This is a genomic window from Rothia sp. HMSC069C04, from assembly GCF_001812895.1.
Taxonomy (GTDB): Bacteria; Actinomycetota; Actinomycetes; order Actinomycetales; family Micrococcaceae; genus Rothia.
This window is the reverse complement of record NZ_KV810755.1, coordinates 24,236-81,906: the sequence shown is the minus strand read 5'-3', so window position 1 is coordinate 81,906 and position 57,671 is coordinate 24,236. Positions and strand designations below refer to the sequence as shown.

General features: G+C 59.6%; 43 protein-coding genes (1 of these 43 cut by a window edge). 11 read left to right on the top strand and 32 right to left on the bottom strand.

The window, feature by feature from the left end:
- The 10 genes from murD to dinB all read right to left on the bottom strand — a co-directional run.
- On the bottom strand, nt 1-390 hold the 5' portion of the coding sequence (murD, locus tag HMPREF2879_RS07225) for a UDP-N-acetylmuramoyl-L-alanine--D-glutamate ligase (RefSeq protein WP_070635143.1). It extends 1,197 nt beyond the left edge of the window; the window shows 390 of its 1,587 coding nt (coding positions 1-390); the start codon lies at nt 388-390; its stop codon lies beyond the left edge, outside the window.
- Nucleotides 390-1,595: a phospho-N-acetylmuramoyl-pentapeptide-transferase gene (gene mraY, locus HMPREF2879_RS07220; protein WP_049353001.1), complete on the bottom strand. Its 1,206-nt coding sequence runs from the start codon at nt 1,593-1,595 to the stop codon at nt 390-392. The genes murD and mraY overlap by 1 nt, the downstream gene beginning before the upstream one ends.
- Before the next feature lie 6 nt (nt 1,596-1,601).
- Complete coding sequence (murF, locus tag HMPREF2879_RS07215) at nt 1,602-3,221, bottom strand: UDP-N-acetylmuramoyl-tripeptide--D-alanyl-D-alanine ligase (RefSeq protein WP_070635142.1); 1,620 nt, start codon at nt 3,219-3,221, stop codon at nt 1,602-1,604.
- Complete coding sequence (locus HMPREF2879_RS07210; RefSeq protein ID WP_070635141.1) at nt 3,214-4,959, bottom strand: Mur ligase family protein; 1,746 nt, start codon at nt 4,957-4,959, stop codon at nt 3,214-3,216. Before HMPREF2879_RS07210 ends, murF begins: the two co-directional genes overlap by 8 nt.
- Nucleotides 4,960-5,127: 168 nt before the next feature.
- Complete coding sequence (locus HMPREF2879_RS07205) at nt 5,128-6,993, bottom strand: peptidoglycan D,D-transpeptidase FtsI family protein (RefSeq protein WP_049345236.1); 1,866 nt, start codon at nt 6,991-6,993, stop codon at nt 5,128-5,130.
- Nucleotides 6,994-7,055: 62 nt separating this feature from the next.
- The gene (locus tag HMPREF2879_RS07200) at nt 7,056-8,045 is read right to left on the bottom strand and encodes a cell division protein FtsL (protein WP_070635140.1); all 990 of its coding nucleotides are present in this window, start codon (nt 8,043-8,045) and stop codon (nt 7,056-7,058) included.
- 20 nt (nt 8,046-8,065) lie between these two features.
- On the bottom strand, nt 8,066-9,130 hold the full coding sequence (rsmH, locus tag HMPREF2879_RS07195; RefSeq protein ID WP_070635139.1) for a 16S rRNA (cytosine(1402)-N(4))-methyltransferase RsmH: 1,065 nt from the start codon (nt 9,128-9,130) through the stop codon (nt 8,066-8,068).
- Nucleotides 9,131-9,231: 101 nt separating this feature from the next.
- Nucleotides 9,232-9,663, bottom strand: a complete 432-nt coding sequence (mraZ, locus tag HMPREF2879_RS07190) for a division/cell wall cluster transcriptional repressor MraZ (protein ID WP_005507741.1) — start codon at nt 9,661-9,663, stop codon at nt 9,232-9,234.
- Between the two features lie 529 nt (nt 9,664-10,192).
- Nucleotides 10,193-10,594 (bottom strand): DUF3040 domain-containing protein, encoded by a 402-nt coding sequence (locus tag HMPREF2879_RS07185; RefSeq protein WP_049350360.1) that lies wholly within the window; start codon nt 10,592-10,594, stop codon nt 10,193-10,195.
- Between the two features lie 158 nt (nt 10,595-10,752).
- Nucleotides 10,753-12,180, bottom strand: a complete 1,428-nt coding sequence (dinB, locus tag HMPREF2879_RS07180; protein WP_070635138.1) for a DNA polymerase IV — start codon at nt 12,178-12,180, stop codon at nt 10,753-10,755.
- Between the two features lie 185 nt (nt 12,181-12,365).
- Here dinB and HMPREF2879_RS07175 point away from each other — a divergent pair, with 185 nt between their 5' ends.
- The gene (locus tag HMPREF2879_RS07175; RefSeq protein ID WP_049359876.1) at nt 12,366-13,598 is read left to right on the top strand and encodes a polyprenyl synthetase family protein; all 1,233 of its coding nucleotides are present in this window, start codon (nt 12,366-12,368) and stop codon (nt 13,596-13,598) included.
- A gap of 102 nt (nt 13,599-13,700) precedes the next feature.
- Here HMPREF2879_RS07175 and HMPREF2879_RS07170 read toward each other — a convergent pair whose 3' ends face one another.
- Nucleotides 13,701-14,069 carry an Rv2175c family DNA-binding protein gene (locus tag HMPREF2879_RS07170; protein WP_005506572.1) on the bottom strand — a complete coding sequence of 123 codons (369 nt, stop codon included), beginning with the start codon at nt 14,067-14,069 and terminating at the stop codon, nt 13,701-13,703.
- Between the two features lie 248 nt (nt 14,070-14,317).
- On the opposite strand from HMPREF2879_RS07170, the gene HMPREF2879_RS07165 reads away from it, so the two are divergent.
- A complete protein-coding gene (locus HMPREF2879_RS07165) occupies nt 14,318-16,006 on the top strand; it encodes a serine/threonine protein kinase (RefSeq protein WP_246822931.1) in 1,689 nt (562 codons plus the stop codon).
- A 149-nt stretch (nt 16,007-16,155) separates the two neighbouring features.
- On the opposite strand, the gene HMPREF2879_RS07160 is transcribed toward HMPREF2879_RS07165, so the two are convergent.
- Both HMPREF2879_RS07160 and HMPREF2879_RS07155 read right to left on the bottom strand, forming a co-directional pair.
- Entirely contained in the window at nt 16,156-17,520 is a 1,365-nt protein-coding gene (locus HMPREF2879_RS07160) for a class II 3-deoxy-7-phosphoheptulonate synthase (RefSeq protein ID WP_049356190.1), read from the bottom strand.
- Nucleotides 17,521-17,856: 336 nt separating this feature from the next.
- Nucleotides 17,857-18,606 carry a lysophospholipid acyltransferase family protein gene (locus tag HMPREF2879_RS07155; RefSeq protein WP_070506767.1) on the bottom strand — a complete coding sequence of 250 codons (750 nt, stop codon included), beginning with the start codon at nt 18,604-18,606 and terminating at the stop codon, nt 17,857-17,859.
- Between the two features lie 225 nt (nt 18,607-18,831).
- Between HMPREF2879_RS07155 and HMPREF2879_RS07150 the strand changes: the two genes are divergently transcribed.
- On the top strand, nt 18,832-19,698 hold the full coding sequence (locus tag HMPREF2879_RS07150; RefSeq protein WP_070592918.1) for an alpha/beta hydrolase: 867 nt from the start codon (nt 18,832-18,834) through the stop codon (nt 19,696-19,698).
- Nucleotides 19,699-19,849: 151 nt separating this feature from the next.
- Nucleotides 19,850-22,018 (top strand): AMP-dependent synthetase/ligase, encoded by a 2,169-nt coding sequence (locus HMPREF2879_RS07145; protein ID WP_049353012.1) that lies wholly within the window; start codon nt 19,850-19,852, stop codon nt 22,016-22,018.
- A gap of 127 nt (nt 22,019-22,145) precedes the next feature.
- On the opposite strand, the gene HMPREF2879_RS07140 is transcribed toward HMPREF2879_RS07145, so the two are convergent.
- From HMPREF2879_RS07140 to HMPREF2879_RS07115, 6 genes are all read right to left on the bottom strand, one after another.
- Complete coding sequence (locus HMPREF2879_RS07140) at nt 22,146-23,603, bottom strand: mycothione reductase (protein ID WP_070635136.1); 1,458 nt, start codon at nt 23,601-23,603, stop codon at nt 22,146-22,148.
- 275 nt (nt 23,604-23,878) lie between these two features.
- A complete protein-coding gene (locus HMPREF2879_RS07135) occupies nt 23,879-24,691 on the bottom strand; it encodes a ParA family protein (protein WP_049345252.1) in 813 nt (270 codons plus the stop codon).
- Between the two features lie 191 nt (nt 24,692-24,882).
- Nucleotides 24,883-25,527, bottom strand: a complete 645-nt coding sequence (locus HMPREF2879_RS07130) for a MerR family transcriptional regulator (RefSeq protein ID WP_049340762.1) — start codon at nt 25,525-25,527, stop codon at nt 24,883-24,885.
- Between the two features lie 712 nt (nt 25,528-26,239).
- Nucleotides 26,240-27,013 carry a transcriptional regulator FtsR gene (locus HMPREF2879_RS07125; protein WP_070635135.1) on the bottom strand — a complete coding sequence of 258 codons (774 nt, stop codon included), beginning with the start codon at nt 27,011-27,013 and terminating at the stop codon, nt 26,240-26,242.
- Between the two features lie 597 nt (nt 27,014-27,610).
- Entirely contained in the window at nt 27,611-28,003 is a 393-nt protein-coding gene (gcvH, locus tag HMPREF2879_RS07120; protein WP_070543359.1) for a glycine cleavage system protein GcvH, read from the bottom strand.
- 333 nt (nt 28,004-28,336) lie between these two features.
- On the bottom strand, nt 28,337-31,828 hold the full coding sequence (locus HMPREF2879_RS07115) for a bifunctional proline dehydrogenase/L-glutamate gamma-semialdehyde dehydrogenase (RefSeq protein ID WP_070635134.1): 3,492 nt from the start codon (nt 31,826-31,828) through the stop codon (nt 28,337-28,339).
- A 514-nt stretch (nt 31,829-32,342) separates the two neighbouring features.
- Here HMPREF2879_RS07115 and HMPREF2879_RS07110 point away from each other — a divergent pair.
- Nucleotides 32,343-33,269 carry a LysR family transcriptional regulator gene (locus HMPREF2879_RS07110; RefSeq protein ID WP_070543365.1) on the top strand — a complete coding sequence of 309 codons (927 nt, stop codon included), beginning with the start codon at nt 32,343-32,345 and terminating at the stop codon, nt 33,267-33,269.
- Between the two features lie 193 nt (nt 33,270-33,462).
- On the opposite strand, the gene HMPREF2879_RS07105 is transcribed toward HMPREF2879_RS07110, so the two are convergent.
- The 3 genes from HMPREF2879_RS07105 to HMPREF2879_RS07095 form a co-directional block, all read right to left on the bottom strand.
- Entirely contained in the window at nt 33,463-34,260 is a 798-nt protein-coding gene (locus HMPREF2879_RS07105; RefSeq protein WP_070543367.1) for a transcriptional initiation protein Tat, read from the bottom strand.
- Nucleotides 34,261-34,271: 11 nt separating this feature from the next.
- A complete protein-coding gene (locus HMPREF2879_RS07100) occupies nt 34,272-35,648 on the bottom strand; it encodes a 6-pyruvoyl tetrahydrobiopterin synthase (protein WP_070635133.1) in 1,377 nt (458 codons plus the stop codon).
- A 252-nt stretch (nt 35,649-35,900) separates the two neighbouring features.
- The gene (locus tag HMPREF2879_RS07095; RefSeq protein WP_070635132.1) at nt 35,901-36,848 is read right to left on the bottom strand and encodes a sugar-binding transcriptional regulator; all 948 of its coding nucleotides are present in this window, start codon (nt 36,846-36,848) and stop codon (nt 35,901-35,903) included.
- Nucleotides 36,849-36,971: 123 nt separating this feature from the next.
- Here HMPREF2879_RS07095 and HMPREF2879_RS07090 point away from each other — a divergent pair, with 123 nt between their 5' ends.
- The 3 genes from HMPREF2879_RS07090 to glpK all read left to right on the top strand — a co-directional run bounded on the left by HMPREF2879_RS07090 (nt 36,972) and on the right by glpK (nt 41,459).
- A complete protein-coding gene (locus HMPREF2879_RS07090; protein ID WP_049356207.1) occupies nt 36,972-38,717 on the top strand; it encodes a glycerol-3-phosphate dehydrogenase/oxidase in 1,746 nt (581 codons plus the stop codon).
- A 345-nt stretch (nt 38,718-39,062) separates the two neighbouring features.
- The gene (locus HMPREF2879_RS07085; RefSeq protein WP_049332597.1) at nt 39,063-39,860 is read left to right on the top strand and encodes an MIP/aquaporin family protein; all 798 of its coding nucleotides are present in this window, start codon (nt 39,063-39,065) and stop codon (nt 39,858-39,860) included.
- Nucleotides 39,861-39,902: 42 nt separating this feature from the next.
- Nucleotides 39,903-41,459 (top strand): glycerol kinase GlpK, encoded by a 1,557-nt coding sequence (gene glpK, locus HMPREF2879_RS07080; RefSeq protein WP_049350376.1) that lies wholly within the window; start codon nt 39,903-39,905, stop codon nt 41,457-41,459.
- A gap of 427 nt (nt 41,460-41,886) precedes the next feature.
- Here glpK and grpE read toward each other — a convergent pair whose 3' ends face one another.
- The 7 genes from grpE to HMPREF2879_RS07045 all read right to left on the bottom strand — a co-directional run bounded on the left by grpE (nt 41,887) and on the right by HMPREF2879_RS07045 (nt 51,754).
- Nucleotides 41,887-42,636, bottom strand: a complete 750-nt coding sequence (gene grpE / locus HMPREF2879_RS07075) for a nucleotide exchange factor GrpE (protein ID WP_161800496.1) — start codon at nt 42,634-42,636, stop codon at nt 41,887-41,889.
- A gap of 118 nt (nt 42,637-42,754) precedes the next feature.
- The gene (locus HMPREF2879_RS07070; RefSeq protein WP_070635131.1) at nt 42,755-44,005 is read right to left on the bottom strand and encodes a DnaJ domain-containing protein; all 1,251 of its coding nucleotides are present in this window, start codon (nt 44,003-44,005) and stop codon (nt 42,755-42,757) included.
- Between the two features lie 54 nt (nt 44,006-44,059).
- Nucleotides 44,060-45,610, bottom strand: coding sequence for an Hsp70 family protein (locus tag HMPREF2879_RS07065; protein WP_049362819.1), 1,551 nt, complete (start codon nt 45,608-45,610; stop codon nt 44,060-44,062).
- A 128-nt stretch (nt 45,611-45,738) separates the two neighbouring features.
- Nucleotides 45,739-47,073, bottom strand: coding sequence for a J domain-containing protein (locus HMPREF2879_RS07060; RefSeq protein WP_070635130.1), 1,335 nt, complete (start codon nt 47,071-47,073; stop codon nt 45,739-45,741).
- A 144-nt stretch (nt 47,074-47,217) separates the two neighbouring features.
- Nucleotides 47,218-48,780, bottom strand: coding sequence for an Hsp70 family protein (locus HMPREF2879_RS07055; RefSeq protein ID WP_070635129.1), 1,563 nt, complete (start codon nt 48,778-48,780; stop codon nt 47,218-47,220).
- A gap of 84 nt (nt 48,781-48,864) precedes the next feature.
- Nucleotides 48,865-49,488 (bottom strand): hypothetical protein, encoded by a 624-nt coding sequence (locus HMPREF2879_RS07050; RefSeq protein WP_049362811.1) that lies wholly within the window; start codon nt 49,486-49,488, stop codon nt 48,865-48,867.
- A gap of 85 nt (nt 49,489-49,573) precedes the next feature.
- Nucleotides 49,574-51,754: a hypothetical protein gene (locus tag HMPREF2879_RS07045; RefSeq protein WP_070635128.1), complete on the bottom strand. Its 2,181-nt coding sequence runs from the start codon at nt 51,752-51,754 to the stop codon at nt 49,574-49,576.
- 350 nt (nt 51,755-52,104) lie between these two features.
- On the opposite strand from HMPREF2879_RS07045, the gene HMPREF2879_RS07040 reads away from it, so the two are divergent.
- Nucleotides 52,105-52,419: an N-acyl-D-glutamate deacylase gene (locus HMPREF2879_RS07040; RefSeq protein ID WP_141744446.1), complete on the top strand. Its 315-nt coding sequence runs from the start codon at nt 52,105-52,107 to the stop codon at nt 52,417-52,419.
- Nucleotides 52,420-52,526: 107 nt separating this feature from the next.
- Here HMPREF2879_RS07040 and HMPREF2879_RS07035 read toward each other — a convergent pair whose 3' ends face one another.
- Nucleotides 52,527-53,105: a hypothetical protein gene (locus HMPREF2879_RS07035; RefSeq protein ID WP_044150609.1), complete on the bottom strand. Its 579-nt coding sequence runs from the start codon at nt 53,103-53,105 to the stop codon at nt 52,527-52,529.
- Between the two features lie 334 nt (nt 53,106-53,439).
- Here HMPREF2879_RS07035 and HMPREF2879_RS07030 point away from each other — a divergent pair, with 334 nt between their 5' ends.
- Together HMPREF2879_RS07030 and HMPREF2879_RS07025 are read left to right on the top strand one after the other, a co-directional pair.
- Nucleotides 53,440-54,051, top strand: a complete 612-nt coding sequence (locus HMPREF2879_RS07030) for a methylated-DNA--[protein]-cysteine S-methyltransferase (RefSeq protein ID WP_049345282.1) — start codon at nt 53,440-53,442, stop codon at nt 54,049-54,051.
- 213 nt (nt 54,052-54,264) lie between these two features.
- Nucleotides 54,265-55,053: a DNA-3-methyladenine glycosylase I gene (locus HMPREF2879_RS07025; RefSeq protein ID WP_070506790.1), complete on the top strand. Its 789-nt coding sequence runs from the start codon at nt 54,265-54,267 to the stop codon at nt 55,051-55,053.
- A 136-nt stretch (nt 55,054-55,189) separates the two neighbouring features.
- Here the strand turns inward: HMPREF2879_RS07025 and HMPREF2879_RS07020 are convergent, their stop codons facing one another.
- Both HMPREF2879_RS07020 and HMPREF2879_RS07015 read right to left on the bottom strand, forming a co-directional pair.
- On the bottom strand, nt 55,190-55,579 hold the full coding sequence (locus HMPREF2879_RS07020; protein WP_070635127.1) for a DUF1304 domain-containing protein: 390 nt from the start codon (nt 55,577-55,579) through the stop codon (nt 55,190-55,192).
- 244 nt (nt 55,580-55,823) lie between these two features.
- Nucleotides 55,824-57,446 (bottom strand): L-lactate permease, encoded by a 1,623-nt coding sequence (locus HMPREF2879_RS07015; RefSeq protein ID WP_070635126.1) that lies wholly within the window; start codon nt 57,444-57,446, stop codon nt 55,824-55,826.
- Nucleotides 57,447-57,671: the final 225 nt, after the last annotated feature.

Here is a 57,671-nt window from a genome sequence, read left to right as displayed (position 1 = left end):
CAGCATGACCGGGTGGTCGGGACGCACACCCGGGGAGGTCACCACAAGCTCGGGTTCCTGACCGTCCACCGGGGGCAGTGCACGCATGTGCTCGGGACCGAACAGGCCCTCAACATTGCCGTAGGCGTTAGCGTACAGGTCAATGCGTTCACGCTTCTCCGGGGTATCAGCCCCGTCGATGACAACAATATGTGCACCCAGCTGGGCGAGCACATCGGTCACGGCGTCGCCGCTGGTACCCATGCCCACCACGACCACGCGCAGGTTACCCCAGGGGGCACCCCAGTGAGTCAGCTCCGCGAGGCGCTCATTCTCATACACCGGGTTCACCGCAATAGCGGCGGCGTTCGCTTCAATGCGAGCGGCATCCGGCTGTTCAATAGTTGACATTAGTGAATCACTCCAGAAGTCTGCGAGAACCAGTCACCGAAGAACAGCGCCAGGGCAACGAGCACGCAGAGGGCGTTAACAACCCAGAGGCGGAACACGGAGTTCACTTCGCCGCTGCTGACGGTACCGGGGGCAATGCCTCGCTTATCAATTGAGTATTTGCCGTTGACGCCGACCTTCTCCATGTGGTGGTGGAAGGGGGTCATACGGAAGTAACGGTGCGCGTGCAGGGGCTTCTCCCCCGCTGCGACCGAACGCTTACGGCTGGTCTTGAACACGAACTTCTGCACAATCACAGAGAACACTTCCAGCACGGGAATCAGAGCGATGACCAGCAGAAGCAGCTCGGTGCGGGTGAACAGCGCGAAAGCAACCATTGCGCCACCGAGCGCCAGGGAACCGGAGTCGCCCATGAAGATCTGTGCCTTCGACACGTTCCACCAGAGGAAGCCAGCCAGCGAACCCACCAGGGATGCGGCAATCAGCGCCAGTGAACCGGGGTCGCGCACATCGTAGCAGGCGGTGCCAGCGCCAGCGGAGCAGGCGTGTACGTACTGCCAGATGCTGATGGTCAGGTAGCCGGAGAAGATGGTCATCATGATGCCGCCAGCCAGGCCGTCCAGACCATCGGTGAAGTTCACCGCGTTCGTACCGGACAGGGAGATGAGGGTAATCCAACCAACCAGCAGGATGGAACCGAAGACCGCGCCCGCCGCGAACAGGTCAATGGGCAGGTCACGTACGAAAGAGATGGCGGTCGACGCCGGACGAGCACCCGACTCATTCGGGAACTGGAACGCCAGGTACGCAAAGGGCAGGGTCACGCCCAGAAGACCAATGGTCTTCTGCTTCTCGGTCAGGCCCTCGTTGCCCTTATTGCGGAACTTCATGATGTCGTCCGCCGCGCCCACACCGAGCATGCCCAGGGTGAAGGCGATGGTCAGCCACGCGGTAGCGGTCGGTACCGGCGCGGTTCCGAAGAGCAGTGCGCTCACCGCCAGGGTCAAGAAGTAGGCGAGAATCGCCGCGGGGATGAAGATCAGACCCGCCATGGTGGGGGTGCCCGCCTTGTGCTGGTGGGCTGCCGGGCCTTCCTCACGGATGAGCTGGCCAAGGTTGAGGGCCGACATCTTCTTGATGAACACCGGCAGCGCGGTGAGGGAGATGAGGAATCCGAAGATTCCAGCAATCAGCACGGTAATCATAAAGCGCTACCCTTCGTTCGTGGTCTGTTCGGTCGAAGTACGGTCGCCGTTAGCGGCGCCGTCCAGGTGAGCGGCAAGGTGGTCGCTCAAATCGGTGGTTTCAACAAAGTCACCGGCAGAAAGCCAGGTCGGTGCCTGCTCTTCCTCAGCGCCGAAAGTGTACTCGGCGAAAGCAACCTGGTCACCCAGAATGCCCAGCTTCGCGCCGTTCGAGGACTTGAAGAGCACAATGTCGCCGGGGCGAACCTCAGCGCGCAGAATCTGCTCTGCCTCCTCCGGGGTCTTCACCCAGGTCGCCTCGTTACCCCAGGAGCCTTCCAGGTGAGCCGCATTGTAGATGGGCTTCGTCTCGTCGCCCACAGCAATCAGCTTGGAAATGTTCATGCGCACCACGAGGCGTCCGATGCGGTCGTGCTCCTCCACGGAGGCGTCACCGAGCTCCAGCATGGCGCCCAGAACAGCCCAGGTGCGGTGCGGCTGACCAGTCGCAGGGTCAACGGTGCGGCCCAGCTGCGCCAGGGTGCGCAGTGCCGCCGCCATCGACTCAGGGTTCGCGTTGTACGCGTCGTTAATGACGGTCACGCCGTCGGCACGGTCGGTGCGCGCCATACGCCACTTCGAAGCCGCCGCTGCCTTATTGAGCGCGCGAGCAATCTTCTCACCGGAAATACCGCTGTTGTAGGCGACAGTCGCCGCAGCCAGCAGGTTGTGCACGTGGTGCTCACCAATCAGCTGCGAGGAAATCTCGTACTCGCTACCGTCAGGCAGGCGCAGAGTGAACTCGGGGCAACCGGCGTCGGTGGTGCGCAGATTCAGCGCCGCCACGTAACGCTCGTAGGGCTGACCGTTCGCGCCGGTCTTCTCACCCACGCCGAAGTAAGTAATGGGGGCAACCGAACGCGACGCCATGCGTAGCACGCGCTCATCGTCAGCGTTCAGCGCCAGGGAACCGGTCGGCTGAACACCCTCAGCCAGCTCGCCCTTAGTGCGCTCAATATTGTCCACGCCGCCGAACTCGCCAGCGTGCGCGGTACCGACCTTCAGGATTGCACCGTGATCGGGGTGCGCAATATTCGCCAGGTACTCGATGTTGCCCACGTGGTCGGCCCCCATCTCAATGACCAGGTAGCGGGTAGACTCATCCGCACGGAAAACGGTCAGGGGCACGCCCACCTCACTGTTGTAGGAGCCGACCGGTGCAACGGTCGGGCCCTCCGGGGTGAAAATGGCGGCAAGAAGGTCCTTGGTGGTGGTCTTACCGGCAGAACCGGTAATACCGATAACGGTCAGCTCACCCTGAGCACGCATCTGTTCAATGGAGTAGCGCGCCAAATCACCCATCGCCAGCACCACATCGGGCACCTGGATGCTCGGGTAGGGCACGCCCTGCTCGTCGAGTACTTCGCGCTCGACCAGCGCCAGGGTCGCGCCCCGCTCAAACGCCATGGGGATGAACCTGTGACCGTCAGTGACCGCACCGGGCTTCGCCACGAACAGGGTACCGGTCTGCACCTCGCGGGAGTCGGTGGTGGCGAAGTCTGCGTACACCTGCTCCTCACGGCCCTCCAGGCCGATAGCGGTGCCGCCGGTTGCCTCAATAATCTGGGCGGCGCTGAGCTTAATCATTCTTCACCATACCTTCAGCGGTCTTAGAGTCACTTTCATCGAGCATGCGCTGGTAGTCAGGCAGGATCTCGAAACCGTGCGCACGCAGGGCACGGGCGGTTTCAACGCGGTCGTCCAGGGCGATATCCACGCCGTCAACATCCTGTTCGGTTTCGTGGCCGCGGCCAGCAATCAGGATGGCGTCATGCTCGCCCGCCAGGGCAATTGCCGCATCAATAGCGGCGGCACGCGGAGAAATATTCAGGATCTGGGTGGCTCGGCGGTTCTCAGCCTTCTGCGCGCCCTCCTCAACGGCGGCACGAATCGGCTCGGGCGCCTCACCGTGCGGATCGTCATCAGTCACAACCACAATATCTGCGTACTGTGCCGCAATCGCACCCATAATCGGGCGCTTGAGCTGGTCACGCTCACCGGTCGCACCGAAAACAATCATGACCTTGCCGTCGCCGGGGCGATCCATCGCCTCCAGGGCACGGGTCAGGCCGTCAGGGTTGTGGGCAAAGTCCACAATCGCGTGCGGAGCCAAAGAAATTAGCTGCATACGACCCGGCACCACCGGAGTCAGAGCCGAACCGGACGCCAGCTCGGGCAACAGACGCTCACGCTCAGCGGAGTCAGTGTCCAGGTACGCCATGAGCGCCGCCAGCGCAGCATTCGAAACGTTAAAATCAGCGGGCAGACCGGTGTAGCATTCAACGCTCTCACCGGCACCGTTAGCCACGTGGAAGCGGTGGCCCAGGCCCTCACGCTGAACCTTCACCACAGCCCAGTCGCGGGCACCAAACTCTGCGGGTACCTCAGCCAGACCGGCACCGCGCGCAGTCACCAGGCGGTGCACCTGCTGCGCACCCATCTGCTCGCAAGCGGCGGAGAACATGTTCTCGCCCCACTCGTCATCAGCAGTAATCACAGCCAGCTCGGCACGTTCGGGGGTGAACAGCTGAGCCTTCGAGTCGAAATAGTGCTCCATGGTGCCGTGCAGATCCAGGTGATCCTGAGTCAGGTTCGTGAAGCCAGCAACCGCGTACTTCACGCCGTCCACACGGTGGTAATCAATCGCGTGTGAGGAAACCTCCATTGCGGCGCAACGCACCTGATGCTGACCCATAATCGTCAGCAGAGAATGCACGTGAGGAGACTCCGGGGTGGTCATCTTCGAAGGAACCGACACACCATCAATCAGAATCTGAATCGTGCCAATCAGACCGGTCTTCACACCCAGGCCGGTGCGGAACACCGACTCCAGCATATAGGTGGAGGTGGTCTTACCGTTCGTGCCGGTCACCGCGTAACGGTGGGTAGCGGGGAACGACGCCGAACCATAAATCAGCGCAGCCAACGGACCGACATACTCGCGCAGGTTCTCAGTCACCAGGACAGACACCGGCGCCTCACCCAGCAGCTGCGCACCGGCAGCATCCGTCAAAATAGCGGAAGCACCCAGATTCAACGCGGCCTCAGCAAACTGCGCACCGTGCACCTTCGCACCGGGCAGAGCCACGTACAGGTCCTGCGGGCGAACACCTCGGGAGTCCATGCTAATACCGGTAACCTCAACAGAATCACCGGATTCAGAACCCTGAACGCCACTAGCCAGCTGGGAACTCACCTGAGCACCCAATCCCTGCAGATGTTCGCGAAGGTGCGCCAAACTCACCGGGCGCACAGAATTCGGGCGCAGAGTCTGAGCGTCGCCGCCCAGCAGGTTCTGGCCGGGTGCGTGAGATGCGGTATCCATCGTCCTTCTTTCCTCTCCGCTGTCCGAAGCGGTGAGCTCTGTATGGTCAATGCGCTCAAGGCACACAGGGTCATTCAATATTCTACGGGCTTTAGGCTTCGACAGGTGTTCAGTCCCGGGGCTTCTTCATCACGAATCAGCTACCGGGAACCTCTCCCCCGCTCGCCTTTAGCTCGTCTTATTGGGGCTATCCTCAGCAAAAAGCGGAATCAACTCCGGTTCACCGGTAGAACGCGGCACATTATAGGTGTGCAGGGTCTTCTCCATAATCTTGGAGAACTCAGCCGTCGTACCGTTCGCACCCACGCTACCCTCAGGACGCTGCATGGTCACCGCCACCAAGAACTGCGGGTTCTCAATCGGCGCCACACCAATAAAGGACGTCGTGTTGCCGTCGTAGCCGCCCTTCTCACTCGGAGTTTCCGCAGTACCGGTCTTACCGCCCACGCGGTAGCCGGTCACCTTCGCCGGACGGGCGTGGCCTTGCTCCACCACATTCTCCATGAGAGTCAGGCAGGAAGCGGCAGTCTCCTCGCTGACCATGCGTTCGCCAGGCTCTACGGCACGCTTATGTTCGGTACCGTCGGCGTCAATGATCGCGTCCACAATGCGCGGCTTCAGACGAACGCCCTTATTGCCCAGCGCCTGGAAAATCATGGCGGTCTGCAGCGGAGTCTGCGCAACACCCTGACCGAACAGCACAGTGTACTGCTGACGGCCATCCCAATCACGCCAATCAGCGATTATACCCTGCTCCTCACCGGTCAGCTCAATGCCGGTAAACTCGCCGACGCCGTACTTCTTCAACCAGTTGTAGCGCTCTTCCTTGCTGAGCTTCTGACCGACCAGCACCGTACCGGTGTTCATCGAGTCATGAATAATGCCCGAGAAAGTACGCCGCTGCGCCCCGTGCTCAAACGCATCCTTGAAAGTCTGGCCGTCAATCGTGAGGGTCGCGGGCACATCATACACACTAGTCGGAGTCGTCAGGCCCTGCTCAATCAGCGCCGAAGCAGTTAGCATCTTCTCGGTCGAACCGGGCTCCACGCTCTGCGAAATAGCGCGCGGGGTCATGTCCGCCGCGTCCTCAATGGTTGCCGCGCCCGGGTCCATCGTGGAGGAATCAGCAAGAGCCAAAATGGAGCCGTCACGCACATCCATAACAATGGCGGTACACCATTCAGCTTTCAGCTCCTCGGCGCGGGCACGCACCACCTGCTGCGCAAAATACTGCACATCACGGTTAATGGTTAGGCGAATATTCTTACCGTCCACCGCCAGGCGCTGCTCTTCCTTCGCTACGGGGATACGCACGCCATCAGCGCTAATCTCGTAGGTGCGCTCACCGGGGGTACCGGCAAGCTCCTTCTCAAAGACACGCTCAATGCCCACGGAGTAGTTACGGGACACCGTACCGCCCGTACCGTTGCCGTCTGCCTCTTCAACAATGTTGTACTTACCGACCACGGAACCGCCCACACTACCGTTGGGGTACAGGCGCTGAGAGAACGCCTCACCGTAGATGAAGGGCGCACCCAGGGCATCAATCTTATTGAAAATTTCCGGGGTGATATTTGCTTTGATCACCGAGTACTTTGAGGTGCCGTCCAGCTTGGACTTGATGAACTCGTCGGTAATGCCCGGGTCAACGGTCTTGAGAATATCGACCATCTCGTACACCAGCTGGTTGGGGGTGACCTCAACCTTCTGGGTGCGATCCTCGTTGTAGCGTTTGAAGGTCGCCACGGCGCTCTGGTCAGCAGTCAGGTTATAACGCTGCACAGTACGCGCCATGACGTTGCCGTTGATATCGAGAATCTGACCGCGCACAGCAGGCAGCACCTGGGAGCGCAAACGCTTCTGACGGGACGCATTCGCCACTGCACCGGGGTCAAAGCCCTGGCGGATAAACAGGTTCGCACCGATAACGCCCAGAGCGCAGGTGGCTGCGGCGCCTGCGACGAAGCCACGGCGGGTCAGATCCGGCTGACCGGATGCCGATTCGTTCGCGTTCTTACGCGCGTCGGAGCTCATGCGGTGGTCCTTTCGCTGGTCTAGTCTATCGGTGATGCTACGCATCCTGTGGTCAATATTGTTTATCGTGCAACCTGGCTTGCCGCGGGGCTAGCTGCGGGCTGCTGAGCGGCGCTCGGTGCGGCGGAAGCAGCCGGGCTAGCAGGGGCGCTATTCGCCGGTGCGGGGTTGGCCTGCTGAGCGGGGTTAGCCTGCTGCGCGGGGCTTGCCGAGGCGCTTGCAGATGCCTTTGCCGTAGCGCTCGCCTGGCTGTGTCGCTGCTGAACAGACTTGTCAGCATCCACAATGCCCTTGGCGTAGCTTTCTTCCGAACCCGCTGCCGGCGGCGAAATCAGGTTCTCCTGCTTGGATCCTTCAATACCGGTGGGGCTTGCAGCCGGGGCGGGGGTGCCCTCAATCGTGGAAGTCTGCAGGTTCAGGGTCGCCTGCGAAGAGCTCACAAACATGCCCAGGGTACTGGCGCGTATCGCCAAATCCTGCGGGGCTTCCTTGAAACCAATCTCCTGCTGCAGCGCCTGGTTCTCCTGCACGAGGCGCTGTTCCTGCGCGCGCAAATCCACCATGTCGTACTGTCGGGTCACAATCAGCACGTTAAGCAGCAGAATAAAAATCAGGGTCAGCGGAATTGCCGCAAAAACAGCGAGCATGGTGGGCGGGCTGAGCTTACGGGCTCGGCGGCGCACAGTGGACAGCGGGTTACGCTGCTTGGGCTTCGTTTCGCGTGCTTCTTCGGTGCGTGCTGCCGCACGGACGCTCGAGGGAACACGGCTCGCGTTCGTTGAGGTGCGCTTACCACCGTGAGATGCGGCGGTGCTGACGGGGCGGACCACCGGCTGGGAGGCGGTGACCGGCTCCAGACGTGCGGTGCGGGTGCGGCCGGAGTGTGCTCGGGTGGAGGCGCGGCTCGCCCCGGTGGAGCCACCTGTAGAGGATGCGCGGGTAGAGCCAACGGCGCTGGGGGTGCCGGCGGCAGGGCGCGAGGAACCGGCGCGTCGACTCCGCGGGGCGCCCTGGGTGCGGGTGGGGCGCTGGGATGCGTGCTGGGTGCTCACTCTTCTTCGCTTTCTGTCTTCTACTTGGCGGGGATGCGGATCTTCTCGGCGGCGCGCAGCTTGGCGCTGGCGGCGCGAGAGTTCTGTTCAATTTCCTCGTCGGTAGGCGGTTCGGCGCCGCGGGTAATGATTTTGATGGTGGGCTTGTGCTCTTCAAGCTCTACCGGGAAGCCCTTGGGTGCCTTGGAGGTTGCCTCCGCGGTCAGTGCCCTCTTGACGATTTTGTCTTCGAGGCTGTGGTAGCTCATGGCGACAAATCGGCCGCCGAGGTTGAGCGCCTCCAGGGCTGCCGGTACGGCGCGTTCGAGGGCTTCCAGTTCGTGGTTCACTTCGATACGCAACGCCTGGAAGGTGCGCTTGGCGGGGTGTCCACCGGTGCGCTGCGCGGCGACGGGCACAGCCTTCTGGATAATGCGTACGAGCTCACCGGTGGTTTCCAGGGGCGCGTTGGCGCGGGCGGTGCAGATGGCGCGGGCGATACGCGATGCGAACTTCTCTTCGCCCCAGTTGCGGATAATGCGGCGCAGCTGGTCTTCGCTGTATTCGTTGACGACGATGCGGGCGGTGAGCTCGTCTTCGGAGTTCATGCGCATGTCCAGGGGAGCGTCGTAGGAGTAGGCGAAGCCGCGGGTGCGTTCGTCCAGCTGCATGGAGGAGACACCCAGGTCCATCAGGATGCCGTCGATGCCCTGCACACCGGCGGTTTCCATGGCGCGGTCAATTTCGTCGTAGACGGCATGGACGGGTACGAAGCGGTCACCGAAGCGCGCCAGGCGTTCACCGGCGATGGCATGCGCCTGCAGGTCGCGGTCAATGCCAATCAGCACAAGGTTTTCGAAGCGTTCAAGTAGCGCCTCGGAGTGACCTCCCATACCGAGGGTGCCGTCAATAACGTAGGCGGTGCCGCGCTCCTCAACGGCGCGTTCGATGCCGGGCGCCAGCAGGTTAATGCAGCGGTCCAGCATCACGGGCACGTGACGTTCGCTGGCTTCACGCTGGGAGAGGTTCTCAATGGATGCGCCGGTCACCTTGGCGGCAGAGCCGGATGCGGTCGTACCGGTTTCGGGGGCGTGTTCTACGCTCATGGGTGCTCCTGTGAGAGTTTGTCCTGCGGGAAGGCTTACGGAAGAGTGGTGCGGGTGCTAGAGATGCCGGGGCGGTAGCCGTCGCGTCGGCGGGATGCCGGTTAGAGCAGCGGGCTGAACGGGTCCTCGTCGAGGGAGGCGAATTCAGCTTCGGTGCGGGCGAGGTATTCCTCCCAGGCGGCGGCATCCCAGATTTCTGCGCGGGTACCGGATCCGATGACGACGAGGTTGTCGGTCAGTCCTGCGTATTGGCGCAGTATCGGCGGGATGGTGATGCGTCCCTGCTTGTCGGGCAGTTCGTCTGAGGCCCCTGAGAGGAAGACTCGCAGGAAGTCTCGGGCGGCTCGTCCGGGTAGGGGCGCGGTGCGCATCCGTTCGTGGATGCGTTCAAATTCTGCGGCGGGGAAAACGTACAGGCATCGTTCTTGACCGCGGGTCAGAACGAGGCCTGCTGAGAGTTCCTCACGGAATTTGGCGGGAAGGATGATGCGTCCTTTGGCGTCCATTCGTGGTGAGTAGGTACCTAAGAACATTCACTTCACCTCCCCGATGTGTGCCCCTGATGTGTGCCGTTGTGCTGAAGCCTGCGGGAGCGTGGTTGCTCCACACATCCTGTAGGTGCCGGTGGCGGGGTGTGCCGGGCCGACGCCTCCGCCGTCTGTTTGAGGGCACGGCGATAGGACTGACTTTCAGCTTTCCCCTCCACTTTACCCCACTTTCCACCACCTACCCCACCCGGCAGAGTATCTTTTAGTGTTTTTATGCTCTCTTCTGCATTTTTAACGCTGCCGCACAGCTTCTACACAGCTTCGGGCGTATTCCCGCTCAGTGTGCAACCCTCAGATTGCCTGCTTCGAGGGGGCTCAGGTCTGTTCACCGTTCGGGTCTGTTCACGGTTCGGGGCACAACACCCGGCACCGGGAACTGAGTGCAGAAAATGGGCACAAGAAAGCGGAGGTAAGAGAATTCTTACCTCCGCTTAATCAGTCTTGAGTTTTGAGATGTTCGCATCGGGGGTCAGCTCTATGAGCTAAGCCGCGAAGCTTCTGCACCCTAAATGCTTTAGAGCTGGCCGTTATTACGCTCGTCCCAGCGGTTCTCCAGGCGGTTCATGAAGGAAGACTGATCCTTCTGCTCGCGCTGACGCACACGGGCTGCGCCTTCTGCCTTACCGCCGAGGAAGGAATCCACCGGGGTCTTCTTGCTGGTGGTTGCGAAGTACACGCCACCGGCCGCGAAGAGGAAGCCGAATACGCCCAGCCAAATCATGTTAGATGCGACCGCGCCAATAATGATGCCCAGGCCGATGAGAACGAAGAGAATACCGAGAGCCAAATGGCGAGCACTAAAAACCGGCGCAGTATTGCCGGTTGAAGACATGGAGGAGGCAAAGTGCGGATCCTCATTGCTCATGAGTTCTTCAAGCTGGTCCAGAACCTTCTGTTCGCGCTCGGACAGTGCCATCGTTTTCTCCTTTGAGGTGTCTCTGCTCAAGATGACGTCGGTATCAGCCGGGTTAGCTAGTGCATCAGCTGGCGCGGTGAGCGCTTCTTCCCGTCGTATGCTTCCCATGGTACCGCGCCGGGTGGGGTTGGCGCATTCTTTTTTCGGACAGAAGCTCTTTATGACCTCTTTTCGTCAATGCTCTTCTCGGGCGCGGTAACTCCGGAGGCTGGCTTGAGGCTTTCCTGTGAGTACTTACGGTGAATCGCGTCCATGACGTGCTCAACCTCGGACCATCTGCCGCTTTTCACGAGGCGCGCGCCAGATCCCAAGTGAATACCAGACCCCGAGTAAATACCAGCCCCTGTGCGAGTACCGTTCTGCGGACTATTACCAGCTCCCCCGCCGCCCCATTGTACGGAGACGGTTTGTGCGGAGGCAGTTTTTGCAGAGCCAGTTTGTGCGGAGCGTGAGTTTGCCCCGCTCTCGATGGAGTCGAAGAGGGTTTGTTGCACTCCGTCTTCTGCGCGGGCGAGCTTTTCGGCGCGCACTCCGATGAGTCGCAGGGCGCGGGGCGCCGCCTGCCCCACCAAGATTTCATCTGCGCGCAGGGCTTCCAATGCCAGGGAGGCAATCTGCATGCCGGAGTCTACGGGCACGTTCAGGGCAATAGCGCGGGTGTGCGTTTCGAAGGTGCTGTAGCGGATTTTGAGGCTGAGCCCTCCGGCAAGTTTCCCGGCGGCGCGCAGGCGCTTTCCCAATTTGAGGCTCAGCTCCCGAATAGCGGCGCTCACCTCCTGGGCATCGGTCGTATCCGTCTCGAAGGTGTGCTCGCCACCCATGCTTTTCTCTTCGCGTTCGGTCACCACGGGGCGTTCGTCAATGCCGCGCGCCATGGCCCAGAGATGCTCACCCTGGGCAGTGCCGAAGCGTTCTTTGAGCCAGTCCAGGCTCATGGACCTCATCTGGGCAATGGTGTGAATACCGTATCGGGAGAGCTGCTCGGTGCTTTTCGCACCCACTCCCCACAGGTCGGAGACTTTTCTCGGGTCAAGAAATTCTTGAACGCGCTCGGGCGGAATAACCCACAGCCCGTTCGGCTTGCTACCGGTGGACGCCATTTTGGCGAGTAGTTTATTGGGCGCAACCCCCGCGGAAGAGGGCAGGGAGAGTTCCTGCGCGATGCGGTCGCGAGCGCTCTGCGCCAGGGCGACGGGGTCTTGGCCGTGCAGATAAGCGCCGGTTAGGTCCACGAAGGCTTCATCCACGCTGACCTGTTCAACGTAAGGGCTCAGGTCGTTCAGGATCGCCATGACGGCGCGGGAGTAGTGCCGGTAGTCGCCGCGCAGCGGCAGGACAGTCGCGTTGGGGCTGAGGTTTCGGGCGCGACTGAGCGGCATGCCGGAGTGCACTCCGTGGGCGCGCGCCTCGTAGGAGGCGGAGCAGACGACCGAGCGGGGGCCCAGGGGCGCCACGATAATGGGTTCGCCGCGCAGAGCGGGGTTTTCGAGGAGTTCGACGTTGACGAAGAAGGCGTCCATGTCCAGGTGCATAATGACGCGGCCGTTCCTTGAGCCGCTGTTCTTGCTGGTTCGCGCCTGCCCCATGTCGCCTCCTCTCATAGCTTCTACGCCTACCTACCGAAAATATAGCACATTTCTACGAAAAATAGAGGCAACTTACCGTAAACATGTTCGCAAATGCGTTCTCTTGGACTTTTCTCCACTAAGCTAGAAGAAGTGCACACCGCACCGCATCAGGACCGTACACAGCGACCATCAGCGAGGATAGTATGACTCCCCCTTCTCCTTCCGGAGCACACACTCCCCAGGCGACCGAGAGCCTCACCGTAGCGGCGCCGAATATCCCGGCGGATTCTGCGCACCTCGCTGAGCGTATTGCTGAAGAGCAGCGAGCCTACCTGCACGCTTTTGACACTCTCATGGCTGAGTTTTTTGCCCGCCAGCGCGAGCTACTCGAGGGTATTTCTGCCGAAACTCTACCCCTACTTGAGGCTATTGAGTCCCTCTCCACCGGCGGCAAGCGCCTGCGTGCCCTGCTGAGCTACTGGGGCTGGCGCGGTGCGGGCGGCGCTCCCGTAACCGAGAACCGCGCATCCTGGTCCATTGTGAAGGCCGGCATGGCGGTAGAGCTGTTCCAGACCTCCGCACTGATTCACGACGATATTATCGACCGCTCCGATACCCGCCGCGGCGCTCCCTCCGTGCACAAGCGTTTCGAGGCGGCGCACGAGCAGAATAGTTGGCGCGGTGATGCTTTCAACTACGGTCTGACCGGCGGCATTCTTGCTGGCGATCTGACCCTGGCGTGGTCTGCCGAGGTTTTTGCGTCCCTGGGTGAGGGAGCAATCTATGGCGCCCCTGCGCGCACTATTTTTGACCGGATGCGCACCGAGGTTCTGGCGGGTCAGTACCTGGACGTCTACTCCGAGGTTCTCGAAACCGAGGACGCTCAGGCGGCTCTGCAGCGTGCCCTGAACGTGATTCGTTTCAAGTCCGCCAAGTACTCGTGCGAGCACCCCTTCACGATTGGTGGCGCTCTGGCTCTGCAGGCTGCCGCGCTGGAGAGCGGTGCATGTGCCGTGAGCGAGCAGCACCCGGTACTTGCCGGTTACCGTGCGTTCGGCCTGCCGCTGGGTGAGGGCTTCCAGCTGCGTGATGACGAGCTGGGCGTCTTCGGCCAGCCCGAGGTGACCGGTAAGCCCGCTGGCGATGACCTGCGTGAGGGTAAGCGTACCGTGCTGGTGGCGCTCACCTCCGCAGCCCTCGACGAGCAGGACGCAGCGCTTCTGCACAATAGCTTGGGCGATCCCGAGCTGAGCGATGAGCAGGTGGAGCGCATCCGCGAGCTGATGGTTTCTTCGGGCGCTTTCGCCAAGCATGAGCAGCTGATTGAACAGAAGTCTCAGGCTGTGTTTGAGGCGCTGGAGGCGATGAACCTGGACGAGCTGGCGCATGCGGCGCTGACCGATATCGTGGGCCGTGCACTGCGTCGCAAGGCGTAGAGGTCCAGCACATATAAACGTTAAACAAGTTGAGGCGGCATACCGAAGTATGCCGCCTCAACGTATTTAGCTATAGTTCTGAGCCGCTATTACCGAGCCAGATTACCAAGCCAGTGCCTGCGCACGGCGACGGATCTCAGTCTTACGACCGTCAATCAGCGCGTCAATGGGACGGCCGGGCAGGGACTCGTCGCTGGTGTACAGCCACACGATAGCTTCTTCATCGCTAAAGCCGGAATCCTTCAGGACAGCGAGGGTGCCCTTGAGGGATTCGAGTACTCGCGAACCGTTCATGAACAGTGCGGGTACCTTGCGCACGTTGGTTTCCGGGTCGCGCAGAGCGATGAGCGTACCGTCAGAAATCAGGTTGTGAACGCGGGTCACCTTCAGGTCGAGTGCCTGCGCAATTTCGGGGATGGTTACCCAATCGCCAACGAGGGCGAAGGTCTGAGCAATATTTTCGTTAGTCACCTTTTAAGAGTGCCAGAGCTGGCACGTATTTACCACTTTTGACCCGCCGCAGGTTCGCTGCCCCTCCCGGGTTCTTTCGTTCTTGTACTTTGCCCGTTGTTCTTGCGTTGGAGTCGGGTCCACCGGCACTTTGTAAGAATTCGCTGAGTGTTCACCTGCCCGGCGCCCTCTAGTATCGCTTCTGCCCAGGTGGGCGGGCTAAAATGTTGAGACGTATGAATACTCCCAGCCCACGCCGGATTTCTCCTGTGACCCCTCGTTCTTCTGCAAATACTTCTGTTCCTCCCGCCACTCGCCCCGCTGCCCCGGATACCGCTATCGGTTCTTCGCAGTGGCTCAGTGGCGCCATTATTGAGGGTCATTACCAGGTGGGTTCGCTCATTGGCCGCGGCGGCATGAGCGAGGTCTATTATGCGCTGGACCTGTGGTCGAATAACCCGGTCGCGCTCAAGGTCCTCTCCCCCACCCTGGCGAAGGATGCGGCGAACCGCCAGAAATTCCACCGTGAAGAGCGTTCGATGCGCCAGGTGGGCGGCGGCGGGCATACGGTGGGTGTGATTTCTTCGGGTACCGAATATTTTTCGGGCGAGATGGTCATGTACATCGTCTTGGAGTATGTGCACGGTTGCACCCTGAGCCAGCTGTTGCGTGTGCGTAATGCCCTGTCCCTGGGTGAGGCTCTGGATATTCTCATTCCGGTGGTGGAGGCGCTCTCGGAGGTGCACGCGAACCGCTACCTGCACGGCGATATTAAGCCGGGCAATATTCTGCTGGACGCTAACGGTCAGGTGAAGCTCACGGACTTCGGCCTTTCCCGCCGTGATGATCAGGTGGATGCGGGCGCCCCCATGGGTACCCCCGCTTACGTTGCGCCGGAGGTCCTGGACCCGAAGGTGAAGGTTGGCGCGCAGGCTGATATTTTTGCGCTCGGCGTGATGATGTACCGCATGCTTTCAGGTCGTCTGCCCTTTGTGGGTCTGGAGAATGACCAGCAGGTGCTCTACCACAACGCCAACATTGAGATGCCCGCGCTGACCGATGTTGCCCCGGGTGCGGACCGCGATATTGCGGGGCTGATTTCGTGGTGTACCCGCAAGCAGCCTCATGCCCGCCCGGAGGATGCGACCGAGCTGTTTACGGCTCTGCTGGAGATTTCTGAGTCGCTGGGTGAGTCCGAGCGCGCTTGGCGTGCCCCCTCGTGCCCGGAGCCGGAGCTTCCCCTCTGGGAGGCTGTTGCCGATATTGCGGAGCGTAGCGGTGCCGCGCAGATGGTGCGTAACACCCCGATTAGTGCGTTTAGCGATGCCCGCGATCTGCTGGCGTACGATGTGTACTCCCCCGACAGCCTCGTGTACGATGCCTCGGCAACCGGTCAGGGCGTGCACCTTGCCGACGTGGACGCTGAGGACTCCGTGCTGAACCGCCAGGGCATTCCGCCGCTGGTGAGTTCTGCCTCCGATGCTGACGACTCTGAGGATGAGCCGGACGGCGCAAAGGGCAAATCCGGCAAGCGCGGCCTGGGCTCGTTCATGGGCCGCCGCGCCGCAGCTGCGAAGGGCCCGCTCACTCAGTCCGTTGGTATTGGCCCGCAGACAGAGCAGGAGTTTATCTCAGCTCACGGCGAGTACGCACCGATTCATGCCGAGCGTTCGTTGAGCTCCTCGGGTTCGCGCCGTTCGAAGGCTAAGAGCTCGGCGAGCGCTTCTGAGGCTGAGGAGTCTGCGGGTATTTCTGATGATTCCGCTCAGTCTTCGAAGAAGGATCCTCGCCTGCCCGCTAAGCAGTTTAGGACTCCGCCCTCCGGTATGGCGGTGGGCGGTTGGGCTCTCGCGCTCATTCTGCTGGGTATGGGTTCGAGCTTTACCGGCTGGTGGCTTGCGACCTCGCTCGTGCAGTCTCAGTGGTGGCGCAATATTGAGGCGTTCCTGACCTTCTAGCAGCGCGCCTTCCTGAGCGTCTTTTCCCCGTTTGTACCGCGCGCTACTTAAACGCACGTGCCCGGGTCTTCACTCAGTGTGAGTGAAGACCCGGGCATTGTCGCGTCTGCTACTCTCCGCCACCTATCGCGGCGAAAAGCGTGAGCGTTTTATGCGCGGTTCTTGAGGTACTCGGAGACCAGGAACGCGATTTCCAGGGACTGCGAGTGGTTCAGACGCGGGTCGCACAGGGACTCGTAGCGGTCAGCCAGTGCTGCCTCGTCGATAGCGTCGGAGCCGCCCAGGCATTCGGTCACGTCGTCGCCGGTCATCTCCACGTGGATACCGCCGGGGAACGAGCCCAGAGCCTCGTGCACCTCGAAGAAGCCGCGAACCTCGTCGAGCACGTCGTCGAAGCGACGGGTCTTGTAGCCGGAGGGCACGGAGATAGTGTTGCCGTGCATCGGGTCGGTAACCCAGACGACCTTCGCGCCTTCAGCCTGCACGCCTTCAACGATTGCGGGCAGCTTCTCGCGGATGTTCTTCGCACCCATGCGGGTGATGAAGGTCAGGCGGCCGGGCTCGCGGTTCGGGTCGAGCTTGTCGATCAGTGCGAGTGCATCCTCAGTAGTGGTGGTCGGGCCCAGCTTCACGCCGATGGGGTTGCGGACCTTGGAGAGGAAGTCTACGTGTGCATCGTCGATGCCGCGGGTGCGCTCGCCAATCCACAGGAAGTGTGCGGAGGTGTCGTAGGGCAGGTGGGTGCGCGAGTCGATGCGGGTCAGGGCACGCTCGTAGTCCAGCACGAGTGCCTCGTGGCCGACGTACATGTCGGTGGTCTTGAGGGCTTCGAAGTTCACGCCGCATGCTTCCATGAACTTGAGGGCGCGGCCGATTTCGTTGGCGGTCTTCTCGTAGCGCTCATGCGCGGGGTTGGAGGTGAAGCCGCGGTTCCACTGGTGCACGGCGCGCAGGTCTGCGAAGCCGCCCTTGGTGAAGGCACGCACCAGGTTCAGGGTGGATGCGCTGGTGTGGTAGCCGCGCAGCATACGCTTGGGGTCGTGTACGCGGGCTTCGGGGGTGAAGTCGAAACCGTTGACGGTCTCGCCGCGGAAGGAGGGCAGGGTGACGTCGCCGCGGGTTTCCATGTCTGCGGAGCGCGGCTTGGAGAACTGACCCGCCATGCGGCCCATCTTCACCACGGGCATGGAGGCACCGTAGGTGAGCACAGCAGACATCTGCAGGATGGTCTTGACGCGGCCGGAAATCTTGTCGGCGGTTGCACCAGCGAAGGTTTCTGCGCAGTCGCCGCCCTGCAACAGGAATGCGCGGCCTTCAGCAACCTCACCGAGTGCCTGGCGCATGGCGTCGACCTCACCGGCGAAAACGAGCGGCGGTACCGAGTTCAGCTCGGCGATGGTGCTCTCAAAATCTTCGTGCTCGCTCCAGGTAGGCTGCTGGTCAATGTGCAGCTGACGCCAGGTGTCCAGGCCGTGGTCGGGGGCCTGCGAGGTGCTGAGGTTTTGATTGCTCATCTTCACTCCATTGGGATGGTCTTGTGCGTTTTCTGATTCAGCCGCCGTTTCGGGTGCTCGGCGCGCCGTGTGCGGCGTGCTGGCTTGCGATTCTTCAGGCTGAATAGACCTAATTGTACTCTTGCTTGCTTCAACACCTAACCCTGCAGTCAGGTACATCTCACATGTTTAGATGGCGCCACCCGGTGTCGGCGATACGAGGGGTGAAAAGCGCCCTGACAGAACGGCATACGAAAGGGCGGGATGCGGCACGTACCGCATCCCGCCCTCTGGCGCATGTGTGTATCTGTCGTATGTGTGCACCCGGGGTGCTGTCTCAGGGTGTTGTCTCAACGTTTAGCGTTGCAGGTGTGCGACCGCCTCATCAGCGCTCATGTTTTTATCAGCCATGAGCTTCTTGACGCGGTCGGCGTACACGTCCACGTATTCCTGGCCGCTGAGGGCACGGATCTCGGAGCCAATACGGTCGGCGATTTCACGCTGAACGCGGTGGCTCAGGTCTGAGCCGTCGGTGTATTCCTCGAAGGTGAGGGGCTTGCCGATAATGGTACGCACCTGGATGGGCTTGCCGTCATGGCGCAGACGGATACGGTTCGAGCCGGAGGGCTGAATCAGGTCGGTACCGATCTGTCCGACGGGCACTACGGGCACGCCTGCTTCAACTGCGAGGCGGGCGACACCGACCTTGGGGCGGTAGCCGCGTCCGTCGGGGCTACGGGTGCCTTCGGGATAGATGCCGATGATGCCGCCGTCCTTGAGGACCTGCGCGCCGGCATTGAGGGATTCCTGGCTCTTCTGGCCGCCGGAGCGGTCCATGGGAAGCTGGCCGACGCCGCGGAAGAACGCCGCCATGGCACGGCCCTTCACGCCGGGGGTGGTGAAGTAGTCGCTCTTGGCGAGGAAGTTCACGGTGCGAGGCATGGCGAGAGGAATGAAAATGGAGTCACAGAACGCCAGGTGGTTGCTTGCGACAATGTAGGGACCCTCGGGCAGATTCTCAAGGCCCACCACGTCATGGTGGTACAGTCCCTGCAGCAGGGGGGAGCCAAGAATCTTGAGCGTTGAATAGAGGGCGGCGTTAGGCATGGGGTCTCCTCTCTGAATGTTCCCGGCTCAATTCTAGCGTGTCTGGAGAGGCGCGAGAGAACGCGCGATAATTAAAGAAAAGAGAACGATTTTTCTGCGCACCGGTGTATTGGGTGCGCTGGAGGCGATATACCAGCATCGGCGCTGTGCCCGCGGTAGCCGGTCGGGGTACGCTATAGAGCCTGCACCTGCGTTCATATTCGCGCAGGTTGGCTAAGGAGGACCATGAGCATTTTTGATAACTCGTTGGAGCCGCTCAAGCGGATGCGCCGCAAGGCTCGCGAGCGCAGGCTTCTAGCGACCCAAAATGTTAAGGACTCCCTGGCGCGTCGCCTCGAGGGCGACCAGGAAGCATTCGATCACTCCCCCGTTTCCTTTAGTCCTAACCCTGCGCAGCATTCTGTGGGTATTTTGCTGGTGCACGGTTTTACGGGTTCGCCGCACAGTATGCGCCCGTTGGCTCAGCGTTTCATGAAGCTTGGTTATGCGGTAGAGATGCCGTTGCTGACCGGTCACGGTACTCATTGGAAAGATTTGCGCGATAGCACCTATGAGCAGTGGCTGGCTTCTGCCGAGCAGGGGTACCGCCGCCTGACCGATCAGGGTCTGCGTGTGGTGGTCATTGGTATGTCGATGGGCGGCACGGTGGCGACCCATCTGTCGGCGCGCCTGCCGGTGGCGGGTACGGTGCTGATTAACCCCTATATGGTGGATGTGAACCCGATGATGCGCCACGCCGGTAAGGTGTCGAAGGTTCTGCCGATGCTCAAGGCGATTGGTTCCGATATTGCGGTTCCTGGCGTGAGCGAGGGCGCGTATTCTATCGTTCCGACGGCGGCGGTGCATCAGTTACATCTTTTGGGTGCTGAGACGCGTGCACTGATTCCGCAGTTGAAGGCGCCGGTTCTGTACGCGCGTTCACTGGGCGATCATACTGTGTCGGATAGCTCCCACAAATATTTTCTCGAACATTGTTCAGTTCCTGTAGAATTTAGGTGGCTGACCCGCAGCTACCATGTGGCAACGCTCGACTACGACGCCGAGTATCTTTTCTCTACTGTTCAAGCTTTTGTCGCATCCCTAAACCACTAAATTCTGACAGTTCCGCCCGCTGCACACCGGCGAATGCATCACCCGCCGCGGCGAGCAGAACAACCAGAAAGCCATCACGGCACCTCGAGCATTCGAGGACAGCCCGCGGCCCGGACCGCCCGAGCTTACGCCCTGATTTGAAAGGCGCATTATGAAAGTCTTCTCCACTCCCGCTGAGGTTCTTGTCGACCCCTCGCTGAACCTGACAAGCATTGTTGAGCGCCACCGAGCCGATAGCTCCAACCCGGTGCTGTACCGCCGTCAGATGTCGCCGGGTAACTGGCAGCCGGTTCGAGCCCAGCAGTTCCACCAGATGGTGACCGACCTGGCTAAGGGCATGATTGCTGCGGGTATCCGCCCGGGTGACCGTGTGGGCATTATGAGCCGCACCCGCTTCGAGTGGACCGTCATTGACTTCGCCATCTGGTATGCCGGTGCTGTCTCCGTGCCGGTATATGAGACGAACGCTGCCGCCCAGGCTGCATGGGCGCTGTCCCATTCTGAGGCTGTCGCCATCTTCGTCGAGGATGAGAAGCTCCTGAATCGTGTGGCTGAGGCTGAAGAATACGCCGCTTCCACTTCTGAACCGTGCCAGCTCAAGCACCGCTGGGTCATTGAGAACGGTGACCTCGATACCCTGAGCACTCGCGCCTCCGAGGTAAGCGATGAGCGGCTGGAGCAGGTACGTTCCGCAGCCGGTTGTGACGACCTCGCGACCATTGTGTACACCTCCGGCACGACCGGCCGCCCCAAGGGTTGCCCGCTCACCCACGGCAATTTCCTGAACCTGAGCGCCAACACGCGCTTCGTGGAAAGCGAAATTGCGAACCCCCGCAACTCGTCGATTCTCTTCCTGCCGCTGGCCCACGTGCTGGCTCGCCTGATTCAGGTGCTGGCCCTGGACGCCGGTGTGGTTATCGGCCACTCCCCGAACATTAAGAACCTCGCGGCCGACCTTGATAGCTTCAAGCCGACCATGCTGCTGGTGGTCCCCCGAGTCTTCGAGAAGGTGTATGAGGGGGCCAAGGCCAAGGCAGAGAAGGGCGGTTCTCTCAACAAAGCTCTTTTCGACCGCTCGGTGGACATCGCGATTGCCTGGTCGAAGGCGAAGGTCACCGGACATGTATCTTTCAAGCTCGCGGCGCAGTACGCCCTGTACGACCGTCTCGTGTACTCCAAGCTGCGTGCGGCTCTGGGCGGGCAGCTACACTACGCGGTCTCCGGAGGCGGCCCGCTGGGCGAGCGCCTCGCGCACTTCTTCCACGCGGTGGGCGTGCAGGTCATCGAGGGCTACGGCCTGACTGAGACCTGCGCTCCCATCGCGGCCGGGCGTATCACCCCGTATCAGATCGGTAGGATTGGCCCGCTTCTTCCAGGTGCCGAGGGCACCATCGCCGAGGACGGCGAGCTACTGGTGCGCGGTGTGGGCGTCATGAAGGGGTACTACAAGAACCCCGAGGAGGACGCCCAGGCGTTCACCGAGGACGGCTGGCTCCGTACCGGCGACCTGGCCGAGTTCGACGAGGCCGGGTTGCTGAAGATTGTGGGACGCAAGAAGGAAATCATCGTCACCGCCGGCGGCAAGAACGTCATTCCGGGCATTGCGGAGAACCATCTGCGTACCTCTCCCCTGGTCTCCCAGGCCATGCTGGTGGGGGATGAGAAGCCCTTCATCGCGGCCCTCGTGACCCTGGATCCGGATACCCTGCCCGAGCAGCTCGAGCACCTGGGGCTGCCGCGCTCACTGTCCATCCCGGAGGCGGCCGTGCATCCGGCGGTACGCGCCGCCGTGCAGCGAATTGTGGACGAGGCGAATCAGCTGGTCTCGCGCGCCGAGGGTATCCGCGAGTTCCGCATCATGAACCGCGATCTGACCGAGGAGGACGGCTATCTGACCCCCTCGCACAAGATTCGCCGCGCGAAGGTGCTGCAGGATTTCTCCTCCTACGTGGACGAAATGTACGGCAAGGTTTCTGATAGCACGTCGGATTCTTTGGCTCGTCTGCAGGAGTACGCGGCGGAGCAGTCTGAGAAGTTCGCTGAACTGCGTGAGCAGGCTGCCGAGCGTCTGCACGAGTATGCGGACCACCAGGCGGAGCGTCTTGCCGAGCTGCGCGAGCAGGCGGCTGAGAAGTTTGAGGAGCTGCGTGAGCAGACCGCCGAAATGATGCAGAAGCCTCAGGAAGAGAAGGTTGAGGCTAAGGACGACGCTAAGAAGTCCGATAAGTCTGAGAAGGCTGAGGATTCTTCCGCTGAAGCTCCGGCTGAAAAGACAGAAGCTAAGAAGGCTGAGAAGAAGTCTGAAAGCGACAACGCCTAACCGGCTCTAGCTACCGAAACGAGAGGAGGGGGTCGTACCGCTGTGGTACGACCCCCTCCTCTCGTATATTGGCTCGTGTATGTTGACCGCCCATAGCATTCGGCTTCCGGGCGTTATCTAGCCGGCGTTAGTTGGCGGGCTCGTTGAATTCCAGACCGAGCAGCGCGTTCTCAACGATTTCGGTCAGTGCCGGGTGAATCCAGTACTGGCCGCGTGCGAGGGTGCGCGCATCCATGCCGAAGCTCATTGCCTGCAGGAGCGGCTGGATGAGCACGGAGGACTCTTCACCGACCAGGTGTGCACCGAGCAGCTCACCGTTGTCCTTACGGGCAATGAGCTTGCACAGGCCAATCTTGTCTTCCATTGCCCAGCCGTAGGCGGTGTCGCCAAAGTTCTGTGCCTTGACGGTAATCTCAAAGCCTTCACGTTCAGCCGCCTGGCGCGCCTGCTCTTCGGTCATGCCGACCACAGCAATCTGCGGGTTGCTGAAGACGGCAGCCGGTACGTAGCGGTGGTCGCTGGCACGCAGGTCCTCGGGGTGGCTGAGGTTGTGCTGCACAACGCGTGCCTCGTGGTTTGCCACGTGCTTGAGCTGGTAGCGGCTGGACACGTCGCCGAGGGCGTAGACGCCGGGTACGGGCGCGCCGTTGTAGAGCACGCGCTGGTACTTATCGACGCTGAGCTGGCCGCCGTCCTGCACGTCGAAGTAGTTCTTCGCGTTGAGGGTGTCGGTGTTGGGGCGACGACCGGTTGCCACGAGCACAGCGTCTGCCGGGATTTCGAGCAGTTCTTCACCGTTCTCGGTAGTGTGCTTAGCTACGACGGTCACACTGCCGTCGGCGTTCTCACGGATTTCGGAGAGGGACGCATCCTTGACGATGTTCCACTGCTTGCTTGCGGCTTCTTCGAAGCGTGCCACGACCTCTTCATCCACGCCGCGCAGCAGGCGGGAGGAACGGTTCAGCTGGGTTACATCGGTGCCGAATGCGGAGAAGACGTGGGAGAACTCTGCCGCAATCACGCCGCCGCCGATGACGACCATACGGGCGGGCAGCTCGTCCATGCGCATGACGTTGTCATTGGTGTAGACCTTGGAGGAGTCGATACCGGGTACGGGAGGCAGCACGGCGCGTGAACCTGCCGCAACAACAATCTGGCGGCCCTGCAGGCGGGTGCCGTCGGTCAGCTCGACGGTGTGGGAGCCGACGAAGCGCGCGTACTGGTCGTAGAAGTCGACGTTGGGCAGACCGGCACGCCAGTTGCGGCCGCCTTCAACAATCTGGTCAATGCGGGAGGCAAAGATACGGTCACGAATCTGCGCCCAGTGCACGGCGTCTACGTGTGCGTCGACGCCCAGGTGCTTGACCTCGCGGGTCTTCTGCGCGATGGTCGCCGGGTAGACGTACATTTTGGTGGGGATGCAGCCAACGTTCAGGCAGGTGCCGCCGAAGATACCGCCGTCGATGAGGGCGACCTTCTTGTCGTCCCATTCGGGGCCGATGAGGGTGTTGCCGGATCCGGAGCCGATGACGATGAGGTCGTACTGTGCTACGCCGTCAATGCGTTCTACGTTCTCGATGCTCATGTGGTCCTCTCGTTGTTGGTGTTGAGGCTGGGCTCGTTCCCAGCGTGCCCCTCGATAGCGGGGTTATTTCTGTTACTGCCACTATAACGCGTGGAGGCTACCGGCTATTCCCACTATCTGGTGTCAATGTTGACGGATATGCGAAAGGTGCGCCGTCCCAAAGAACCACAGCGCTGAGAACACAGCGGTTCTTTGAGAAGACGCACTCAAGCGTTGAGAACTATTCGAGCCCGCGGATTAGTGACGCGTATATGTCTGCGCTAAGAGGTCAGCGATTAGATGTCTGCCATAAGCCCAGCCAGCAGACGGGTGAAGTCAATGGCGGGATCAACCGATTCTTCGTCGGGCCAAAAATGAATCGGGTACGCCGCACCCTGGGCGCGTTGCAGCACGGGGCTTTCAGCGAGCACCGGCTCTGCGACAAGATCGCCGAAAAGGGAGCGCATTTCGTCGCGTCGGTAGCGGTGTTCGCTGTCGTTGGGGCGCATCTTGTTGATAACTACTCCCGCACCGTCAATGCTGATGCCGCTTTCCTGTTGAAAGCGCACGATGGCGCGCAGGGTTCGTTCGGTGCCCGCCACGGAGAAAAGGGAAGGCTCTGCGACCGAAAGGATGCGCTCGCTAACCGCCCAGCCCATCGAAGACAGGGTTCCGAGGAACGGCGGGCAGTCAATCAGGATGACGTCGTAGGCGTCCGCTGCCGCCTCCACCATGCGCTTGAATCGGCGGATGAACGGTGCCGCTTCCTGCCGGTCCACGAGGGTGGAACGAGCCGAACCGCGCGCCACCTTCACGCTACCGGTGGTCACGGGGTTATTGGTCAGCAGGGTGGGTTTGCCGACGAGCGCGTTCCAGGAGGAGCTACCGGCTTCCTCCGCGAAGGCGCGCTCATTGGAGCTGGCGATCAGGGAGGCAACGTCGGGGATGGTTTCATCCACCGCCAGACCGGTGCTGGCGTCGCCGTGGGGGTCGAGGTCAATAACGAGTGTGGAGAGTCCGCTGTGTAAAGCTGCGGACGCGAGCCCCAAAGTGATGGACGTTTTGCCGACGCCACCTTTGAGGCTGCTGATACTGACGATGCGGGGCATGCAGGTCCCTTTTATGAGTGAGGTGTAATGCCCCTTTATTTTAGCGAATCTTCGCTTTTCTTCCGGGTCTGACAGGGGTGTATCTTGAGTTTTTTCTCAAGTGAGCAATGAATATTCTCTCAGGCTTAAAGGTTCTGCCCGCGCTCGCTACCCGATAGGTAGTGAGCGCGGGCTGATTCACGTTTTGTGTTTTATGCCTGTGCGCGGCGGGCACGGCGGGCGGCAAGTTCGTCGCCTTCGAAGTTTTCGTGCATTTCTTCGCCGGGCTGACCGTTGAGGTTCATTTCGATTTCGCGCCAGACGCGGCCAATCGCGATACCGAAGACACCCTGACCTGCCTGAACCAGGTCAATGACCTCGCTCGGGGAGGTGCATTCATAGACGGTGGTGCCGTCACTCATCAGGGTAATGTTCGCGAGGTCGTCAATGCCGCGGGTACGCAGATGCTCGATGGAGGTGCGAATCTGTTGCAGGGACACGCCGGTGTCGAGCAATCGCTTCACAATCTTGAGCACGAGCACGTCGCGGAAGCTGTAGAGGCGCTGGGTGCCGGAGCCGGATGCGCCTCGCACGGTGGGTACGACCAAATCGGTGCGTGCCCAGTAGTCGAGCTGGCGGTAGGTGATGCCGGCTGCCTTGCAGGCGACGGCGCCGCGGTAGCCGAGGTTTTCCTCGACGACAGAGACAGGGTCGGTGAAGAGCACGCCCTGTTCACCGCGCGGAGGCGGCGCTACAGGGAAGAGGGTGTCGAAGCCATCCAGGGGCTGATCAAAGCCCTGGGGTGCGTGCGTGGTTGCGACCTCGCCTGCATTTTCGGCTACCTGCTGCTCTAGCACGGTCCCTCCTTTTCGTTAAACCCTTTTAAGTGCTTCACCGCGCCCCATCAATGCGGTCGATGTCGTTCCGGTGTAGACCCGATTCTCGGGGTGAGATTCTAGGGTTGAGGTCTAGAATCTGCGTCTATGATTCGCGTGGCTCCTCTACTGGGTTCCGGCGCGGTTTTCAATACTACACATTGGCTCGACTATTCGGTTCGTAGAACACGATTCGATAGTGCGACCGATGCGCGATAGGCGCGGTTGTTCAATCTATTTTAACTGATAGAGGGCTCTACTTAAAATTGAACCCACCGAAGCGAATGATCTTTTCAGATTCATTCGTACCTCTTTAACGCCCTGTGGGGGTGCTCCTCCCCCGCTATTCTCCTCGCTTTTTCTGGGTATCCATCCCACAGGGGAGTTTAAAAAGTAAATGCGTACGGAGCAGTCCGTACGCATTTACAGCTGAGTTGAGTGAACAGCCTTGGCAGGCCGGGAGCCCCCTGGTGAGAAAGCTCTTCGTGTTGGACGAAGGGGTAGAAATTCCGAGCGTGCCAGCGTCGGCTTCGTCCAAGTCTAGAGGCCGCTACCCGTTGGTAAGGGGTAGGGACTATAGAGGGAATCACCATGGTCAGTGGTGTTTCCCGAGGGAAATCCCCGTTTGGGGTGTGGTAGAACCGCTGAGGGTTTACGAGCAGCAGACTGTCCGGTAGTCTGCGTCTTCGTGCGCCTACTCGTAGGTAGGCATCGCCGATTCGACCAGAGTTGCGTGCAGCTGCAAGCACAACTTGCGGATCTTGTCGGCTCGTTCCTGCGCCTGAGCCTGAGAGGCTGCGTCGCGGCGTGATGCCAGCGGAGCCACCGCAATTTCCACGAGGGAAATTTCGCGGTCTGCCGCTGACTTGAATGCGCGCAGGTGACGAGGCTGAATGCCGTGCTGGGTCAGTTCTGCACTAACGCGGGCAATCAGCACATCGTAATCGGTGTACTCCACATCCGAACCGTCTTCGAGCAGTCCAAAGTCAATCAGCTCGCGAATCAGTTCGGGAGTGGTGTTAGCGTATTCTGCCAGCTCGCGGAGGCTGTAGGTTCGGCCTTCCTGCTCGTCCGGTCCGAGGACGGTATCCAGGACGTCTTCACTTACGGTGGTGGGCATGGAGTTCAGTACGCGACCGGCTTCCATGTCCTCCAGGTGCTGACGGATTACCTTGAGCGGCATGTAGTGGTCGCGCTGCATGGTGAGGATGTAGCGCAGGCGCTCAATATCCGTCTGGGAGTACTTGCGGTAACCGGTTTCGGTACGGCTGGGGTGCACGAGACCGCGCTCCTCCAGGAAGCGGATCTTGGATGCACTAATTCCGGGGAACTCCAGGTCAAGCTGGCTAAGAACCTGACCAATGGTCCGGCTCTTAACGTCACGCGGGTTACGGTCAGAGCCGCCGTTCTCCACGTCCTCTAGTTGAACCTCAGCGTTAGTGAGGTTCTCATCGATGCGTGAGGTCATCTATGTCTTTCGGGTACTTGTTCAGACGATGTCGATACGAGCCGAAATTTGAGTGAGTGGCTCGTTCCCCTGGCGAGGGGTTATCGCAGCGTACCGAACATCTTTGCTTAGTGTTGAGAGTGTGATAGATAAGTTTAGTTGTTTATCACGAAATGATAAACCGCAAACCTTCCAGACAATCTTATAGCCTCACAAGGCATTTTGCTATTCAGTTCACCCTTTTCAGGGGCGTTTTGAACCCAAAAATAACCACACATTCAGACACTTTCCAGCAGTGGCAGTACCAATTTTAACAAAATTCCACTATTGTGAACATACTTTTCCCACATTGGACTGCTTTACAAGGAAAATTTTATCTTCTCGCGATAGTTGAAGTTTTCATCACATTTAACTTGAAAGAGGCTCCCACTTGGGGTTTAGCCATCTTTCAAGCCTCTTCAACAGGTTTAGACACCCTCAAGAAGAACCTTAAATGCGCCCCACTATTTGCGTTTGTGTGCATTTTAAAAGAAAAACGGCGAGACCAATCGGTCTCGCCGTCTCACCACTACGTACCTCTTATCTGAGGCCTATAGAAGGTCTTAGAAGTCTATCGACTTAGAGCTTGTCCAGCTCGGCCTTGTATGCTTCTGCATCCAGCAGGTTTGCCAGGTCATCAGCGTTCTCGGGGCGAATCTCAACAATCCAGCCCTCGCCGTAGGGGTCAGAGTTAACCAGCGCGGGATCATCTTCCAGACCCTCGTTCACTGCGACAATCTCGCCCGCGATAGGAGCGAAAAGATCAGAGACAGACTTGGTGGACTCAATCTCACCGAAGCTATCCTCAGCAGCTACAGAGTCGCCGACAGAGGGAAGGTCGATGTAGACGACGTCACCCAGTGCATCCTGAGCGTGGTCGGTAATACCAACACGGACGGTGCCCTCAGCGGTGAGAGCGGAAACCCACTCGTGCTCAGAAGTGTACGAGAGTTCTGCGGGAACGTTGCTCATAGCAGCGGTGTCCTTTCAGTGTGTTCTTGCGTAGCGCGGACCGTCCCGCGCACGGTGTCGTTCCGTATGTGGGATGACGGAACGTCCTACACCAATTATCACATAAGAAGTAACGCGGGGCACGTCCAAACACCCCCGTACCACTTCTAAGACACTATATTTTCCTTATCCTATCTAGCCGCTCAACAATCACCCCTTCCCAAGGCCCTAGAAGCACCCCTATTACTCACCTCCAGCAGACAGCCATCAAGACACACCAAAAGGCTCAGGGCCCCACACCATGAAGGTGCAGGGCCCTGAGCCTAGGCTAGAGAGCTAAACTCTCACAGCGCCTTAGCGGGAAGAAATGACGCGCTCGGAGAAGCGGTTCGGGTTACCGAAACGGTGTGCGGTAATCGAAACAGCCTGCTCGCGGAGGAAGGGCAGCATCTCGATACGGCCAGCCTCGGTGACCGGTGCGAAGTACACTGCAACATCCGGGCGACCACCCAGTGCCGAGTAGATGGACTTCACGTCGTTACCGATGTAGCGGATACGGGTGCCTTCCAGCGGAGTACCAGCCAGTGCGCGAACCGGGGTCTTAGCGTTCGAAGCCAGGTACTCGCGGAACTGAGCGTCCGACTTGACTTCGTACTTGATGCCCTTGTTCTCGAGGACGCCACGGACGTCGACCGGCAGGTCCTTACCGATGGACAGAGCGACCGGTGCGTTAGCTGCCAGACCGGCGAGCACAACACGCAGGGTCTCTGCTGCGGATGCGGACTCGTCAGCACGAACCAGAACCTGGGTGGGTACGTAGCGCAGGATGTTGCGCTCCACGCCCAGCTTCGAGGGATCGTGACCGAAGCCGAACTCGGTGTCCCAAGCGTGTGCGTCAGAGGAGACACCGCGCTTGATGAATGCGAAGTCCTCGCGCTTGCCCAGTTCGGAGTTCTCGATGGTAGCCAGGGTCTCGCGGACGGTCACGGACTGGGTGACAGCGGTTGCGGTTGCCTGTGCGGGCTCCCAATCGGACAGAGCGATCAGGTAGCTGGGGCCACCAGCCTTGGTACCGGAACCCACGGTGGACTTCTTCCAACCACCGAAGGGCTGACGCTGAACGATTGCACCGGTAATTGCACGGTTGACGTACAGGTTACCTGCCTGAACCTTGGAGAGCCACAGCTCGAGCTCATCAGCATCCAGCGAGTGCAGACCTGCGGTCAGGCCGTAATCGGGTGCGTTCTGCAGCTCGATTGCTTCTTCCAGGGTGTCAGCGGTCATGATACCCAGGATGGGGCCGAAGTACTCAGTCATGTGGTACTCGGAACCGGGCTTGACGCCTTCACGAACACCGGGGCTCCACAGGCGGCCAGTCTCGTCCAGTTCCTTCGGCTGGATGAGCCAGCGCTCGCCCGGGCCGAGGGTGGTCAGACCGCGCAGCAGCTTCTCTTCCGGCTTCTGAACAACGGGACCCATCTCAGACTCAATGTCCTGCGGGTGTGCCACGTGCAGGGAGCTGACGGAGTCAATCAGCTGGCGGCGGAAACGCTCGGACTGTGCCACGGAGCCAACCAGGATAACGGTCGAACCAGCGGAGCACTTCTGACCTGCGTGGCCGAATGCCGAGTAGACGACGTCCTTGACGGCAAGGTCGATGTCAGCGTTCGGGGTGACGATAATCGAGTTCTTACCCGAGGTCTCACCGAACAGGGGCAAGTCATCACGCCAGGAGCGGAAGAGCTCAGCGGTCTCGTAGCCACCGGTCAGGATCAGGCGGTCAACCTCGGGGTGCGAGATGAGCAGCTTGCCTGCAGCACGGTCAACAACCTTGACGAGCTTCAGAACTTCCTTGGGAACGCCTGCATCCCACATGATCTCTGCAATCAGGGCACCGGTGCGAGCGGTGATGGTTGCGGGCTTGAAGATGACAGCAGAACCTGCAGCCAGACCTGCCAGAACACCACCGGCGGGGATAGCGGTCGGGAAGTTCCACGGGGGAACAACCAGGGTCACATCCACGGACTTGTGCTTTGCGCCGTCAATCTTCTCGAGGTCCTCAGCCAGCATTGCGTAGTAGTATGCGAAGTCGATTGCCTCGGAGACCTCGGTGTCGCCCTGCTCCAGGGTCTTGCCAGCCTCAGCTGCCATAACCTCCAGCAGGTCACCGCGGCGCAGTGCAATAGCCTTACCGACCTTGCGCAGAATCTCTGCACGCTCGTGGCCGGAGAGCTTACCCCATGCCTTGCCAGCTTCTTCGGCTTCCTTGATCAGCTTCTCAGCCTCAGCCTCGCTGGTCAGCTCGTTAGCCTTGAGGGTGTCGATGCCCAGCTTGGTGGTCTTGGAACGCTCGAGGATTGCGCGACCCCACTCGCGGTTACCGGAGAGTGCAGGGTCGGTGTCGGGGGTGTTCTCGAAGCGGCCTGCCGGTACGAAGACGTTGTCCTCGTTCTCGGTCAGACGGTTCTGGGTGCGCTTGGATGCGGGAACCTCGTCGGTGACGGAGTTCAGCGCACGCATGAAGCGGTCCTCTTCGCGCTTGAAGATGGACTCGTCGGTTGCCAGGTCGAAGATACCGGACATGAAGTTCTCGGAGGAAGCGTTCTCCTCGAGACGACGGATCAGGTATGCGATAGCAACGTCGAATTCCTTGGGGTTCACGACGGGCACGTACAGCAGCAGGTGGCCAACGCGACGGCGGATGATCTCTGCCTGCTGCTCAGCCATACCAATCAGCATCTCGAACTCGACGCGGTCCTTCACGCCGCGGTCCTCGGACAGCAGCAGTGCGAAAGCAACGTCGAAGAGGTTGTGACCTGCAATACCGAGGCGAACGTTCTTCACGTGCTCGGGGCGCAGTGCGTAGTCCAGAACGCGCTTGTAGTTGGTGTCAGCAGCCTGCTTGGTGTCCCAGGTGGTCAGCGGCCAGCCGTGCATAACAGCTTCCACGATTTCCATGGAGAGGTTTGCACCCTTAACCAGACGGACCTTGACGCCTGCGCCGCCAGCAGCAACGCGCTTTGCAGCCCACTCCTGCAGGTGCTGCATTGCAGCCAGGGTGTCGGGCAGGTATGCCTGGAGCACGATGCCTGCTTCCAGGTCCTTCAGCTGGGGCTGGTCCAGGATCTTGGTGAATACCTCAATGGTGAGGTCCAGGTCCTTGTACTCCTCCATGTCCAGGTTGATGAACTTCTTGGGGGAGGAAGAAGCAGCCAGCTCGTACAGCGGGGTCAGGCGGCGAACAGCAGTCTCAACAACCTCGTCGAATGCCCAGTGCTGGTGGGGGCCGGAAACTGCGGACACCTTGATGGAGACGTAGTCAACGTCGTCACGTGCCAGCAGGCGCTTGGTCTCAGCCAGGCGGTGCTCTGCTTCCTTGTCACCCAGAACTGCTTCACCGAGCAGGTTAACGTTCAGGCGGTTACCGGTCTTGGTCAGCTCTGCGATAGCGTCGCCCAGCTTCTCCTCAGAAGCGTCAACAATCAGGTGACCGACCATCTCGCGCAGCACGCGACGTGCAACGGGAACGGTGGGCCATGCAACCTTGCCAGCCAGCTTGCCGCCGAAGCCAACAGCGGACTTCATGTACCAGGGCAGGAAGGAAGGTGCCAGACCGGAAATGCGGGAGAGGTTGCGACCGGAGACGTTGTCGTCTTCGGGGCGAATAACGCCATCAACAAAGCCGACGGTGAAGGGAAGACCATTGGGGTCCTTCAGAACACCGGCGAGCTGCTCAGCTGCGAAGGTGGGCTTGATCGACTGGGACTCGTTTACCCACTGACGAACAAGCTGACGAGCTTCCAGAGCCATCTTCTGGTAGTGCTCAGATGCGAAAGGATGGGTCATCCTTGACTCCTAACTATCTTACTGTGTGCGGTACACACCACGTTTGGCGATGTCTCTATTTCACCACAAAAGGGTAATAAATACCTCATTAGAAAAACTGAATGTTTTTTCCAAAATTCATTTAGATTTTCTTAATGATTGTGCGGTGAGGTTTTCACCCCGCGCCCCTTACGAACCTCCTGCTCGAAGAGACGAGGTGAAGTTTGTAGCGACATCGCTATCCATCCCTCTCAGGCTAGCACTTTCAGAGCGCAAATATCGAACCCACTTCGTAACAGACGAACACCTCAAAACCAGTCCCAAAAGCATCTTCAACCCCAAGAATCATCACATTCAGCGCGAAAATACTCGCTACACAAGCCAACATGTCGGCACCCCACTTCAGACGTCTCAAAAAGAGCCGGCCGAAAGCCCGCGCGGTACCATAGACAAGAGTCCACGATGAGAGACGCGCCACGGAAGAGTTCGGGAGCACAACCCACCCGAACAACCGGGCGCACCAGGGAGGAAAAACGTGTCAATCTACGATATCCGACGCATGCAAATGCTCCTCGAAATCCAAGAACGCGGCACCGTCATCGCCGCAGCCGAAGCACTCAGCCTCACCCCCTCCGCCGTCTCCCAGCAAATCGCCACCCTCGAAAAAGAAACCGGCACCCCGCTGCTGCAGCGCATCGGCAGGCGCGTACAGCTCACCAGCGCCGGACTCATCATCGTCGACAGCGCCCGCAGCATCCTGCGCGAACTCGACCGCATGCAAACCTCCGTCGCCAACCTCACCGGCGAACCGGCTGGCATGGTACGCCTCGCCATCTTCCAGTCCGCCGCCTTCGCACTGCTACCGGAAACCCTCAGCTACCTTGCCGAACACGCACCCGCACTCACCCTGCAGGTGTTGCAAATCGACCCCGAAACCGGCACCTCCCTAACCCGAAGCCGCGAATACGACATGGTGCTCTCCGAAGCTTACCCGCACCACCACATCCCCGAATACCCCGAACTACACTCCGAACTGCTCACCGAAGACCCACTCAGTCTCATCGTGCCCAGTACCTCCACCATCACCTCAATCGAGGAAGCGCACGCACTGCCCTGGGTTCTCGAAATGGAACAGAACACCTCCCGCAGCTGGGCGCTCAACCAGTGCCGCACCGCAGGATTCGAGCCGGTCATCCGCTACAGCGCCAATGACATGATTACGAACTCCAACCTCGTCAAAGCAGGATTCGCCGTCACCATCGTGCCCGGATTCATCCTCTCCTCCCTCTCCACCACCGAGGGGCTACGCATCGTAGAGCTACCCGGCAAGCCCTGCCGCAAAATCTTTACCGCCGTACGCCGAGAGTCCGCCGCCAACCCCGCCATCGCCATGGTGCGCGAAGCACTGCACCACGCGGTCAAGGTAGCATTCGGCGAACACGAAAAGACCGAAACCGTATAGGAAAAATCAGCCGCCACCCATGCCGGCGCGCTAGACGACACAAAGGTCGGGGCCGTTCCCACGAACGACCCCGACCTTTCACCATGCCTTTTTGAACAGGCGCCTATATATAGAGGTATAAAAGCACACAACAGCGGAGCTACTCCCCCGCCGTGCCCCTCCTTCGTAGGAGCCATAGGAGCCAGCTTAACTGCTAGTTCAGCGAAGCCACCACAGCCGGGCTCTGCACCTCGTAGAACGAAGAGGACAAACCGGCTGCCGTCATATCCAGCACAGCGCTCACATGAACCTGCTTCAACGCAGAACCGGCAACACCCGAAGCCACCTGATAATTCAGCTGAACATCCAGGCGATGACCGCGAGGAATAGCGGTACGCAACTCCAGAACATTCTCGCTACCGGCACCAGCCTGACCGGTCTGCTCGCTACGGCGCACCGCATCAAGATTCAGAGCATCCACAGGAGCCACCAAAGCCGAAGCGCCCAGGATACCCGAAGGCAACACCGCCTGACCCGAGGTAACACGAAGAGTCACCGCGGGATTCAACAACAAACCGGTCTTCGGATCCTGCGCGCGAGCGCGCACCATCAGGCGAGTACCCACCGGCAGCGTCGAATTACCCTCGTTAATAATGCTCAGGCGAGTCGGCAAATTCCGGAAAGCAACAGTACGCGCCGGCTGACTCTGCATAGACACAGCCTGCACACCAGACGTTGCCTTCAACTCCAGGCGGATGCACGACTCGTTATAGCGCATCGGCACCTGCATCAGCGCAGAACTCGCCGCGCCACCGTGCTGTCCACCGCCGCCGCGCTGCCCGCCACGCTGTCCACCAGGACGCTGGGTCACCGGGCTCACGCGAGCGCGCTTACCGCCCGAACGAGTTGCCGCCTCCGCAGCACTCACGCCGCCAGCCACGAGGGCAGCCGAAGCGCCCGCAACCTTCAACGCGGTACGGCGAGAAGCGTTCATCAGATTATTCTTAGTCATTTTCTACTCCCCTAAGCCTTCGCGATACGGTACACGCCGCTAATCGTGCCCTGCCACCAGGTGCCGTAACGGTCAATCGTGCCCACCATCTGCAGGGTGTCACCACCGCCAAGCAGCAGGCTCACGTGCTGAGGCAGGCGCTGCTCGTGCATCGTCTTACCGGTTTCCATGTCCAGCGCGACAGCCCACGCGTAGGCGCCATTCGCCAAACCAGCCGGACCGCGGCGACGCTCACAGGTGTAAATCAGCCCGTCGGCGGCGGAATAGCGAGGAACAGCCGAAGAGTACACATCCTTACGATCCCAAATCTTACGCAGACCGCGGTCGGTAATATCCCAACGCTCCATACCGGGAGCAAAAAGCGCGTTCGCAGGCACCGACGGACCGGCGCCCTCCGGGTACTTCGGGTAGGGGTAGCCGTAGGTGCTTGCACCGACCATCGTGTTACCCACACCGATCATGGAGTTCTCAGTGCCAGAGGTACCGGCAGTAAACAGGCCGGCGCTACCGACCTTCGCGCCATTATTGGTGCGGTACACAATGACCGACTCCTGAATATCAGAGTTATCGGTCAGCATCACGTAATCGGAGCCGTTCGGACCAAAGAACGTCGGGGAGGCACCGGAGCCCCACGCGAGCTTACCCGGCTTGCGGGCGCTACCGCGGTCATAGGCATGCCACCATTTGAGGACGGGGGCACCGGTTGCGGTAGCGTTCAGCATATAAATCGCGTGGGAGGTCACCACGCTCACACCCTGCGGGCACGCCGAAATCGAGTTATCGATACGCTCACCAGCAATCGACGCCTTATTCAGACGCATAGAACGAATCGTGCCGCGGGCAGAGTCAATCACCGCAATGTAACCGTTCTTCGTGGCAACCCAAATGCGACCGGACCAGTCGGGCACCAGGCCAACCACAGCGTCATTGGCGCTCTGGGCGAGCATGCGGCTCAGGTCAATACGCTCATCAACTCGGATGCTGCGTCCGTCAGCAGAGTGGGAGAGGCGCAGCAGGCACTGAGAGCCATCCACCAGAACCATGCGGTCCTGCGCGTCAAGGTAGGCATACACACCACCGAGCAGCGCGCCCTTCGGGATGTCCAAGTGGGAGAGCTCGCGGCCGGTATGAGGGTCAAGGATAGAGAGCTTCGGGGTGATGAACTCGCCGTGGGCGAAGACCTGGGTGCAGAGCACCTGAATGAAGCCGTCACGTCCGGCAAGAATCGTCGGGCAGGCGCCGCCGAGCTTCGTGCCGGTAATCTTCCAGTCACCGGCGCCGGGGCCGGCAAGAGGAGTAGCGTCGGAAGACTGGGCATCACCGTGCATGGTGGTAATGCCGGGTGCGCCCAGGTGCGGATTCGCCTGGGCGTTATAGGTGGGGGTCATGGTTGGTTCTTTCTAACGGTGAGTGGCGCACACCTTCAATGGAGTGCACAAATATGCGCTTTCACATGCGCAAACGTTTCACATTGTAGGGTCAGAAAGCAGTTTTTGACGACACTAAAGGACACCTTGAAACATTGTTCAGGCGACGCTTGAGATCTTCACCTGGAAAGCTCTCAGCACTACCCTTTCAGATTCAAAGTGCCCCTTTAACCCATAGCCACGGACTCTCGCACTCGCGGCGATTATTTTTAGCTATTTCTCCATGAGCGCCTTTGCCAGGGCATCATCAAGAACCAAGTCGGTAATCGCACCCGTACGCAACGCACCGCGCAAAGCACGCACACGGTGAATACCGGACGCAACGCAAATACGGCGCGGAATACGAGCCAGCTCCTTCGGAGTCGGACCGGATGCACGCTTATTCAGCTCCAAATCAGCCCAGGAGCCGTCCTCACGCAGAAGAATCGTACACATATCCCCCACAACGCCCAGCTCACGCAGCTGACGCTGCTCCTGCGCCTCAAAATAGCCACCCGAATACACGTGAGAAGGAATAGGTCCACCAAAAGCACCCACGCCAAAAATAGCGAGGTCAACATTCTGCTGGGCATGCAGATTCTTCTGCACGCTACGCTCACGCCACATGGCGGTCTTGGTGTCCGCATAGTCAAAGAACGCGGGAACCGGAAAATGGATAGTCTGCGCATCATAGGCATTCACCAACTGCCCCAGCAAGGAACCCAAGTACGGAATACCCGAATGGTGCGCATTACCGGCGCCGTTCATCTGCACGACAGTCACGCCTTTCAGAGGACGACGCGGCAGATGACGAGAAATCTCAGTCATCGTTGAACCCCACGCCACACCCAGGCTCGTTCCATTGTCAACCAGGGAATCAAGTAGAGCCGCCGCAGTACGGGATACCTGGCTCATGCGGGCAATGGGGGTGGCGTCCGAACGGACATTCACGAGGGTAACGCGCACCTTATAGCGCTCACCGATGCGGCGCTCAAGCTCGCTACGGGCGCGGAAGGAATCATCTAGACGGATCTGCACCATGCCGCTTTCACGAGCACTTTTAAGGAGGCGCGATACAGTGGCGCGGGAGACTCCCAGACGAGCCGCGATAGCATCCATCGTCATGTTGTGGATGTAGTACAGCTGCGCTGCCTCATAGGTATGGTTAGCGCGTTCGTTCATCTGCCACAGACCCCCAGTGAAAATCCGTTCATACTGCTTGGTTATTATTTCACCATTGGGTTTTACTAAATGCAAGATGAAACCCCCACGCCGCACAAGCGGCAATACAGGAAAGAGCAGTACATGAGCTCCCAGCACATTGCACAGCAGTCTCAGCTGACCGCCGAGTCCCGCGCCAAGGCGCTCAAGAGCATGGTCAACGAAGAACTCGACATCTTGGTCGTCGGCGGCGGCATCACCGGTGCAGGCATTGCCCTCGACGCAGCAACCCGCGGTCTGCGCACCGGTATCGTCGAAGCAGGCGACTGGGCTGCAGGCACCAGCGCATGGTCTTCCAAGCTCGTTCACGGCGGCCTGCGCTACCTCTACAACCTCGACTTCAAGCTCGTGACCGAAGCACTGACCGAGCGCGGCCTGCTGCTGAACAAGATCGCACCCCACCTGGTGCACGCACAGCCCTTCCTGTGGCCCCTGAAGATGCCCGTCATCGAGCGCGCATACTCCGCAATCGGCATCGGCATGTACGACACCCTCGCATTCCTCGGTTCCCGCGGCAACAAGGGCGTCCCCTCCCAGCGTCACTTCACCAAGACCGGCACCAAGGCCGTCTTCCCCGACATCAAGGACTCCGCATTCAGCGGCGCAATCCAGTTCTACGATGCACGCGTTGACGACGCACGCCTCGTCATCGACGTCGTCCGCACCGCTGCAGGCTACGGCGCACTGGCTGCATCCCGCACCCAGGTTGTCGGCTTCACCAAGGATGCATCCGGCCGCGTCATCGGCGCAGAGCTGGCAGACTTGGAGACCGGCGAGCGCCTGAACGTACGCGCAAAGCACATCATCAACGCAACCGGTGTGTGGACCGAAGAGTCCGAGTCCCTGGCTAACCCCGATGCAGGCCTGGAGGTTCTCGCATCCAAGGGTATCCACATCGTGGTTCCTCGCGACCGCATCAACGCAACCAGCGGTATCTTCACCAAGACCGAAAAGTCTGTTCTCTTCATCATCCCCTGGCAGCGTTACTGGATCATCGGTACCACCGACACCCCCTACACCGAGGACCGCGAGCGCCCCGTCGCAACCAGCAAGGACATCGACTACGTCCTGATGCAGGCGAACAAGCTGATCGCTAACCCGCTGACCCGCGAAGACATCATCGGCACCTACACCGGCCTGCGCCCGCTGCTGCAGCCCAAGGTAAAGGACGGCGCAGCATCCACCAAGGTTTCCCGCGAGCACACCGTGACCGAGGTTGCACCCGGCATGAGCGCAATCGCAGGCGGCAAGCTCACCACCTACCGTGTCATGGCTGCCGACGCTGTCGACTTCGCGCTGGGCGAGCAGGCTAAGCAGAACCCCTCCGTGACCGCCAACATCGGCCTGGTCGGTGCAGACGGCTACCACGCAATCGCTGCTAACCGTGCACGCTACGCAGAGCGTTACGGCTGGGATGAGGACCGTATCACCCACTTGCTCGAGCGTTACGGCGCGCAGATTGAGGACCTCGGCGCTCTCATCGACGCTGACCCCTCCCTCGGTGCTCCCCTGGCTAAGGCACCCCAGTTCCTGCGTGCAGACGTCGTCTTCGCTGTCCGCTACGAAGGCGCCCTGCACCTGGAGGACGTGCTGGTCCGCCGCGTACGCCTCGACCTCGAGCAGCGCGACCGCGGCCTGGCAGCAGCAGACGAAATCCTCGACATCATGCGTGCCGAGCTCGGCTGGGACGACAAGAAGGTCAAGGAAGAGCGCGACCTCTACGCCGCACGCGTGCAGGCTATCCGCGAGGCGGAGTCCACCTCCACCGACGCTGAGGCATCGGCAAAGATTGAGGCTGTCACCCCCGTGGCACCTCGTGTGAAGCTCTAATCCTTAAAGATTCCACACATACCTTTCGTAACCGATTATTTGGTACGAACCGACCGTTCACCCCTCACCGAGCATGGGTTATCTCATATTTTCGGTGAGGGGTGGACGAGAGGTTAAATAACCGTTTACGATAATCCCCTGCATAAGAAGCAGCGAGCTAAATACAGGGTTAACCCACTGGTACGATCTGCTTCTCATCCAGAAACATCTATCAATTTTTCGTAGCAACCGCTACACATTTCAGCACAGCGTTGTGCCCCGATCCGCCCGTGCGGTGAGGACGCACGGGAATGCGCAAGCAAAGGTTCGCTTGCCTTCCAGACGCTTCGTCTTCAAGGAGCATCAATGTCTCTTCTTGCTTCCGCAGGAACTGTACTTGCAGCCGGCTCTTCCGCTCTCGTGGATGCATCCGGCGCCCCCACCACCCTCGGAATCTTCGCTTCCGAGTTCTTCGGTACCTTCATCCTGATTCTGCTCGGTGCCGGCGTATGCGCCGCAGTGACCCTCAAGAAGTCCTACGCTAAGGACGCAGGCTGGGGTGTTATCACCTTCGGATGGGGTCTGGCAGTGTTCACCGCCGTGTACCTCTCCTTCCATTCCGGTGCACACCTGAACCCCGCAGTGACCGTCGGCCTGGCAACCGCAGGCCGCGACCTGGCAACCGGTGTTCCCGCAACCGCAGGCAACATCGCCCTGTACATCATCGCTCAGATGCTCGGCGCAATGGCCGGCGCAACCGGAGCGTACCTCACCTACAAGAAGCACTTCGATGAGGACCCGGGCGACCGCCTCGGCATCTTCGCAACCGGCCCCGCCATCAAGTCCTACGGCTGGAACTTGCTCACCGAGATTATCGGCACCTTCGTCCTGATTGGCTGGATCATCGCATCCGGTAAGACCCCCGCCCAGACTGGCCCCTTGGCTGTTGCCCTGGTCGTTGTATCCATCAGTATGAGCCTCGGTGGCGCAACCGGTTCCGCTATCAACCCCGCACGTGACCTCGGCCCCCGTATCGCCTACACCTTCCTGCCCATCCCCGGTAAGACCGGTTCCAACTGGTCTTACGCATGGGTTCCGGTTGTTGGCCCAATCATCGGCGCTATCCTCGCAGGCCTGATCGTTCCGGCAGTTCTGCCCCTCTAAACCTCTCTAATACCCCCGTTCTTTTGTTCTAAGGAAAAATCAATGACGACTTCTCTGCACTCCGCAACCCTCAACGTCGAACGCAAGTACATCCTCTCCATCGACCAGGGCACCACCAGCTCCCGCGCGATCCTGTTCAACAAGGCGGGCGAGAACGTGGCTCAGGGCCAGCTCGAGCACGAGCAGATCTTCCCCAAGGCCGGCTGGGTCGAGCACAACGCAACCGAAATTTGGCAGAACGTCCGTAAGGTCGTAGCAATGGCTATGGCAAACGGCGAAGTCAACCACCACGAAATCGCTGCAGTCGGCATCACCAACCAGCGCGAAACCACCGTCGTGTGGGACAAGAACACCGGTGAGCCCGTCTACAACGCAATCGTCTGGCAGGACACCCGCACCCAGGAAATCGTTGAAGAGCTCGCAGGCGAAGAGGGCGTTGGCAAGTACCACGACATCGTCGGCCTGAACCTCTCTACCTACTTCTCCGGCCCCAAGATCAAGTGGATCCTGGACAACGTTGAAGGCGCACGCGAGCGCGCAGAACGCGGCGACCTGCTCTTCGGCAACACCGACACCTGGCTGGTCTGGAACCTGACCGGTGGTGTTGACGGCGGCGTGCACGTCACCGACGTAACCAACGCATCCCGCACCCTGCTGATGGACATCCGCACCCTCGAATGGGATCCGCAGATTGCTGCAGATATGGGTATCCCCATGAGCATGCTGCCCGAGATCAAGTCCTCCTCCGAGGTGTACGGCTTCGGTCGCGCAACCGGTCTGCTCAGCGGCACCCCCATCGCGGGTATCCTCGGCGACCAGCAGGCTGCAACCTTCGGTCAGGCTTGCTTCGAGAAGGGCATGGCGAAGAACACCTACGGTACCGGTAACTTCATGCTCATGAACACCGGCAACGAGCCCGTCTTCTCCAACAATGGTCTGCTGACCACCGTCGCATACAAGATTGGCGATGCAGCACCCGTCTACGCTCTGGAAGGCTCGGTCGCAATGAGCGGCTCCCTGATCCAGTGGCTGCGCGACAACCTGCGCATGATTGAGCACGCTGCAGAGTCTGAGGAACTGGCCACCTCCGTCAAGGACTCCGGCGGCTGCTACGTTGTTCCCGCATTCTCCGGCCTGTTCGCACCTCACTGGCGTTCCGACGCTCGCGGCGTCATCGTTGGTCTGACCCGCTACGTGAACCGTGCACACATCGTGCGTGCGGCGCTGGAAGCAACCGCATTCCAGACCCGCGAGGTTCTGGACGCAATGAACGCTGACTCCGGTGTTGAGCTCTCCGAGTTGCGCGTGGACGGCGGCATGACCGCTAACGAGTTCCTCATGCAGTTCCAGGCTGACATCCTCGGCGTTCCCGTAATCCGCCCGAAGGTTGTTGAGACCACCGCTCTGGGCGCAGCATACGCTGCAGGTATCGCTGTTGGTTTCTGGAGCGGCGAGCAGGACGTTGTGGACAACTGGGCTGAGGACAAGCGCTGGCTGCCCTCCATGGAGCCCGCAGAGGTTGACCGCCAGTACCGCCTGTGGAAGAAGGCTGTCTCCCGCACCCTCGAGTGGGTTGACGAGGACGTTCCGACCGCCTAATCACAGCACCCGTTGCCTAACGGCACGGCCCGCGTACTAGCGACGCCCCGGCTGCTTCTCCCCCGCTATGGGGTTGAAGCAGCCGGGGCTTTTCGCTGTTTTATGACGCTCAATTCAGCGTTTATTGCGGCGTAATTTCTACAAAAATTAGTGCTGGGGTACCGTTGGTTTTTGTAAATTCGGTATCTTCCGCCGGTCACCTGGCGCGGTGTTGTTCGTGAGGTGTCAGTACCGCACAGGACGCGTACGCGACATATTCATGCGCTGTCCTGACAGGAGTCGACGGTTCGCGCTGATACTTATTTACGCTCCTATCACCGTCCGCCGCGGTGCTTCACGTACTGCGGCGGACGGACTTTTATAAGCGGTTAAACAGTTTGTGCCTGACCTTCGTGGTCAGGCACAAACTGTTTACTCGCGTCAAAAACTACACACCGGAGGGGCTGTTCGGCACCGTCGGAAGCGGGATGGTGCGGTCGTCCTCGCCGCTACCTCCGGTACCGCTCTCAGCCGCATCCTGAGGGCGGTTAGTAGCCGCTCCAGTAGAGGCGGCAGGCTGACGATTCGGCATATCCCTCGCCACAATCACACGAGCGGGACGCAAAGTCCGGTCACCCAGAATATACCCTTCCCGCTCCACCGATACCACAGTACCGGCAGGGTAATCGGGCGCAGAAGGAACCACACCCGAAACCTCGTGGATCGCCGGGTCGAACTTACCCACCGCGTCGATGCGCTGCAGTCCGCGAATCTCAAAAATACTGACGATCTCGTCGGCAACAGACTCGCTCAGCGATGCACTCGCGTCCTGATTCAGCAGACGGTCCAGGGCGTTGAGCACATCGCGGAAGAGGGAACGGTACGCCTCTCCGGATGCTCGTTCGTCACGTTCCTGCAGGCTTGCCTGTACAGAACGAATAAGCTGGTTCTTAGCGCCGTCCTCGGCGATGCGCTGCGCAAAACGTTGGTTGAGCTCGGTGAGCTGCTCCAGGACGCGCACCTCAAAGTCTTCAGTCACAAAAGGTGAGGCAGGCTGAGGCGTTTCCTCTTTAGCGGTGGCTGTCACCCCCTCATGCGTTTCCTCGTGCGGGGGCTGTTCTTTAGCCTCGCCGCCAACCGGCCACAGTTCAGGCTCAGGGACGACAGCGTCCTGAGGATCATACGTTGACACGGTCACATCTCCTTTCAAAGTTATCAATGATTGTGGGGTGCTCCCGCTCTGAAACCGCTACGGCTGACAGAGCGGGAGTATGAGGAAGATAGGCGCTCTCCCCTGTGTTCTTTGACGGCTTTCCTTAGCGGCCCAGCCTGCTCAAGCTTCGGATGAAGATACCGAAAATCATCAGGATGACGCCCAGAATTCCCGTTGCAGCTCGAGTGGGGTCATACCCCTGCCCCGTTAAAGCCCTCTGGTTGGTCTTCCAATAGGGCGGGAAGGCTGTGTAGAAAGCAAAGAGAGGAAGAAGGATGAACGTCACCAGCGTCATGTATCCGTTGATCGTGTCGTAAGCAGCCTGGTTTGAAGAGCGGATCGCCCCCTGCAGGAGCGCCCAGATGACGCTCAGGACCAGAGACCCTGCAAAGAACGTAACCACAAAGCGCACCAGCCTTCCGAAGGTAAAGGGACGGCGGCGGGCAAAACGCATGTTCTCTTCAATGTTCCGGTACTTTAGCAGCAAATCGTAGGGAAGCAGATACGCGTCCCGGACCTTTGACAGGCTCGAACGAATCGCCTTCACCTGCTCTTTCGAGTTGATGATGGTTACCCCGTTGTAGATAACGCCGTGGGAGTCTGCCTCCTCCATATGGATGATGGCGTGCAGACGTAACATCTGCGGGTTATCGGGGTACGCGGCAAGTGCGTTATCCGCATCCTGCAAAGCTTCAGCGTGCTGTCCCGCATTCCAACGACTGATGATGAAGTCGCTGATATAGTCGGTGTCCTCCGGTTTCAGAGCCATCAGCTGACGGTTGATCCCCATGACGCGCTCGTAGTCTCCGTCGCGTTGAGCCAGGCTACGCTCCATCATGAGGAGGAATTCCTCATGTTCCGAACCGTAACGGCGTGCCTGCGAAATAGCGTGCATGACATCTCGGCGACGGTTATAGTCCCAGTCGCCCCACAGGTACGCCGCTGCCAGTTTCTCCCACGCCTCAACGTCATCGGGACGAATCCTATGCATTGCCTGCGCGAACTTTACCAGAGAGTTCCAGTTCTCGTTTTCCCAGGCATAGCGCATGTCAGCGCGCAGGCGTTCCTCTTTAGAATCTCCGCTCGCAGAACGAGGCTCCGCATAAGGTCGGGGTGCGGGTCCTCGACGCCTCAACGACTCATCATAAGAGGCACGGGCAGAAGGATTCAGCAGAGTCTGCTCAACCCGGTCAAGCAACTCCAGGCGGTCCTCACCCTCACGCGCCTTGGCGCGTTCAGGGTGGCTGGTCAGGAGGCGGTACCGTTTGCGTTGCTCACGCAACGCTTTCTCCACGTCCTCAGCCGTCGCGTTTTGTGGAAGGCCGAGAACCTCATAAAAATTCTCAGTAGTCATAGGTGCTCATATCTCACCGGTGTTTCATCACCGGTGGTAATGGGTAGCGGGAGGCTAGTTCACCTCCATGCCGCCGATCTTGCGCTGCGCCTCCTGCACTTCTTCGGGTCGCAGGTTAGCCACACGCTCAATATTGAAAGAGCCGAGAGAAGCATTCGCGGTCAGGTCAATCACCTCAACACGAACCGTCTGGTCCACGTCGTAGGCGTAGATGACCTTCAGCGGCGCACCCTTCGGGTAGGCGGGCAGGGAAAGCTCACCGGTACCAACAACGGTCACCAGCTCGGGGTCGCGTTCCTCGCCCTGAGTGACCTTAATGTCCAGGGCGTTCTGGCCGTCGAGCAGGGTTCGGGTGTTCTGTTCGTGGGTGCAGGGAACCTTGGTGTTACGCGGAATCACCACATGGTTAAAAGTCGAACCGTCGGCGTTGTAGAGGATAATGCCCAGCGCCTGGCTGGTCACGTCGCTAATCTTGACGCTACCGCCCAGGAAGCCCTCCACGGTAGCCTTGGAGCCAACCTGCTCCGTGCTGACCTCCACGTCGCCAGCCAGGGTTGCCTGAACTGCAGCGCCGAGAGCGACCGCCTCATCAGGGTTGATATCGAGCTCAGGGGTCTTACCGGAGATACTCTCCACCAGGGTTCGAACCGCAGGCATGCGAGTCGAGCCGCCCACCAGCAGCACCTTATCGATATCAGCCCAGGTCAGCTTCGCCGCGCTCAGAACGTCCTCGAGAACCTCCTGGGTACGGTTCAGCAGGCTGACCGTGCACTCCTCAAACTCCTCACGAGTCAGCGGCACACGGTAGTGCTGGCCCTCAGCAGAGAACTGCACATTCGTCTTCGGAACAGTCGACAGCGCCTTCTTCGCAAATTCAGCCTTCTCACGCAGCGCGGCGGTGAGGGAAGGATCTTCCAAAGCGTCCGGGGCGCCCTGCTCCATCAGACGCTTATTCAGGTATTCCATCAGGGCGTTATCGAAATCGAAACCACCCAGGTTACGGTCACCGTCAGTAGCCAGAACCTCAAATTCGGTGCCGCTAATCTTCAAAATAGTGACGTCAAAAGTGCCACCACCCAGGTCGTACACCAGCACGGTGCCGTTGGCGTCAGCTTCCACACCGTACGACAGGGCTGCAGCGGTCGGCTCGTTCAGCACACGCAAAACATTCAGGCCAGCAATCTGACCCGCGTGGGCGGTAGCGGTACGACGTGCATCATCAAAATAAGCGGGCACGGTGATGACAGCGTCGGTTACCTCTTCGCCCAGGGCAAGCTCAGCGTCTTCCTTCAGACGCTTCAGGATAATTGCAGAAACTTCCTCAGCGGTGTACTGGGTACCCGAAGAAGCATCAAAACGCCAGGTCGGGTCGCCAATAAAACGCTTGACGTACTGGACAATGTCCTCGGGGAACGCTGCTGCCTGGCGCTTCGCCTGCTCGCCAACCAGAGGCTCATCCGCGCCGCCGAAGGACTGGAAAAGCACCACGGAGGGGGTGACGGTGTCGCCTTCTTTGTTGCGAAGCACCTCAGGCACACCCGTAGGACGAACCACCGAAACTGCAGAGTTCGTGGTTCCCAGGTCAATACCAATTGAAATACCCATAAGTCATTCTCTTTCTAGTCGTATGCTTGCTGCGGCAAAATACCGCAGATGTATATGTGAGTTAGCGTTTCTGGTTATGTCTTCGATAGCCGGCGTCCACGCTACGGCGTCGCAATACCGTTTCAGGGCTACGTCAACGGTTCGGCTCGTTTCAGCCCGTACCACCACGGCACAGGAGGCGCCAACGGAGAGTTCTTCTTCGCACGCTTCACGAAGGCTCGGTCGTCAGCCCATCGGGAGGGGAAGGCCGCCGCCATGAATACGTACGGGAACAAGATGACCTGTACAAGGTCCTTGATCCACACAGATACCGCGATGTCAGCCGGAATTGCGCTCAAACCAAGTAGCTCCACAAGCTGCGGAAGGAAAAGGTAATTCGCAAGGAAAAGCGTGACCATAGCCCCCATGAGGGTCAGGCGGCTCCTGCGTCGTCGGGCGGCAGAGACAGCTCCACGAACCTCCTGAACAGCCTGCTCAAGTTCAGCAAAACCGTTCAGAGGCAACCTCTTCAGCTGGGACAAACGCAACTGGGCTAAACGAACCTGGGCAGAACTCACCAGCAGGCCCAGCGGCGAGCGCGACGTGGCGTACGGGTTGGGCCCGGCAAAACCGCCGTACGTGCAACGGTAGACGTCGTACAGCAGAGCCCATGCGTACGCCTGAACAATCGCCGCGTCACGGCGACCGGACTTGTACTCTTCACGCGCTTCACGTATCGCCTCACGGGTATGCCCGGCCCCTGCCTGCTGCACTATCGCCTGTGCTGCTTCCAGCTGCTGGGGGTCCGAGTCCCGCCTCTCGAGCTGAGGAAGAATGCGGTACGGAGTCCTCCAGGGCTCGTTCGGAGCGGGGGTACGCTGAGCCGGAGCCTCTTTCTTCGGCTTCTCCTTCTTCCGAGATGCCCTACGTTTCTTCGGCTTTTCTGGCTTCTGACTCTTCTGAGAAGGCTCAGGTGCAGCGGGGACAACCGGAGGCTGGTTAGGAACAGCTTGAGTCGGGGGTGTCGTCGCCGAAGGATGCGGCGCATCCGGCGCGTCAGGCACACGCTGACGCAAACGCTCTAGCTCCCGCTCGTGCTCTTGCTCCTTGCGGCGCATCTCCTGCCGCAAACGTTCCATCTCACGCCGCATCTGCTCGGCCTGTTGCTGAGCGTCAAGGGCCTGCCGTTGCGGGTCCTCATTCGGTTGAACGGGTACAGTTTGTTCAGCCCCTGCGCTTCCACCGGCCGGGGCTGTCGGGGAGCTCTGAAGATTCGCGTCGTAGGCCGCACGAGACTGCTGATCCAGCAGGTGCTTCTCTGCCTCAGCGATCAGCTGCATCAGTCGTTCGCTCTCGTGACGCTTTTCTGCGTTCGGGTGATTCGCGCGTGCCCGGGCAGAACGACGCTTCTGAACGATTGCCTCACGCACCTGTGCTTCGGTTGCGTTCGGTTCAATCTCCAGGATTTCGTAGTAATTCTGCATGACGATAGCTAGTCCTCATCGCTTTCTCGTCGGTCTTCGTAGACGTTTTATGGACGGTTTATGTAGGGGTGCTTGAGGCCCGGTACCGAGCCTCAAGCTATAGGGCTGTTCTTCCGCCCCGACAGGTATACCGCTACCCGTCACCTACATGATGGTCATACCGCCAATTCGTTTCTTCGATTCCTCCACCTGAGCTTCCTTCAGATTCGACACTCGCTCGATGCTGAACGTGCCCAGAAGGATTCCGGAGGTCAAGTCCTTCACCTCCGCATGAATAATCTGATCGCGATCGTAGCTATAGGTGATGGATAGCGGTGCGCCCTTGGGGTAAGGCGGCATGCGAAGGGTCGCTTCACCTACGAGAGTGACAAAATCCGGGTCCCTGTCATCGCCCTGAGTCACACGGAATTTGACCTCGCTCTGGTAGTCGTAGACGGTCTTTACGGTAGTCGTCTCGTTCGCAGGCAAAGGAGTATTACGGGGAATGATGATGCTGTTGATCTCGTCCTTCTCGTTCTCGTCCAGCACCAGCACGCCCAGTCCCTGACTCGTCACATCCTGCACACGCACCGGAGCGCCAATGTAACCTTCAACCGCTGAGCGGCCGCCAAGGTATCCGACGGTCTCCTGGCTTTCCGGCGCCAGAAGTGCCGCCTGTACCGCGGCACCGAGGGCCACAGCTTCATCAGGGTTAATGCTCGTGTCAGGCTCTTTCCCGCTCAGAGTCTTCAGCATTGCGCGCACGGCAGGAACACGGGTAGACCCACCAACCAGAAGCACACGGGAGATATCCGACCAGCCCAGACGCGCTGATTCCAGGGTGTCGATGACCAGGTCACGCGTACGGCGCAGAAGACGCTCAATGCGTCGTTCAAACTCAGCTCGTTCAATAGTGACGCGGTACGAGGCGTTCCCGGTAGCAATCTGCACGGTAGCAGTTGGTGCCGAAGACAGGGTCTTCTTCACCTGTTCCGCCTGCTCACGCACCACGTTAAGAGTGTTCAGGTCGTCGAGGCAGCTGGGGCCTCCCTGTGAACGGACCCGCTCATCAATCATGAGCTGCAGTTCGCTGTCGAAGTCATAACCGCCCAGTCGGCGGTCACCGTCCGTCGCCAGAACCGTGAAATCACCGCCTGAAACGTTCAGGATGGTCACGTCAAAGGTGCCGCCGCCCAGATCGTACACCAGGACAGTCTCGTGGGTGTTACCCCTGGTAGAGACACCGTAGGCGAGCGCCGCAGCCGTGGGCTCGTTCAGCACGCCCAGCACGTTGAGCCCAGCAATTTCGCCGGCGTGGCGGGTCGCTAGGCGGCGTGCATCGTCAAAGTATGCAGGCACGGTGATTACCGCGTCCGTGACGGGGACATTCATCTGCATCTCGACGTCTTCTTTCAAGCGACGCAGAATCATTGCGGAGATTTCCTCCGAGGTGTAGCTGGAACCCGTAGCCGAGTCGAAACGCCAGCTGGACTCGCCCATGTACCGCTTAACGTGCTGAGCGACATCTGAACCAACACGGCTTGCGTGCTGTTTTGCTTGAACGCCAATCAGGGGCTCGTCACCAGCACCGTAGTCCTGCAGCAGGACTACAGAAGGGGTCGTATTTGCCCCATCGCGGTTTCGCACAATCCGCGGCACGCCGGTGGGATCCACCACAGCAGCAGCGGAGTTGGTTGTGCCCAGGTCAATTCCGATGGCAATTCCCATCGTTTTTCTCCATCCCTCGTCGAGTAGTGTTTTTCACGGAACGCCGCATCTCTGAGGCTCCGTATAGGTTGGCTCCGTATAGGTTTAGAAGGTCGTATATGAGTCCCTATTCATGAACGCACCGTGACCAGTTGTGTAGTCCCAGCAGGTCACGCCCTTTTCCGTCGCGCCACAGACAATGTTCCCGCTGTACACGCTGGTGTTATACAGCAGCACAGCGTCAGTCTGGGTAAAGGTTTCAGGGGTTTCGTGAGAGGTCAGGCGTGCTTCTTCTGCGGTGAAATCGATCCACCAGAGGGGCTCGCCATCGGCTGCTACTCCGTAGGGCTTATCGTCGTAGTAGTTCACAATTCCACACCCAAATTTTCCGTCGATATTCTGGCAAATAATATTGCCTGTCGGAGAGCGGAAAATCGGAGCGGTCAGCCCGTTACGGGTCGTTGAAGAAAGCAGCTCAACAGCACCGGAGGGGATGCGCTTCTCCCCTGCTCCGGGGTATGCATCGGCAGGGATTTTCCCCTTCTTGGGGGTGCTCGAGGAGCTGAACTGGATGCCCCGGAATAGGTTCTCTACGAATCCTCCGCCGCTACCATCGGGGTGTGTGTACCCCCAGATGTTTCCGCATCCGGTCAGCAGGCAGGCTAGAGTAATGGCCAGCGTGGCACCCACGCCACGGCGAGGCTGCTTCTTCTTGTTGTCAACGTTCATTGTTCTTCCTTCCTGTAAGGGCTCCCGTAGAGCCCGGCTAGTGTGCCGGGCTCTACGACTGGCAAACGGTACGGCTGGCAAACGGTTACGCGCCCCAGGGTAGTACCCCGCGGCGGGCCTTCGTCAGAGCGTCACGTGCATCCGGGTCGGTTTCCATCTTTTCTTCAAATGCTCGGTACTGGTCGAGCACCATTGCGTCAATGACTTCACGTTCACGCGAGCCGAAGATGGGAGTAGGTAGCTGCTCTTCCAGGCGGCGAAGGACTGCCTGAGAAATAAGCATGGTGCCTTCCGTCTTGTAGAGGTAGGGCAATGCGTAGCCCACGCGGAGTACCGTCACCGGCAGTCCCCATTCGTAATGAATGGTGAAGGCGAGGTTCTCGGTCTGCTCAGCGACCTCATGGTCGAACGTACCGCTCTGGAATTTTGCCGGATGCGATACATCGTAGGGCGCGCCGGGTTCGCATTCTACGCATCGACGGTAATACTCCGAGAGAGGGATTGGCTGCTCGTAGAGCTTGCCGTCGGTGCGGTAGGTTGCGGTCGAGCAGGGGGTCTGCTCGTATCGTTCGTCGTAGTCCAGCGCGCCGGTCTCAAGAATGATAACCTTCGGGTTGTACGCGCTAAGTTGCGTCAACAGGCTGTTGAGGGCTTCGTCCCGCTGGATATCAGGCACCTGCCCGTAAACAAGCACGAGGTGATGGTCAGGGGTTACCCCCTCCTCACCGGGCAGGAGCATGTGCCGGATGCGCATCTCCAGCGCTTCGTCGCTCTCGTAGAGTGCCTTATTCATCTGGTCTACGCGGAAGGATCGTTCCTCAGGCGCCATCAGGGCGACGGTACGCAGGGGCTGGCAGTTTGTCCAGCGGCTGTCCTTCGGGCCGCGACGGTAATCCACCAGACCGGGGTACACGCCAAATACAACGGTGCATTCGGCTCCTTCAGCCAGTTCCTGGACCATCTGCTGTGAGTTCATCTCCTGTTCTATGTTCTCGGAAGCGGATGCTTCGTCCTCAGCCGCGTTTTTGATGTCTACCTGAATATTGGGGTTGCGGGTGGCCTCGTACCATTGGGCGTTCGGGTCCTTCGAGAAGGTTGAGGTTCGGTACGCTATTTCGCCGTATGCCTCGAACTCGATTGCCACGCGGGTTGCTAGTTCGAAATCCCAAATAATTCCTTGGACGACATCCACATCAATCGGTAGCTCTTCGACCTGGGGATATTCTTCTGCCGCCTGAATACGGTTCGTCTGCCAAGTGGTAAGAGCGTGGCTTCCTGCAGACATCTGGTAGGTCATTTGGTAGAGCGCTTCAACCGACTGAATGTCCTGCAGCAGTTCTTCGCCGAAGGGGAAATACTCCGTTTCACGCAGGTGGTTCGTCAAAATCCACAGCATGTGCGATGCACCCCAGACGTGAGGTCCCATACCCAAAATCTGCGGAACACTAATGCGGTAGATATAGACATTCAGGGTGCTCTTATTCCCAAATACCTCAGCGATTTCCTCAGCGCTCAGAGAGGAACCGATTTCCGGGGTGGATTTGATGAGCTCGTTGCCTTCAATGCAGGGGGTTTTACCGCGGCCATCTGCGGGAAAAGCCGAGTGATCCTTCCAGAAGACGCGGGGCTTGAACGAGCTGTGCAGGCTGAGGTTAACGATCTCTTCACGCTGCCCCTTAGCGGTGCCGGGCGCGCCCTTCATCGGCACAGAATAGGTGGTGAATGATTCGTAGCCGGGCCCCAGCTTCTCATTGGCTACCCCGGTAAAGTGGGAGGCCAGCACGTACACCTTAGTACGGTTCCAAGTTTCGGCGGCGCGCAGTTTCGAAGCAAAAAGGGCGAGCTTGGCGTAGAACCCCTGGGGGTTCTTATCCGGTGCGTCACCGGTTACCAGGTACAGTCGAGGTGTTCCGTACAGGCTGGATAGCGCGTACTTCTGATTGACAGGACCAAAGTCTGCTCCCATCACCAGGTGACATACGGGAGGGTTCAGAGGAGGTACCGAGTAGAAGGGGGAAAAATCAAACCCCAAGTCTACGGTCCGGCATTCGGAGGCGCTCAGGTGTAGCGCCTCCACGGCGAGAGAGGCGTTCGTCGGTTGCCCTGCTGAGTCGTTCAGTCCCAGGAAAAGAGCCGCGTAAGCGTTCTTGGCAGCGTGCGGGTTGTTAAGTTCAAGGGTTCCGCATTGATCGTGGGCACGGTATCGGTCACGGAAGTAAGCAGAAACGCGCTCAGCGCTCCCCCAATCGCCGGTGAAAGTCGTCATCTCGATGGCTCTCCTCATTATGACGGTACCGTCGCTGGCATCATCATATGTCGTATGGGTGTGGTTGTGTTCAGTGTCTTAATCATGCCACAGGTCATCTTCACCGAGTGACCTGTATCGTCATCTACTCCTCTGCTGAGACAGTTATTCATATGTTGTGTGGGGTTGATCTAACAGCGTTTGTTTGCCTTTGATGTCCACTTCAAGCGCCGTATCATAGATATATAGGCTTATTGATTCTATTCTGGTCGCCGAAGATGGCGGTTGGTTATGCATCTGGCACCTTCCGGTGGTCGTGAGAACGGAGAGAGGCTCCGTTGGAAGGAGGGAGCGGGTTTCCCGCACCGATTATGGTTGATGTCCGTCGCCGCAAGCTTGCAATTATTGCTATGAACGTTTCGGTTCTTGCAGCTGCTCTCTCCTGGCTGTTGGTGCTCTTCTCTGTCATGTATTCTCCCGCAGCTGTACCGTGGGCTCTGGGCGTTGCTATCGTACTGACTGTGATTGGCGCCTACGCGCTGTACCGCTACTACTCCAAGTACTCGCACGTGCTCCCGAACGAGGACCCGGACGCACACGATGTGCTCGGTCACGACCTGCACTCGACCCACCTGCCGCACCTTCACCACACGGAGGGCAATCCCAACGGAGCAGCTGCTAAGTAGCGTGCCTGCCATCCCCTAGACAGCATAAATGTGCCGCCTCACCGGTACCGGTGAGGCGGCACGTTTGCATTAAAATCGCGGTTCAGAGTCCGACCCTACACTCAAGATTATTTCTGGTTTGAGTCAGTGCTCCGCTGCGCTTCAGCTTCGGCTCTGGCTAGTTCTAGTCTTTTGTTCTCTTCGACGATCAGAGCGTTATATTTCCAGCCGGGGATTCGCTCAACAAGCCACCCAACCCAGAGGAGCGCAGCGGTAATGAGAGCGACAGGAATCAGGTAAATGAGGGCTCTCGGGTCCCGGGTGTGGTCTGAGCCAAGCACGGTGAGTTCCCATAGCAGAAGGACTGGTGCCGCCATGGAAGGCATCACTATAAAAAGGATGAGGGCATAGTAAATGCCCATCTTGCTACCGGGTTTACCTCTATTTATACGAGCCTGGGTAACGGCTCTCTCCAGGCGTTTGTATTCCTCTAAGGTTTCGCCGTCTAGAAGCGAATCGTTAGGGATCTTGGCCATGACGTACCGTACGGCTTCTAAATCTGAGGGCGAGCAAATAAAGATATGTCCCTGGGACGTAACGGTATATTCTTTCGCGATGTCGAGGCACGCCTGCGCGTAACGGTTATTGAGCTCTCGGCTCTCCGGGTTTTCTTTGAGTTGCCGGCGGATGTCTTTCAGATCTTCCATGTTTCTCCTTGCAATTTCAGTCGTCGTTGAACCCAACGTTGGGGCACGAGAAACACAGGTCATCCCCCACCCGGTGCGGGGTGGAGAAGCCGGAGTATTGAATTGCGGTGTATCGGTGTGTACTTCACAGAATGCCAGGTCTTCGGGCTCAATCAAAATTGGCGGGACCTCGTGAGAGGCGTAACCGGCGATGTGTATATCTCGTAGCGGTTAGTTATAGACAAAACCCGCCGCGGGTACGGTACGGAGGCGCGCCTCCCCTATGATGGTTGAAAGGGGTATTTACCCCTATACATCATCTGCAGTACACGCCCACGAGCCTACGAGGAAGAGCATGACCAAAGCGACCGATTCGCCGCAGCCGCCGGAAGCGCTCTCGCGCTGGTACACGCGCTATGCAAGCCCCGTGGGCACGCTCTACATCGCCACCCGTGCGGATGCGCTTGTCGGCATTTGGTACGAGGACCAGGCGCATTTTCCGCTCCCCCATGAGCTCGGTGAACTAATCGAGAATCCCGTCACCTACCTACGGGAGCACGGCGCTGCAGAAGGTGAAGAGCCAGCCGATGAGTATGCTGCGGCGCAGCTGCTGTCCCGCGCTGAGGTGGAGCTCTCCGAGTACTTTGAGCGCAAGCGCACTTCTTTTACGTTGCCCCTAGATCCTGAGGGCACCGATTTTCAGCTGATTGTATGGGAGCATCTGAAGACTGTTCCTGCTGGGTACACCACGACCTACGGTGATATTTCGCGAGCGGTCGGCCCCGGTGCCCCCGCGCAGGCGGTGGGTCAGGCGGTTGGCCGTAACAAAATTTCCATTATGATTCCTTGTCACCGCGTTATTGGTGCCGATGGAAGCCTCACCGGTTATGCCGGCGGTGTTGAGCGTAAACAATTCCTCCTTGATTTGGAGGAGCCGGAAGAGGTGCGGGAGGCGCGGCTCTTCTAGCGCCTGCCGGCTAGTCTTCGAAGCTCATGACGGGATAGGGTATGCATCGGATGCGTATCCCGCCCTTTTTCGTACCTGTTTTCGGTTTCGATGCTCTGCAACACGACACAAAATCGAATATAGTTGCGACTCAATCATAGAAGAGCTACTGTTTAAGTAGAACATGATTCCGAAACACTCGGATCGGCTCAGCAATCTCAGAGAGGAGAAACCGTGACCTCGCAACCTACTATTCCCGCCGACCCCCTCGAAAACGCCCCGAGCTACCCCACGTGGGTGACCGATGAGCTTCTGCGCGACTACTACGACACCGAATGGGGCATGCCCGTCACCGATGAACGAGGACTCTTCGAAGCCCTGAGCCTCGAGGCTTTTCAGGTGGGGCTCTCGTGGCGCACGATTCTTGCCCGCCGAGAGGCATTCCGCCGCGTTTTCGAGGGTTTCGACCCCGAACGCGTGGCTGCGTTCACCGACCATGATGTTGCGCGGCTCCTCCAGAATGAAGACATTATCCGTAACGAGAGGAAGATTCGCGCGGTCATCTCCAATGCACGGCTGACCCTGCGGATGCGCGAGCTTGCCGCAACGCCCCGTGACGCCTCCACGGAGGATATTCGTCTTCCCCTTATCGCGCCCTCTTCTACCCCGGCCAAAGAGGATAGCAGCGAGGCGGCAGACACTCGCCGCCGTCGGGTTCGCACCCTGAGCTTCGAGGATCTGGAACGGATGCGCGAGCGCACCCTCAGCGACGGAACACGCGTACCGGCTGGCTTGCCCGCGTGGCTGTGGTCTTTCGCGCCGAGCAATACTATCGCGCCGCATACCCTGCAGGATATTCCTACCGATACGCCCGAGTCCGCGCTCCTCGCCAAGTCTTTTAAAGCTCTGGGCGGGGTATTCCTGGGCCCGGTGACCGCGTATGCGCTCATGTGTGCGGTCGGCATGGTGGACGCTCACCTGGTGGGTTCGCATCGGCGCGGCTGTTCGGGGCTCTTTACCTAAGACCCCTCGCCCTAAGCTCCCCTCGCTCGGCGTGCTCGCACCCAAGAGCATAGAAAAGCCGCGCGCCACTTCGTAGAAGTAAGCACGCGGCTTCTATACGTTGAGATGTTCCGCTCTGAATTAGATCGTCACAGGATTAGATCGTTACAAAGAGGAAAATCAGCGCCAGCAGCGGCGGGGTCAGCTGAATCAGCGCCGGCTTGCGCTTATCCGGAGAGGTGAGGAACAGGTAGGCACCGGCAACCGCCATGGAGCCCAGACCTGCGAACATGAGCGCCACGCCCACCTGCGGGGAGCCGAACCAGAATGCGAGCAGACCAGTTGCGGCGATCCAGGCGAGCATCAGGTTGTACAGGCCCTGGTTTGCCGCCATCTCCTTGGTGGATTCAGCGAATTCTTCGGTCATTCCGAAGGTTTCGCGGCCCTTGGGCTTGGTCCAGAGGAAGGATTCAATAATCCAGATGTAGACATGAATAGCTATAGCAATAAAGGCAAAGACAGTAGTAATCGTTGCGAGCGCCTGCATTGTTTTTCCTTAAGCAGTAGGTGTTCTATGAGGCGCCTGCCCGTTCTTTCTTCTGGAGCACAATCTGTGGTGATGCGCAGAATGATGCAGGAGCAAGCACAAGAAGTAATTCTACGCCTCTTCCCGGTCTGTTGGAACTTCCTGAATATACGTGAAACCCCTCGAATCGTCTTCTGCAGAGAAAATTGCAGGGTTCTCATCGAGGGGTTTCTACGCAGGGTTACGCCGAATCCGGTATCGGTCTTTAGCCCATCATGAGCGACAGAGCGAAGGACCAGACGCAGACCAGGCCCAGCAGAATAGCGCTGTACTTAATGGACATGGAGGTAATCTTCGATTCCTCACCGGCGCTATTTACTGCCGCCGCAGCGATTGCGATGGACTGCGGGGAGACGATCTTACCCATCACGCCACCGGCGGTGTTTGCGGCGACGAGCAGGGTCGGGTCAACAGCAATCTGGGCTGCGGTGGTGGACTGCAGGCCCGCGAAGAGCACGTTAGCGTTCGTCACGGAGCCGGTCACGAACACGCCAATCCAACCGATAATCGGGGACAGCAACGGGAAGACCGGGCCAGCTGCCGCGAGCGCGAGCGCAATGGAGGTGGTCATACCGGCGTGGTTCATCACGTTTGCGACGGACATGACCAGGCAGATCATGAGGATCGGCATCTTCAGCTGGTTCCAGGTGCCGCCGAGTTCTTCAAAGGCTTCACCCCAGCTAATCTTCGAGGTCAGCACGGTAATCAGTGCTGCCACCAGAATTGCGGTACCGGAAGCACCAAGGATGTTCCAGGAGAACATCGCGGTCACGGTCTTACCGGCGCCGGTGACGATTGCCTCGTGAATGCCGGGGATGGGGAACGCCAGGGTTGCGGCACCAAGCGGACCGGTGGTTGCGAACACGGGCTTGAGCGCGGTGGACCAGAGCAGGATGGTTGCGGAGAGGAAGATGAAGGGGCTCCACGCCTTAACGATCTCGCCGCCGGTGTGCTTGACGCCCTGCTGCGCCTGAACTTCTTCGAGGCTGGGAGCGGTAGGTTCACGGTAAATGTGCTTGGGCTGCCAGGAACGCATGACGAGTGCCAGCGCTACCAGGGACAGCAGCGGCGGGATGATGTCGACCAGTTCGGGCGAGCCGAGCAGTATCAGGATAGCTGCCTGACCGCCGGAGAAGATCACGCCGGTCATGAGCGCTACGAGACCGACTTCGCGGATGCCGCGCATACCGTCCTGGATTGCGACCATCAGCAGCGGCACGAAGGCGACGAAGATCTGCAGTACCGGTACCATGCCTGCGGACAGGTGTGCGGTGTCCAGGCCGCCGACCTTAGCTGCGGTGGTCACGGGGATACCGATAGCACCGTATGCGCCGGACGCGGCGTTGGCTACCAGCGCCAGCATGGATGCCTTGAGGGGGTTGAAACCCAGAGATACCAGCAGTGCAGCAGAGATAGCGATCGGGATGCCGAAGCCTGCCGCGCCTTCGATGAAGCCGCCGAAGCAGAAGGCAATCAGCAGCACCTGGATGCGCTGGTCGTTTGAGATGGAGGAGACGGAGGAGCGCACGATATCGAAGTTACCGGCGCGCACGGCGATGCGGTAAAGCCACACAGCCATCAGCACAATCCAGCCGATGGGCCACATGCCCGAGAGGAAGCCGGAGAGGATGGAGCCGGCACCTGCGGTGATGGGCAGGCCGAAGACGGCGCAGCCGATGATGAGGGTGGTGCCGAGGGTCAGCAGTGCTGACTTGAGGCCGCTGAGTTTCAGGACGGTCAGGCCCAACAGGAAGAGGATGATGGGTACTGCTGCGACCAGTGCGGAGAGCACCGGTGAGTTCAGCGGGTCGTAGGTTTGCTGCCACATAGGGCGGGTGGTCCTTTCGGTCTGTGTGTATTAGCGGTCGCTTCTTCCGGTACGGCGCCTGCGCTGTATGGAAGCGTTAGGCCGCATAAAAACCGATGGCCCCGGTCCTTGCGTCGTGGAGGGGTCCATCGGTGAAGCGTGATGGTCTTGAGCTGCCGGGCGTTTGGTTGTATGACGTGGCGATATGCCGAGGCCATATACCGGGGCCATATACCGGGGCCATAT

What these genes read in the sequence shown, in the direction of transcription:
- mraY (WP_049353001.1), bottom strand. Translation starts at nt 1,595, where the DNA reads ATGATTACCGTGCTGATTGCTGGAATCTTCGGATTCCTCATCTCCCTC.
- murF (WP_070635142.1), bottom strand. Translation starts at nt 3,221, where the DNA reads ATGATTAAGCTCAGCGCCGCCCAGATTATTGAGGCAACCGGCGGCACC.
- HMPREF2879_RS07210 (WP_070635141.1), bottom strand. Translation starts at nt 4,959, where the DNA reads ATGGATACCGCATCTCACGCACCCGGCCAGAACCTGCTGGGCGGCGAC.
- HMPREF2879_RS07205 (WP_049345236.1), bottom strand. Translation starts at nt 6,993, where the DNA reads ATGAGCTCCGACGCGCGTAAGAACGCGAACGAATCGGCATCCGGTCAG.
- rsmH (WP_070635139.1), bottom strand. Translation starts at nt 9,130, where the DNA reads ATGAGCGTAGAACACGCCCCCGAAACCGGTACGACCGCATCCGGCTCT.
- mraZ (WP_005507741.1), bottom strand. Translation starts at nt 9,663, where the DNA reads ATGTTCTTAGGTACCTACTCACCACGAATGGACGCCAAAGGACGCATC.
- HMPREF2879_RS07185 (WP_049350360.1), bottom strand. Translation starts at nt 10,594, where the DNA reads ATGGCACTGTCCGAGCGCGAACAGAAGGTTCTGGACCAGCTTGAAGAA.
- dinB (WP_070635138.1), bottom strand. Translation starts at nt 12,180, where the DNA reads ATGGGGCAGGCGCGAACCAGCAAGAACAGCGGCTCAAGGAACGGCCGC.
- HMPREF2879_RS07175 (WP_049359876.1), top strand. Translation starts at nt 12,366, where the DNA reads ATGACTCCCCCTTCTCCTTCCGGAGCACACACTCCCCAGGCGACCGAG.
- HMPREF2879_RS07160 (WP_049356190.1), bottom strand. Translation starts at nt 17,520, where the DNA reads ATGAGCAATCAAAACCTCAGCACCTCGCAGGCCCCCGACCACGGCCTG.
- HMPREF2879_RS07155 (WP_070506767.1), bottom strand. Translation starts at nt 18,606, where the DNA reads ATGCCTAACGCCGCCCTCTATTCAACGCTCAAGATTCTTGGCTCCCCC.
- HMPREF2879_RS07150 (WP_070592918.1), top strand. Translation starts at nt 18,832, where the DNA reads ATGAGCATTTTTGATAACTCGTTGGAGCCGCTCAAGCGGATGCGCCGC.
- HMPREF2879_RS07145 (WP_049353012.1), top strand. Translation starts at nt 19,850, where the DNA reads ATGAAAGTCTTCTCCACTCCCGCTGAGGTTCTTGTCGACCCCTCGCTG.
- HMPREF2879_RS07140 (WP_070635136.1), bottom strand. Translation starts at nt 23,603, where the DNA reads ATGAGCATCGAGAACGTAGAACGCATTGACGGCGTAGCACAGTACGAC.
- HMPREF2879_RS07135 (WP_049345252.1), bottom strand. Translation starts at nt 24,691, where the DNA reads ATGCCCCGCATCGTCAGTATCAGCAGCCTCAAAGGTGGCGTCGGCAAA.
- HMPREF2879_RS07125 (WP_070635135.1), bottom strand. Translation starts at nt 27,013, where the DNA reads ATGACCTCACGCATCGATGAGAACCTCACTAACGCTGAGGTTCAACTA.
- gcvH (WP_070543359.1), bottom strand. Translation starts at nt 28,003, where the DNA reads ATGAGCAACGTTCCCGCAGAACTCTCGTACACTTCTGAGCACGAGTGG.
- HMPREF2879_RS07115 (WP_070635134.1), bottom strand. Translation starts at nt 31,828, where the DNA reads ATGACCCATCCTTTCGCATCTGAGCACTACCAGAAGATGGCTCTGGAA.
- HMPREF2879_RS07105 (WP_070543367.1), bottom strand. Translation starts at nt 34,260, where the DNA reads ATGACTAAGAATAATCTGATGAACGCTTCTCGCCGTACCGCGTTGAAG.
- HMPREF2879_RS07100 (WP_070635133.1), bottom strand. Translation starts at nt 35,648, where the DNA reads ATGACCCCCACCTATAACGCCCAGGCGAATCCGCACCTGGGCGCACCC.
- HMPREF2879_RS07095 (WP_070635132.1), bottom strand. Translation starts at nt 36,848, where the DNA reads ATGAACGAACGCGCTAACCATACCTATGAGGCAGCGCAGCTGTACTAC.
- HMPREF2879_RS07090 (WP_049356207.1), top strand. Translation starts at nt 36,972, where the DNA reads ATGAGCTCCCAGCACATTGCACAGCAGTCTCAGCTGACCGCCGAGTCC.
- HMPREF2879_RS07085 (WP_049332597.1), top strand. Translation starts at nt 39,063, where the DNA reads ATGTCTCTTCTTGCTTCCGCAGGAACTGTACTTGCAGCCGGCTCTTCC.
- glpK (WP_049350376.1), top strand. Translation starts at nt 39,903, where the DNA reads ATGACGACTTCTCTGCACTCCGCAACCCTCAACGTCGAACGCAAGTAC.
- HMPREF2879_RS07070 (WP_070635131.1), bottom strand. Translation starts at nt 44,005, where the DNA reads ATGACTACTGAGAATTTTTATGAGGTTCTCGGCCTTCCACAAAACGCG.
- HMPREF2879_RS07065 (WP_049362819.1), bottom strand. Translation starts at nt 45,610, where the DNA reads ATGGGTATTTCAATTGGTATTGACCTGGGAACCACGAACTCTGCAGTT.
- HMPREF2879_RS07060 (WP_070635130.1), bottom strand. Translation starts at nt 47,073, where the DNA reads ATGCAGAATTACTACGAAATCCTGGAGATTGAACCGAACGCAACCGAA.
- HMPREF2879_RS07055 (WP_070635129.1), bottom strand. Translation starts at nt 48,780, where the DNA reads ATGGGAATTGCCATCGGAATTGACCTGGGCACAACCAACTCCGCTGCT.
- HMPREF2879_RS07050 (WP_049362811.1), bottom strand. Translation starts at nt 49,488, where the DNA reads ATGAACGTTGACAACAAGAAGAAGCAGCCTCGCCGTGGCGTGGGTGCC.
- HMPREF2879_RS07045 (WP_070635128.1), bottom strand. Translation starts at nt 51,754, where the DNA reads ATGACGACTTTCACCGGCGATTGGGGGAGCGCTGAGCGCGTTTCTGCT.
- HMPREF2879_RS07040 (WP_141744446.1), top strand. Translation starts at nt 52,105, where the DNA reads ATGGTTGATGTCCGTCGCCGCAAGCTTGCAATTATTGCTATGAACGTT.
- HMPREF2879_RS07035 (WP_044150609.1), bottom strand. Translation starts at nt 53,105, where the DNA reads ATGGAAGATCTGAAAGACATCCGCCGGCAACTCAAAGAAAACCCGGAG.
- HMPREF2879_RS07030 (WP_049345282.1), top strand. Translation starts at nt 53,440, where the DNA reads ATGACCAAAGCGACCGATTCGCCGCAGCCGCCGGAAGCGCTCTCGCGC.
- HMPREF2879_RS07020 (WP_070635127.1), bottom strand. Translation starts at nt 55,579, where the DNA reads ATGCAGGCGCTCGCAACGATTACTACTGTCTTTGCCTTTATTGCTATA.
- HMPREF2879_RS07015 (WP_070635126.1), bottom strand. Translation starts at nt 57,446, where the DNA reads ATGTGGCAGCAAACCTACGACCCGCTGAACTCACCGGTGCTCTCCGCA.